This window comes from Oricola nitratireducens, from assembly GCF_014904745.1.
Classification (GTDB): domain Bacteria; phylum Pseudomonadota; class Alphaproteobacteria; order Rhizobiales; family Rhizobiaceae; genus Oricola; species Oricola nitratireducens.
This window is the reverse complement of record NZ_JACZCS010000013.1, coordinates 1-47,197: the sequence shown is the minus strand read 5'-3', so window position 1 is coordinate 47,197 and position 47,197 is coordinate 1. Positions and strand designations below refer to the sequence as shown.

General features: G+C 62.6%; 35 protein-coding genes and 1 pseudogene. 32 read left to right on the top strand and 4 right to left on the bottom strand.

Going from position 1 to position 47,197, the window contains the following annotated elements; translation table 11 throughout:
• A partial coding sequence (locus IG169_RS08510) for a cupin domain-containing protein (protein ID WP_281435903.1) occupies nt 1–336 on the top strand: 336 nt, incomplete at its 5' end.
• A gap of 100 nt (nt 337–436) precedes the next feature.
• The gene (locus IG169_RS08505) at nt 437–1,636 is read left to right on the top strand and encodes an ABC transporter substrate-binding protein (RefSeq protein ID WP_193175763.1); all 1,200 of its coding nucleotides are present in this window, start codon (nt 437–439) and stop codon (nt 1,634–1,636) included.
• Here the strand turns inward: IG169_RS08505 and IG169_RS08500 are convergent.
• Nucleotides 1,626–2,648, bottom strand: a complete 1,023-nt coding sequence (locus IG169_RS08500; RefSeq protein ID WP_193175762.1) for a GntR family transcriptional regulator — start codon at nt 2,646–2,648, stop codon at nt 1,626–1,628. The two genes, IG169_RS08505 and IG169_RS08500, sit on opposite strands and share 11 nt — an antisense overlap.
• A gap of 249 nt (nt 2,649–2,897) precedes the next feature.
• Here IG169_RS08500 and IG169_RS08495 point away from each other — a divergent pair, with 249 nt between their 5' ends.
• From IG169_RS08495 to IG169_RS08445, 11 genes are all read left to right on the top strand, one after another.
• Entirely contained in the window at nt 2,898–4,001 is a 1,104-nt protein-coding gene (locus IG169_RS08495) for an ABC transporter ATP-binding protein (RefSeq protein WP_193175761.1), read from the top strand.
• Nucleotides 4,001–4,915: an ABC transporter permease gene (locus tag IG169_RS08490; protein ID WP_246717256.1), complete on the top strand. Its 915-nt coding sequence runs from the start codon at nt 4,001–4,003 to the stop codon at nt 4,913–4,915. Before IG169_RS08495 ends, IG169_RS08490 begins: the two co-directional genes overlap by 1 nt.
• Nucleotides 4,916–4,931: 16 nt before the next feature.
• Nucleotides 4,932–5,789, top strand: a complete 858-nt coding sequence (locus IG169_RS08485) for an ABC transporter permease (RefSeq protein ID WP_193175760.1) — start codon at nt 4,932–4,934, stop codon at nt 5,787–5,789.
• The gene (locus tag IG169_RS08480; RefSeq protein ID WP_193175758.1) at nt 5,786–6,532 is read left to right on the top strand and encodes an SDR family NAD(P)-dependent oxidoreductase; all 747 of its coding nucleotides are present in this window, start codon (nt 5,786–5,788) and stop codon (nt 6,530–6,532) included. The genes IG169_RS08485 and IG169_RS08480 overlap by 4 nt, the downstream gene beginning before the upstream one ends.
• Nucleotides 6,533–6,543: 11 nt before the next feature.
• A complete protein-coding gene (locus IG169_RS08475) occupies nt 6,544–7,296 on the top strand; it encodes an SDR family NAD(P)-dependent oxidoreductase (RefSeq protein ID WP_193175757.1) in 753 nt (250 codons plus the stop codon).
• A 50-nt stretch (nt 7,297–7,346) separates the two neighbouring features.
• On the top strand, nt 7,347–8,558 hold the full coding sequence (locus tag IG169_RS08470; RefSeq protein WP_193175756.1) for an ABC transporter substrate-binding protein: 1,212 nt from the start codon (nt 7,347–7,349) through the stop codon (nt 8,556–8,558).
• Between the two features lie 99 nt (nt 8,559–8,657).
• Entirely contained in the window at nt 8,658–9,767 is a 1,110-nt protein-coding gene (locus IG169_RS08465; RefSeq protein WP_193175755.1) for an ABC transporter ATP-binding protein, read from the top strand.
• A 64-nt stretch (nt 9,768–9,831) separates the two neighbouring features.
• Nucleotides 9,832–10,707 (top strand): polysaccharide deacetylase family protein, encoded by an 876-nt coding sequence (locus IG169_RS08460; protein WP_193175754.1) that lies wholly within the window; start codon nt 9,832–9,834, stop codon nt 10,705–10,707.
• Nucleotides 10,708–10,770: 63 nt separating this feature from the next.
• On the top strand, nt 10,771–11,094 hold the full coding sequence (locus IG169_RS08455; RefSeq protein ID WP_193175753.1) for a hypothetical protein: 324 nt from the start codon (nt 10,771–10,773) through the stop codon (nt 11,092–11,094).
• Nucleotides 11,091–12,140 carry a CobW family GTP-binding protein gene (locus IG169_RS08450; protein ID WP_193175752.1) on the top strand — a complete coding sequence of 350 codons (1,050 nt, stop codon included), beginning with the start codon at nt 11,091–11,093 and terminating at the stop codon, nt 12,138–12,140. The genes IG169_RS08455 and IG169_RS08450 overlap by 4 nt, the downstream gene beginning before the upstream one ends.
• Nucleotides 12,141–12,169: 29 nt before the next feature.
• Nucleotides 12,170–13,549 (top strand): amidase, encoded by a 1,380-nt coding sequence (locus IG169_RS08445; protein ID WP_193175750.1) that lies wholly within the window; start codon nt 12,170–12,172, stop codon nt 13,547–13,549.
• Nucleotides 13,550–13,580: 31 nt separating this feature from the next.
• On the opposite strand, the gene IG169_RS08440 is transcribed toward IG169_RS08445, so the two are convergent.
• The gene (locus IG169_RS08440) at nt 13,581–14,387 is read right to left on the bottom strand and encodes an HpcH/HpaI aldolase/citrate lyase family protein (protein WP_193175749.1); all 807 of its coding nucleotides are present in this window, start codon (nt 14,385–14,387) and stop codon (nt 13,581–13,583) included.
• Nucleotides 14,388–14,480: 93 nt separating this feature from the next.
• The gene (locus IG169_RS08435) at nt 14,481–15,386 is read right to left on the bottom strand and encodes a LysR substrate-binding domain-containing protein (RefSeq protein ID WP_193175748.1); all 906 of its coding nucleotides are present in this window, start codon (nt 15,384–15,386) and stop codon (nt 14,481–14,483) included.
• Nucleotides 15,387–15,639: 253 nt separating this feature from the next.
• Between IG169_RS08435 and IG169_RS08430 the strand changes: the two genes are divergently transcribed.
• The 16 genes from IG169_RS08430 (at nt 15,640) to cysG (ending at nt 39,387) form a co-directional block, all read left to right on the top strand.
• The gene (locus tag IG169_RS08430; protein WP_193175747.1) at nt 15,640–17,733 is read left to right on the top strand and encodes a hydantoinase/oxoprolinase family protein; all 2,094 of its coding nucleotides are present in this window, start codon (nt 15,640–15,642) and stop codon (nt 17,731–17,733) included.
• A gap of 11 nt (nt 17,734–17,744) precedes the next feature.
• Nucleotides 17,745–19,520, top strand: a complete 1,776-nt coding sequence (locus tag IG169_RS08425) for a hydantoinase B/oxoprolinase family protein (protein WP_193175746.1) — start codon at nt 17,745–17,747, stop codon at nt 19,518–19,520.
• 192 nt (nt 19,521–19,712) lie between these two features.
• Nucleotides 19,713–21,080, top strand: coding sequence for an amidase family protein (locus tag IG169_RS08420; protein ID WP_210325929.1), 1,368 nt, complete (start codon nt 19,713–19,715; stop codon nt 21,078–21,080).
• A gap of 54 nt (nt 21,081–21,134) precedes the next feature.
• Nucleotides 21,135–22,010 carry an HTD2 family dehydratase gene (locus IG169_RS08415; RefSeq protein ID WP_193175744.1) on the top strand — a complete coding sequence of 292 codons (876 nt, stop codon included), beginning with the start codon at nt 21,135–21,137 and terminating at the stop codon, nt 22,008–22,010.
• Complete coding sequence (locus IG169_RS08410; RefSeq protein ID WP_193175743.1) at nt 22,007–23,170, top strand: CaiB/BaiF CoA transferase family protein; 1,164 nt, start codon at nt 22,007–22,009, stop codon at nt 23,168–23,170. The genes IG169_RS08415 and IG169_RS08410 overlap by 4 nt, the downstream gene beginning before the upstream one ends.
• On the top strand, nt 23,167–24,327 hold the full coding sequence (locus tag IG169_RS08405; RefSeq protein WP_193175742.1) for an acyl-CoA dehydrogenase family protein: 1,161 nt from the start codon (nt 23,167–23,169) through the stop codon (nt 24,325–24,327). The genes IG169_RS08410 and IG169_RS08405 overlap by 4 nt, the downstream gene beginning before the upstream one ends.
• A gap of 18 nt (nt 24,328–24,345) precedes the next feature.
• Nucleotides 24,346–25,791 (top strand): MmgE/PrpD family protein, encoded by a 1,446-nt coding sequence (locus IG169_RS08400; RefSeq protein WP_210325928.1) that lies wholly within the window; start codon nt 24,346–24,348, stop codon nt 25,789–25,791.
• 266 nt (nt 25,792–26,057) lie between these two features.
• On the top strand, nt 26,058–26,669 hold the full coding sequence (locus tag IG169_RS08395; RefSeq protein WP_193175741.1) for an ANTAR domain-containing response regulator: 612 nt from the start codon (nt 26,058–26,060) through the stop codon (nt 26,667–26,669).
• Nucleotides 26,656–27,876 (top strand): CmpA/NrtA family ABC transporter substrate-binding protein, encoded by a 1,221-nt coding sequence (locus tag IG169_RS08390; protein WP_193175740.1) that lies wholly within the window; start codon nt 26,656–26,658, stop codon nt 27,874–27,876. Before IG169_RS08395 ends, IG169_RS08390 begins: the two co-directional genes overlap by 14 nt.
• A 368-nt stretch (nt 27,877–28,244) precedes the next feature.
• Nucleotides 28,245–29,645, top strand: a complete 1,401-nt coding sequence (locus tag IG169_RS08385; RefSeq protein WP_193175739.1) for a CmpA/NrtA family ABC transporter substrate-binding protein — start codon at nt 28,245–28,247, stop codon at nt 29,643–29,645.
• Between the two features lie 74 nt (nt 29,646–29,719).
• Entirely contained in the window at nt 29,720–30,796 is a 1,077-nt protein-coding gene (locus tag IG169_RS08380) for an ABC transporter permease (protein WP_193175738.1), read from the top strand.
• A 10-nt stretch (nt 30,797–30,806) separates the two neighbouring features.
• Complete coding sequence (locus IG169_RS08375) at nt 30,807–32,567, top strand: ABC transporter ATP-binding protein (protein WP_210325927.1); 1,761 nt, start codon at nt 30,807–30,809, stop codon at nt 32,565–32,567.
• Nucleotides 32,568–32,572: 5 nt separating this feature from the next.
• On the top strand, nt 32,573–35,023 hold the full coding sequence (gene nirB / locus IG169_RS08370; RefSeq protein WP_193175737.1) for a nitrite reductase large subunit NirB: 2,451 nt from the start codon (nt 32,573–32,575) through the stop codon (nt 35,021–35,023).
• Nucleotides 35,024–35,028: 5 nt separating this feature from the next.
• Complete coding sequence (nirD, locus tag IG169_RS08365) at nt 35,029–35,349, top strand: nitrite reductase small subunit NirD (RefSeq protein ID WP_193175765.1); 321 nt, start codon at nt 35,029–35,031, stop codon at nt 35,347–35,349.
• Nucleotides 35,349–38,012 carry a nitrate reductase gene (locus tag IG169_RS08360; RefSeq protein ID WP_193175736.1) on the top strand — a complete coding sequence of 888 codons (2,664 nt, stop codon included), beginning with the start codon at nt 35,349–35,351 and terminating at the stop codon, nt 38,010–38,012. The genes nirD and IG169_RS08360 overlap by 1 nt, the downstream gene beginning before the upstream one ends.
• Nucleotides 37,984–39,387, top strand: a complete 1,404-nt coding sequence (cysG, locus tag IG169_RS08355; RefSeq protein ID WP_193175735.1) for a siroheme synthase CysG — start codon at nt 37,984–37,986, stop codon at nt 39,385–39,387. Before IG169_RS08360 ends, cysG begins: the two co-directional genes overlap by 29 nt.
• A gap of 157 nt (nt 39,388–39,544) precedes the next feature.
• Here the strand turns inward: cysG and IG169_RS08350 are convergent, their stop codons facing one another.
• Nucleotides 39,545–40,243, bottom strand: a complete 699-nt coding sequence (locus tag IG169_RS08350) for a cyclic nucleotide-binding domain-containing protein (RefSeq protein WP_193175734.1) — start codon at nt 40,241–40,243, stop codon at nt 39,545–39,547.
• A 249-nt stretch (nt 40,244–40,492) separates the two neighbouring features.
• On the opposite strand from IG169_RS08350, the gene IG169_RS23835 reads away from it, so the two are divergent.
• The 3 genes and pseudogenes from IG169_RS23835 to IG169_RS08340 all read left to right on the top strand — a co-directional run bounded on the left by IG169_RS23835 (nt 40,493) and on the right by IG169_RS08340 (nt 47,094).
• Entirely contained in the window at nt 40,493–41,860 is a 1,368-nt protein-coding gene (locus tag IG169_RS23835) for an MFS transporter (protein WP_210325926.1), read from the top strand.
• 7 nt (nt 41,861–41,867) lie between these two features.
• Nucleotides 41,868–43,312 (top strand): annotated as a pseudogene (locus IG169_RS23830) (NarK family nitrate/nitrite MFS transporter); the annotation flags it as partial.
• Nucleotides 43,313–43,338: 26 nt separating this feature from the next.
• Nucleotides 43,339–47,094 (top strand): nitrate reductase subunit alpha, encoded by a 3,756-nt coding sequence (locus IG169_RS08340; RefSeq protein ID WP_193175733.1) that lies wholly within the window; start codon nt 43,339–43,341, stop codon nt 47,092–47,094.
• Nucleotides 47,095–47,197 lie beyond the last annotated feature (103 nt).

Genomic DNA, 47,197 nt, shown 5'->3' with positions numbered 1-47,197 from the left:
CAAAAGGAGACAAAAATGTGCGATTCGGCGAAACCGGGCACGGCAATCGGTACCGTACTGATCGAAAATGCACGAACGCGGGTTACCGAGTGGCGGTTTGCCAAGGCTGGCGACAACACCGGTTGGCATCGTCATGAACACGATTACGTGGTGGTGCCGCTCTTCGACGGGGCGCTTGAGCTGCACGAGCCGGGCGGCGTGGAACGTCTCGCCGAACTGAAGAACGGCGTGCCCTATTTCCGCGAACGCGGGGTGGAGCATGACGTACTGAGCGCAAATGAATTCGAATGCGCCTTCATCGAGATCGAGTTTCTCGAAGAACCCGGTAGCCACTGACCGCTGCGCGGGACAGTCAGCCGGCCGCGAACCCGATTGCCACGGAGACCCGGGTGTGTTTGAGTTTGCATAGAACAGTCAATTGCTTGGCCATCTATCCATGACTGGCGTTACAGCCCCACTGAACACCCCCTTCGTCAATCGGGCGCGCGAGCCGCTGCGCGTCCTCGGCACCACTGTGACCCAGGTGGACGCGCTGAAGAAGGCCGCCGTCGAGGATCTGGGACAGCGGTTCGAGTTCATTTCTCTTGACGGAACCGCAGCGCAACGGCGCGGCGCGCTATACCCGGACACTTTCGATGTTTACGATCAGTGGTTCCACGACATCGACCTGATCTGGCCGACGGGCTCGATCAGGGCAATCGACGTCAACCGCATCCGCAAGTGGGACGAGATCGAGCAATTGCCGGCAACGTCGCGCGTTCGCGGCGAGGCGCCGAACGCACTGGGGAGCGATCCCTCGCAGCGTCTGTTCGTCCAGCTGGACGGTACCCTCGGCAATACCGAAACCGACCGGATCAGCATGGTGCCGACCGTGCACAATGCCGACAGTTTTGCCGTCGTCGGTGCGGATCCGAGCGAAATCACCGGGTGGGGCTCCCTGCTCGATCCGAAATGGGCTGGAACGGTGGTTCTGCAGACAGACGCTGCCATCGGAAGCCTGGACATGCTGCTTGCGCTTCACGCCAAAGGCGAACTTGTCGTGAAGGACGCGGGCGATCTGAGCCTCGAGGAAATCGATGCTCTCGTCGACAAGCTGTTTTCTTACCGCGCGGCCGGCCATTTCCGCTGCTTGTGGGCGGACGAAGCCCAGGCAATCGTTGCTTTCAGCGAGGGAAGAAGGGCGATCGGATCGCTTTGGTGGTCCGGCTTCACCAGGTTGCGCGCCATGGGGGTGCCGGTCAACATGGTGACGCCAAAATTCGGCTACCGCGGCTGGTTCGGGGGGCTGGCCCTGTCGATCAAGGCGGAGCCGTGGGCCGTGGACGCGGCCTACGACTATCTGAACTGGTGGCTGGAAGGCCGCGCCGGCGCGTTGATGTCGAGAAACGGCGCCTACATGACCGGCCGGGCGGCGCTACGCGAATACCTCTCCAAGGAAGAATGGGACTTCTGGTACCGGGGAAAGCCGGCAGCCTGCGACATTCGCAATGCCGACGGGACGATCGTGTTTTCCAAAGGGGAACGCCGGGAAGGCGGCGCCTATGAGGACCGGATGTCACGTGTGGCGGTCTGGGATACCGTCATGAAAGAGCACAATTACCTCGTGCGCCGCTGGGAAAACGCCCTTAGTCGGTAAAACGGCTCTCCGGCTTCAGATAGCTTTGAAACTCGGGCGTGGGGAACACCGACAACGCCATCAGCCGCTTGCCTGTCCGGTCCGCCGACAGCCGGAGGTGCTCCTCCAGTGCGTACGCCGCCGCGTCATAGGAACCGCGCACCACAAACTCGAGTATGATCGCGTGCTCCTCGAGCGGTTGCCTGAACGGCCTTCCACCGATGGAATTGGAAAACACCTTGTTGACCACCAAGGCGATCTGGCTCTGCTCGATCATCCTCAGCAGGTGCTGGTTCGATGTCTGCTGTAGCAGACGCCAGTGGATATCACGTTCGAGCTCGTCTACCATTTCGCTTACGATGTCATTGCCAGATTCAAGCGCTTTCCGGGTGGTTTCGAACATCCGCCGGATATCTTGAATAGCCATGCGCGGAGCGCTTTCGGAGAGGGCGAGCGGCTCCAATTTCTGGCGTATGGAGAAATAATGGGCAACATCGCGGGCCGTTAACGGCCCCACGACCCAGTGCGACCGCCGGTCTTTTCTGACGAGGCCACGATCCTGGAGGCGCTGGAGCAGTTCGCGGACAATCGTGCGACTTACCTTGTAGTGATCCGCGGCGGCCATTTCGTTGATCCGATAGAGGCCGAACGGCATAGCATTGACGATTTCCCTTTCGAAATCCTCGGCGATGATTTCGGCTCCTCCGCGCGGCGACTCGTAGTCGGCGGCGGTCTGCAATCCGAGCATTTCCGCCGAAAATTTCAGCTTTCTGACATTCTTTACAGAGTTGTTCGACTTTCCGGGGACGATGAAGCCGCGGCCATTGAAGCGCGTCAGCGCGCCTTTTGCCTCAAGCTCGTTCAGCGCTTGGCGTACCGGGGTTCGGCTCGTTCCGAAAACGTCAGCGACCGGTCCCTCGTTGAGGACGGTGCCCTGTGCCAAACGCCCTTCCGCTATCGCGTTGAGCAGCACAGTTTCAATCCGCTGATACCGCGGTTGGGAGCGGATTTCGTTCCGGGCCGAGATCTTCATGCTTTGATTCCCTTGCGCAATGGGAAGGTTCTATAGCGTGCACGATTAAACCACAAAAACGTATCTGATTACAAAATACAATCAGACTGACGTCTTCGATGGCAGAATCTTGCCATTTTGGCGATATTTTCAGCTCAATTCCGCCTAAAAAATAAGCACGCAATGCCGATTTTTTCTCTTTGCATACGATGTGCATTTATGCTTCATTTCGTCTGTCGCAACGAGAATGGCGGGCGAGGAAAAGCGCAGATGATGGAAGTGCAGGGATTGTCGAAGGCCTTTTCGGGCGCAACGGCTGTCGACAATTTCAGTCTGACGATCGGTCAGGATGAATATCTGACGCTCCTGGGGCCGTCAGGTTCCGGCAAATCGACCCTGCTGCGTCTTCTGGCCGGCCTGGAAGCTCCCGATTCAGGGGTGATCCGTCTCAACGGCGAGGACATCACCAGTCTGCCCGCGCATATGCGCCATCTCGGATTTGTCCAGCAGAAATACGCGCTCTTTCCGCACTTGTCGGTGAGCGACAATGTCGCCTTCGGTTTGCGCTTTCGGGCGGTCGACCCCGTCACCGACGAGGCGGTCGTGGCTCGCCGCGTCAAGGAGAGTCTGGACCTTGTGGGATTGACCGATCTGGGCGCGCGGATGGTCGGCCAGCTTTCCGGCGGCCAGAAGCAGCGGGTCTCGCTGGCGCGGACGCTGGTCACTGAGCCGAAGGTGTGTCTTCTGGACGAACCGCTCGGCGCCCTCGACGCCAATCTCCGGGAGCGGATGACGGTGGAGTTGCAAAAGATTCGCCGGGCGCTCGGCGTGACGTTCATGCATGTCACCGGCAACGAGGCGGAAGCGATCGCGATGGGCGACCGCATGATCGTGCTCGATCATGGCAAGCTGCTGCAGGTCGCGCATCCCGACGTCGTCTTCCTGACCCCGGCAAACGTCAGCGTCGCGCGCTACATCAATGCCTACAACATCCTCGAGGGGCGCTCGGAAGACGGGCGGTTCGTATGCGGCGACGCGGCATTTCCGCTGCCGGCGCCGGCGCAGGACCTCCGTCATTACGCCATTCGCTTCGATTCCGCGCGCATACTGGCCGAAGACGAAACCGCGTCGGAGGACAGCGCGTGCATGACCGCGCGGTTCATCGCCAGCGAGTTCCTGGGGAGCCAGGTCACCTACATCCTTCGCCGGTCCGATGGCCGGACGTTCGAGGTGGTGCGCCACCTCAGCAGGGAAGATCCCGTGGTCTACGACCGCGATCAGCAATGCACCATCTGCTGGAACGCTTCCGATGGACTGCTGTTCGACGCAAGCGGAAACCTGGTTTCCGCCGCTCCGGTCAGGGGAGCCGCCTGATGAGTATCGATACCAACATGACGGGGACAATCGTGCAGGACAAAACAACTGCGAAAAAGCAGGGGCTGTTCAACCGGTACGGGCACTATTTCCTGTTGGCGCCGGGCGTCATCTGGATGATCCTCTTCCTGGTCGTGCCCTTGATCATGATGCTCTACGTCAGCTTCTGGACGCAGACCACTTTCGCGATCAAGCCTGACTTGACCGTGAAGTCGTGGGTGACGTTCTTCAGCTCGGATACATATTTCGGCGCTCTGCTTCGCACGCTGCGCATCTGGCTGACCGTTCTCGTCCTGACATTCGCGATCGGCTACCCGGCCGCGCTCTTTATCGGCCAGTACGTCCGCAACAAGACCGTGCAGACCATTCTGCTTGTCGCCTGCGTGATCCCGTTTTGGACATCCTTCCTCATTCGCGTGCTCGCCTGGCGCCCAATGCTCGGCAAGGAGGGGGCGATCAACATCGTCCTGATGAAGATCGGCATCATTACCCAACCGATCGATGTTCTTCTTTTCACCGAGCTTTCCGTCATCATCGGCATGGTCCAGATCTACGTCGTCTTCATGGTGGGGCCGATTGCCTTCATGCTGGCGCGCATCGACGAGAGCCTGATCGAGGCCGCCCGCGACCTCGGCGCATCGTCCTGGCGGATATTCCGCAAGATCATCTTTCCCTTGAGCCTGCCCGGCGTGGTCGTCGGCGCGATTTTCGTATCCGTCATGGTGCTTGGCGAATTTGCCACCGCGTCCGCCCTGTCCGGGCGGAAGGTCAACCTGCTCGGAAATATCATCGTGACCCAGGTCGGATCGCTCAAATGGGCATTTGCCGCCGTCATCGGGGTCGTGCTCACGCTCGTGATGGCAGCGGTGATCATCGGCCTCCTTCGGGTGGTCAATCTGAGACGCGAGCTGTGAGCGGGGCACGAAACTGATGCAAGACGCAAAATTCCTCAAAATCGGCCTCGGCACCTACACGGCTCTTTTCATAGCGTTCCTCTACGCACCGTTCGTGGTGATGGGGATTCTGAGCTTCCAGCAGGGTCCCGAAGGCGGTCCGCAATTCCCGATCATCGAGTGGTCAACCTATTGGTATCAGCACGTATTGGGGTTCGCGCCTCCGTCACGCGTGGCGCCGCTGCCGATCGGAGAGGCTCTGGCCCGCTCGATTACGCTGGCCGTCGCCACCATGATTGTCTCGACTGTTCTTGGAACCCTGACCGCGCAGGCATTCCGGCGGCATTTCAAGGGATCGGGTTTCGTTTTCTATCTCGTCGTTCTCGGAATGATGGTTCCGGGCGTTCTGCTCGGCCTGGGAATGGCGCTGGTTGCCGACCAGTTCGGCATTCCAAGGACCTGGTGGGGCACCGCTTTCGTCCTGCATGTCGTTTACACCTATCCGTTCGCATTCCTCGTGATGCTGGCGATCTTCAATCGGTTCGACGGTTCGGTTGAAGAAGCGGCCTGGGCGCTCGGCGTGCCGCCCGGAAGGACATTCCGGAAGATCACCTTCCCGATCATCTTCCCCGGCGTGCTCTCGGCCATGCTGTTTGCCTTCACGCTGAGCTACGACGAATTCCCGCGTACGCTGTTTACGGGTGGTTCCGAGGTGACGATGCCGATTGCCATCTACGGCACCTTCGCGGTCGAGATCCATCCGAACCTGTTCGCTTTCGGCGTGCTCACGACGGTCTTTTCCTTCGCGCTTCTGACGGTCTACGGCCTGCTGATGATGGCTTCGGTCCGGCGCGCCAAGGTTCGTATCAGCGGTCTCCAGGAGGAGATCGAATGAGCCGCCTGTCGCACCACAATGCCGTTGTGACCGGTGCCGGTGCCGGTATCGGAAGAGCGATCGCGTTGCGGCTCGCCGCCGAGGGCGCGAAGGTCGTGGTGCAGGACATCAACGAAGCGGCCGCGCGCGAAACTTCCGACATGATCGGCGCAGCCGGAGGGACGGCACTCGCGGTTTCCGGGGATGTTTCGATCGCAAGCGATATCGACAGGGCCTTTTCGGCTTGCGAGGAAAGCTGGGGCACCTGTTCGCTCGCCGTCAACAATGCCGGCATCGTTCAGCAGGTCCGCCTTGCCGATATGGCGGTCGAGGATTTCGACCGGATGATCGCCATTCACTTGCGCGGCTGTTTTCTCGGTTGCCGGCGGGCGATCGGACCAATGCTGAAAAACGGCAACGGCGTCATCGTCAACATAGCATCCCAGCTCGGTCAGATCGGCGGCGTGGAGCTGACGCATTACAGCGCCGCCAAGGCCGGCATCATCGGCATGACCAAGGCCATGGCGCGCGAAGTCAGTGCATCGGGCGTCCGCGTGAACGCGGTCGCTCCGGGGCCGATCAATACCGAACTCGTGAAATCTCTGTCGGAGGACTGGCGCAACAGGAAAGCTGCCGAACTGCCGTTGGGGCGTTTCGGCGAGCCGGAGGATGTCGCCGCCACCGTCGCTTTTCTCGCCTCCGAAGACGCTGCCGTCTACGTGGGGCAAACCCTTGGGCCCAATTCGGGCGATGTGATGCTTTAGGAGCCGTCTGAATGAGAAACGTCTTGATAACCGGAGCCGGAATCGGGATTGGGCGGGCGACGGCCAAGGCATTCGCCGACAACGGCGATCGTGTCTTCGTCACCGACGTCCTCGAGAAAGAGGGCAACGCCGTGGCCGATGCGATTACGCAATCTGGCGGCGCGGCCGAGTTCCATCTCCTCGACGTGACCTCCACCGAAATGACCGACGCACTGGTTGCCGATGTCGAGAAGAAACACGGCGCAATCGACTGCATCGTCTGCAACGCCGGTATCGCTCACAAGGTGCCACTCGGGGAAATGAGTGACGAGAAGTGGGACCAGACGTTCGATATCGATCTCAAGGGCATGATGCGGCTGGTACGCGCCGCGGCTCCGGCGATGAAGGCGGCGGGAAAAGGGTCGGTCGTCTGCCTGTCGTCCATCATGGGCGTTGCCTACGGATGGGACGAGCACGTCCATTATTCGGCAGCGAAATCCGGTGTGGTCGGTCTTGTGCGTGGACTGGCCGTGGAACTCGCGCGTAGCGGCATTCGCGTCAACGGTGTCGCACCTGGCTACATCCGCACCGCACAGGCCCTGTCCGAGAAGCATTCTCTCGGGCCGGAAGGGCTCGAGAAAGCGGCAGAGTTCATCCCGATGGGACGCGTTGGCGAGCCGGAAGATATCGCCGACGTGATCAAATTCCTCGCCTCGGAGCAGGCCCGGTACATGACCGGACAAGTTGTGACGGTGGATGGGGGATTGTTGGTCGGCCGCTACTAGCGGCAGGCGGATACAGGAAACAAAGCAACTCGAACAACAGGGATATCACCATGATGAAAACGCCCATTACCCGAAGGGGCTTCGTTGCAGGTGCCGGTGCGCTTGCCGGTGCTTCTGCTTTAATGCGCCCGAGCCAGCTTCTGGCCGCAGACCTCAGCGGCGAACAGCTGCGCACGGTCGGCCTGTCCGTCACCGTTCAGGAGCGTATTCTGAACGACTTCAAGGCCAAGTCGGGCGTCGGTTCCGTGTCGGGCAAGGCCGACATCTTCCCGAACACCCAGACGGAGCTGCTTTCGGGTTCGGATGCCTATGACTGCTGGGAGATCATCGGCGAACGCCTGCCGGCGATGACCGCCACCAACACCATCAAGCCGATCCCGACTGCTGATCTTTCCAACTGGAATAGCATCCGGTCGACATTCGTCGACACGGACCCGCGCATGGAAGCACGTGCGCAAATTTCCGGCCAGATCTGGGCCGACGCCGACCAGACCCAGCTGTGGATGGTTCCGACCGTCTACAACTTCGACTCGATCGGCTATCGTCCGGACCTCGTCAGCGCAGAAGAAGCCAATACCTGGACGGCGCTTTTCGACGACAAGTTCAAGGGCAAGACAGGTCTCAATGTCGATCCGCTGATCGCATTCGGCCAAGCCATCCTCGCGATGAACTCGCTCGGTCTGCTTGACGTGAAGAACCCCGGCAACCCCAACAAGGAAGAGATCGACGAGGCTTCGAAGTTCCTGATTTCCAAGAAGAAGGGCGGCCAGTTCCGTGCGCTTTGGGGCGACTTCGGCGAACTCGTCAACCTGCTCGCTTCGGGCGAGATGATCCTCGCCGACGCATGGCAGCCGGCGGTGATGGCCGTGAAGGCACAGGGCATCCAGTGCTCGTACGCCGTTCCCAAGGAAGGCTACCGCGCCTGGGCGATCGGCATCTCGCTGATTGCCAACAGCCCGAACGCCGAAGCCGTCAAGGCTTATGCCGACTACTGGCTGTCCGGCGCTCCCGGCATCACCGTTTCCGAGCAGGGGTACTATTCGCCGACGACGACCATCAAGGATGTCATGGCACCGGAGAAATACGGCTTCTGGTACGAAGGCAAGCCCTGGGAAGGCCCGGAAGAGCGCGGCATCAAGCCGGGTGATCTTCGTGACGGCGGTTCGCTCGAAGAGCGCGCGAGCCATGTTGCCTACTGGCACCAGTGGCCGGACGAGTACGACCACCTGATCATGCGCTGGGACGAGTTCCTCAGCGCCTAACCTCTGAACGGGCGAGGGCATCCGTCCTCCCAATTCTCGACGTGCGGGCGGTTCGTGTCCGTCCGCACGTCATCCGAGCGAATTTTTTAGGGAACTCCGATGACACATTATGACCTGGAACTGGTCAAACTCCGAAAGGTCTATCCCGGCGGCACAGTGGCCGTCGAAGAGTTCGACCTCAGCGTCAAGCGCGGGGAGTTCATTTCGTTCGTCGGACCGTCCGGTTGCGGCAAGACCACGACGCTACGGATGATCGCCGGCCTGGAATCGATCACTTCCGGTGATCTGGTTATCCGCGGCAAGAATTTTACCAACGTTCCGACCGAACACCGGCCGACGTCAACCATTTTCCAGAACTACGCGATTTTCCCGCATATGACAGTCCGCCAGAACATCGAGTTCGGCCTCCATGTTCGCAAACTCGGTGCGGCGGAGATCAAGAAGCGGACCGATGCGATCATCGAGAAGCTGGAACTGGGCGATGTCGTCAATGCAAGGGAAAGCGCGTTGTCGGGCGGCCAGAAGCAGCGCCTGTCGCTGGCGCGCGGGCTGGTAACCGAGCCCGATATTCTTCTCCTCGACGAACCGCTTGGCGCGCTGGACGCGAATCTGCGCAAATCGATCCAGGAAGAGCTCAAAATCCTCCAGCGCGAACTCAACATCACCTTCGTTTTCGTCACCCATGCGCAGTCGGAAGCCTTGTCCATGGGCGACCGCGTGGTCGTGATGAATGCCGGGAAGGTCGAACAGGTGTCCGCTCCGTTCGAACTGTATACGCGGCCGCAATCCGCATTCGTCGCGCGTTTCATCGGACGCAACCGCATCATACCCGGCGAACTTGCGGAAGTTGCCGAAGGGCGGGCTTCCGTCATCACGCCGCTGGGCAAATTCTCCGGCGTGCCGAGTTTCAAACAGGGGGCAGCGTCTGTCGGGCAGAAGGCCATGCTTGTCGCGCCGTCGGAATATATCGACATCGTGCCTGCTCATGAAAAGGCTGCTGACGCCTCGTTTGAAAAAGCCGAGGGAACCGTGATGACCCTGGAGCCGGTCGGCCACGTCGTCTATGTCGGCGTCGAATTGCCCGGCATGGCGCCCATGCGCATCGAAGCCTATCGCGAGCGCATCGAGGGCAGGAACATCGAAAACGGGTCCAGGGTCGAACTCCGCTGGAAGCCTGAGCGGGCGACGATCGTGCTCGGCGAAATGTGAGAAGCCTTGGTGAAAGCGCTCAGGAAAAACTCATCAACTGTATTGGAAAGTGGAGGTCATTGAGATGACAAAGAAAATTTATTGCGCCTTTGGCGTCGACGTGGACGCCGTGGGCGGCTGGCTCGGATCCTATGGCGGCGAGGATAGCCCCTGCGACATCAGTCGCGGACTTTTTTCCGGCGAAGTCGGTTCGATGCGTCTGCTCGAACTCTTCAAGCGGTGGGGCATCAAGACGACGTGGTTCATTCCGGGCCATTCGATCGAAACCTTTCCCGAGCAGATGAAGGCGGTCGCCGATGCCGGCCACGAGATCGGCATGCACGGCTACAGCCACGAAAATCCGATCGCCATGACGCCGGAACAGGAAGAGTCCGTCATGGACAAGTCGATCGAGCTGATCGAGAACCTGTGCGGCCGACGCCCCACCGGTTATGTCGCGCCGTGGTGGGAGTTCTCTCCCGTTTCGAACGAACTGTTGCTGAAGAAGGGCATCAAGTACGACCACTCGCTGATGCATAACGACTTTTCGCCCTACCGCGTGCGCGTCGGTGATACCTGGACCAAGATCGATTACTCCAAGAAGGCCGAGGAGTGGATGAAGCCGCTCGTCCGTGGCGAGGAGACCGATCTCATCGAAATTCCCGCGTCCTGGTATCTCGACGATCTTCCGCCGATGATGTTCATGAAGGCCGCGCCGAACAGTCACGGTTTCGTGAATCCGCGGCATCTGGAAGAGATGTGGCGCGATCAGTTCGACTGGGTCTACCGCGAAATGGACTATGCGGTTTACACCTTGACGGTTCACCCGGATGTGTCGGGCAAGCCGCAGGTCCTGCTGATGCTGGAGCGCCTCTACAATCACATCATCAGCCATCCGGGCGTCGAATTCACGACCTTCGACGCGATTGCGGATGATTTCGCGAAGCGCTTCCCCCGGTAAGCAGTTGACTGGAGGTGAGGGCGAACCGGCCCGGTTCGCCCTTTCTCCTTTGGGAGTTTGAAAATGTGCGGTTTGTGCGGGCTGCTTGGAACGGTGCACTGGACGGAGACATCCGCCCATCCGCAGGCGTTTACCGGCGCGACCCGCCGTACCATTCGCGCGGAGAGGCTGCACCGGTCCGAACTGGTGAACAGGGCGCTGGCGGCCGCGCGGCTGAAGCTTACGGATTTTCAGGCGACCAGTTACATCGTCCGGTCGCCTACCGGCCGGCAGGAGATCGTCGGCGACCTGCAAAGTGTCTGGGGAGCTGTCGACCGTCTGCGTGGCAAGCCCATCGATCCCCTGGATGACGCCTGGATCGATGAAATCGAGAAGTCGGCGCCATGATTCCGGTCAATGTCGTCACGGGTTTTCTGGGGTCGGGTAAAACAACCCTTCTTCGCGAAATCCTCAGAAGCGCCGAATTCTCCGATACGGCGGTTATCGTAAATGAATTCGGCGAAGTCGGGCTCGATCATGTGCTCCTCGAAGAAGTCGAGGAGGGCGTTCTACTTCTCGAATCGGGATGTATTTGTTGCACGATCCGGTCCGATCTCAAGGAAACCATACGCAATCTGCATGACAAGGCCGCGCGCGGCGACATGCCGAAATTCAGCCGTGTCGTGATCGAGACGACCGGGCTGGCCGATCCCGCGCCGATCGTTTCAACGATAGCGGCGGATCCGATCATCCGAAATCACTACCGGGTCGCCAATGTCATATGCACGGTCGACGCGCAAAATGGCCGTCACACGATCGAGTCGCAACCCGAAGCGAAGAAACAGATATCGATTGCCGACCGTCTCCTCGTGACGAAAGCGGACCTTGTCGATGACGAATGCATCGCCGAATTGAAGGGGACGTTGCACCGGCTCAATCCGCTTGCGCCGATCGGCACTTCATGCGGAACCGGCTTCGACGCGGATTTTCTCTTTGGTGAAGACATTGGCGACGAAAAGCGGCGGGAAGCGGAAGTGCGGCGCTGGCTGGAAAGCGCGCAGGCGCTCGAACGGTCCGAGCACTCGCACGGGCATCATCATGAACACGATCTTCACGACGACCACGCGACGAATTCATTTGTCCTGCGCTACGCGCATCCGATCGACTGGACGGCTTTCGGTATCTGGCTGACGGCGCTTCTTCACGCGCACGGGGAGAATATCCTGAGGGTCAAGGGCATCCTCAATGTGGCCGAATCGAGCACGCCGGTCATCCTTCACGGCGTTCAGCATGTGGTCCATCCTCCACTTCATCTGGAGCGGTGGCCGGACGAAGACCGGACGTCCAGGATCGTGTTCATCACGCGCGGCATCAGTGAAAAAAAGATCCGGCGTTCGCTCGACGCCTTTCTCGGAATGGCGGAACGCATGAGACGGGAAAGCGCGGTCGCATGACCGGGCCGGACTGAAACGAGGGGGAAACGATGTCAGATCCTGAATCCGTAGCGGGAAGATCCGCTGCCTCCATAGGCCGCGCGCTGCAGGCGCGTGAAATCAGCCCTGTCGCGCTGGCGGAATATCTCCTCGACGGGATTGGCAACCAGACTTCGCCGGTCTTCCTCTCGATCACCGCCGATCGGGCGCTGAAGGAAGCCCGGGCGGCGGAAAAGCGTATTGCGTCCAACCGGCCGCTCTCGCCGCTGGATGGCGTTCCCGTCGCGTGGAAGGATCTGTTCGATCTCGAAGGTCTTACAACGACCGCCGGGTCCGACGTCTATCGCGACGCCCCGCCGGCAACAGAGGACGCGACCGTCGCGTCCAATCTGACGGCCGCCGGCATGGTCAGCCTCGGCAAGGTCAATCTCACCGAATTCGCCTATTCGGGGCTGGGCCTCAATCCGCATTACGGCACGCCGGTCAATCCGCGCGGCAAGGACGAGCCGCGCGTACCCGGCGGATCGTCATCGGGATGCGGCGTTGCTGTCGCCTCCGGACTGGCGCCTTGCGCCATCGGTACCGATACGGGCGGGTCCGTCCGCATTCCTTCGGCCTTCAACGGCATTACCGGCTTCAAGCCGACGATCGATCGCGTCTCTTCCGAAGGCGTCTTTCCCCTGTCCCGGACGCTCGATACGGTCGGCCCGCTCGCCCGGTCCGTGGAAGACTGCATTCTTCTTGACGCCGCTCTGCGCGGCGCGGTCTCCGCAACCGTTGTGCGCCGCCCCTTGCGGGAACTGTCGATCTTCGTGCCCGAGTCCGTGGTGCTGGACGATGTCGAGCCGGAGGTCATGAAGAATTTCGAGGCGTCTCTGGCCTGCCTGGAGGCGCGTGGCGCGACGATTCGGTCCGGCCCCGTGCCGGTGTTCTCCCAAGCGGCGAAGCTGGCGGAAGAATTCGGTTCGATCGCTGCGGTTGATGCCTATGTCGAGCATTGTGATCTTGTGGACGGGCCGGACGTCTCTCGCGTGGACAGCCGGGTGGTCGACCGGATTTTGGGTGGAAAGAGAATGTCTGCCCACGCTTTGGCAACGTTGCAGCGCGCGCGGTTGCAGCTCATCCGCGAACTCGCCTCGATGGTCGACGGAGCCTTGATTGCCATGCCGACCGTGCCGCATGTCGCGCCCAAGATCGGCCCGCTGGAGGCGGACAAGGCGCTTTTCCATCGCGTCAATCTGAAGACTCTGCGCAATACCATGATGGGGAATTTCCTGGACCTGCCAGGACTGGCAATGCCGAACGGAGTGGGCGAGGCGAACATGCCCACGAGTTTCCTGCTGTCCGGCACGGCCAATCAGGACGATCTCGTTCTCGGATATGGACTATCCGTGCAGGCGGCATTCGAAGAGCTTCAATCTGACCGTTAAAGGCATCGGGGCGGTCGAAGCCGCGGCGCGTCTATTTTGACCGTCGCAGGATATCCCGTGCTTTCTTGATGACGGGTGCGTCCACCATCGCGCCATCGACAATGTAAACAGCGGCATCGCCAGAACCTGCCGCTTCCAGCACGCGTCTCGCCCATGCCACCTGCTCTTGTCCGGGGCGGAAAGCGTCGAGGATCGGCTCGACCTGCGCAGGATGGATGGCAAGTTTGCCGCCGAAACCATGGTCGCGCGCGAGCGCGGCTTCGGTTCGGGTTTGTGTCAGATCCTTCACATTTGTCGTGACACCATCGATCGGCGCCGGCAGTCCCAGACTTCGCGAGGTCTGGACCAGGGACATTCTGGCAGGCAACAATGGCTGCCACTCGGCGACGCAGCCCATATCGAGCGCATAGTCCAGCGAGCCGAAGATCGCGCAAAGAACGCCTTCGGCAGACAGCAGCGCCTGCCGGGCTTCCATTCCGCGCGCGGATTCGATCAGCGGCAAAACCGGGATATCCCGGTCGAGCATTTTGCGAAGACGCGCCACGACATCCGGTTCGTCAGCCTTGGGCAGAACGATGCCGGCGAGCGCGGTATTATTCAGGGCTTGCAGGTCGTCATCGTGCCATGGCGTATCGGCCCCGTTGATTCGGACATAGACAGGCAGGCCGGCGATGCCGTGGCTTTGCGCAGCCATGCGCGCGGCAGCCTTGTCGCCGGGAGCGACCGCATCTTCCAGGTCGATGACGATTGCGTCGGCGCCACTCGATGCGGCTTTTTCAAATCGATCGGGCCGAGAAGCGGGGACGAACAACGGGCAAACCGGTGGGGCAAACTTCATTTGCGAGCTTTCATCAGGGCAAAGGCTTCGGGCATTTTCCATATCGGCCAGTAAATTTCACCGGGCCGGACGGTCCATGTCGGCGGCGATACATCAGTCGGCCAGATAGGCCGCGGAAACCTCATCGGCCTTGCGGATGAATCTTTTCAGCGGAATGCTGAGGCGGTTTTTTTTCCAGATCATGTGCGTTTCCACGTAGGCGTGCTGCTCTGTAGCAATGCGTCGCGCAAGGATCGTCGGCTCCGAGCAAAACCGCGGAACGCCGCAGAAGATCGTTGGCCCGACGCCGGCTGTAACCAGTCCCAGTATGCCGGTCAGGCTGGATGCTTCCTGGGCGATGGTCGGCATTTTCCCGTCGCTTTGGAACACGTTGACGATGATCTGCCGCAAGGTCGGCCATTCTTCCGTCGTTCCGAGAACGAGGGGTTCGTCGGCGAGATCTCGGACCGTGACGACCTCCTTCCCGCCAAGCGGGTGTTCCGCGGGCAAGAGGGCAACCAGCGGATGACGGGCGACGGGCTTGGAATCGATTTCGGCACTCTGAAAGGGGCCGACAATGAAGCCAACATCGATCTCGTTCTTGAGGACCGCATCGCGCTGGAGCGGCGAGGTCAGATAGGTCATCTCGCAGCGTATGTCCGGATTGTCGCGGCGGAAGCCGCTTACGATGTCGGGAACCAGCGCATGACCCGCCAGGTTCATGTAGGCGAGGCGCAGAATCGCCTTTGTGCCCGACGCGAATGACTTGGCCGTGCGCTCCGACAGTTCGACCCGGGTGAGTATGGCGCGCGCCTCCTCGCGTAGGTAGCTCCCGGACTCCGTCAGCGAGACGCGGCGTGTCGTTCGCTCTATCAGTTTGATGCCGAGTCGCTGCTCCAGTTCGCGGATCATCCGGCTGACTGCGGGCTGGGCCATACCGAGTTTTTCCGCCGCTCTGTGGAAGTTGAGTTCGTCCCCCACGGCGACCAAGGCAGCCAGGTGTTTCAGGTCGTATTTCAATTGATATGTTTTCTGTATCAATAATCGGCCAATAATTATTTTTAATAGCGCAAATCAATGATTTAATCAATATCGGCACGGAAAACTCGAACGAGAGAAAAATTCTCAGCCGGTATCAATTCCGGCAGCCTCGGACAACCGCACCGCGCATCGAGCGGTCGGCGGGGCGCCAACGGGATCCGTTTGAATTGTGTTTTCCGTGTCATCAGTTTGGCCCGATTTCGCGGGCGCGATCGGCACTGCAGGAGGCATTATGATACGAGTTGGCGTAGACGTGGGCGGCACATTTACCGACATCGTGCTGGAACGCACGCGCGTCGCAGGGGAAGACGACCAGCAAGTGGTCGTGACCAAGGTTCCCTCCACCCCGCATGACCAGTCAGAGGGCGTGGTCGCGGGTGTTCTGCAAGTGTGCGAACAGGCTGGCGTGGCGCCCGGTGACATCGACGTGCTGTTTCACGGCACCACGGTGGCCACGAACATGGTCATTGAGCGCAATGGCGCCGAGGTGGGCATGCTCACCACGCGCGGCTTTCGCGATATCCTGCATATGGCGCGGCACAAGCGGCCGCACAATTTCTCGCTGCAGTTCGACATACCCTGGCAGTCGAAACCGCTGGTCAAGCGTCGCAACCGGGTGCCGATCACCGAGCGGCTGTCGCCGCCCACTGGCGAGATCGAGGTGCCGCTGGACGAGGACGAGGTGCGTGCCGCCGCCGAACTGTTCAAAAAGCGCGGACTGGACGCGGTGATTATCGGTTTCCTGTTCTCCTTTCTCAATGATGCGCATGAAAAGCGCGCCGCCGAGATCGTGCGGGAGGTGATGCCCGATGCTTTCGTTTGCGCTTCGTCCGACGTGGTGAATGTGATCCGCGAATACGAGCGCTTCAGCTCGACCGCGATGAACGCCTATGTCGGCCCCAAGACGGCGCTGTATCTGCGCCGCCTGGAAAGCAGGCTAAAGGAGAACGGGATCGGCGCCACAGTGCGCATCATGCAGTCGAATGGAGGCATCTCCACGATCGACCAGTCGGCGGCCCGGCCGATCGGCCTGCTGCTCTCCGGCCCGGCCGGAGGCGTGATCGGCGGCCGCTGGACCGGCCATCACTGTGACAGCGCCAATGTCATCACCATCGATATCGGCGGCACCTCGGCCGACATTTCGGTGATCCAGAATGGCGAGTTGCGGATCAAGAACCCGCGCGACACGCTTGTCGCCGATCTGCCCGTGCTGGCGCCGATGATCGATATCGACGCGATCGGCGCCGGCGGCGGTTCGATCGCCTATGTGGACGAGGGCGGCGCCTTCCGTGTCGGGCCGCGTTCGGCGGGCGCGGTGCCGGGGCCGGCCTGTTATGGCCGCGGCGGCACCGAGCCCACCGTGACCGACGCGCAGGTGGCGCTGGGGCGGCTTGACCCCGAACGCTTCCTCGGCGGCGACCTGTCGATCGACAAGGCGCTGGCCGAGGAGGCGATCAGGGAACACATAGCCGATCCGCTGGGCCTGAGCGTGACAGATGCCGCGCTGGGGATTCTCAAGATCATCAACAACAACATGGCGCTGGCTATCAACGGCAACTCGGTGGCCAAGGGTATCGACCCGCGCGGCTTCTCGCTGATGGGCTTTGGCGGGGCAGGGCCGCTGCACGTGGTGGCGCTGGCCGAAATGGTGCAGGCCAAGGACGCGATTTCGCCGCTGCAGCCCGGGATCACTGCCGCGATGGGCCTGCTGGTGACCGATTTGAAATACGAATACACCCGTTCGGTACTGAAGACGCTGGACGATGCCGATGACGCGGCGCTGGCCCGGATCAACGAAATTGCTGACGAACTGATCGCCGAGGCCAATGCCCAGCTTGAGGCCGACCGCATCCCGACAGAGGCGCGCCGGTTCCAGAAGATCATGGAATGCCGCTATCTCGGCCAGGGGTTCGAGTTGCGCGCCGAGATGCCGGCCGCGGCGCTGACCCAGGAGAACAAGCACGCGGTGATCGACTCGTTCTTCGATGCGCACAAGGAAACCTACGGCCACGCCTTCCGCGACCAGATTACCGAGGGCGTGACCCTGCGGGTGATCGCCTCGGCCCAGGTCGATCAGTTGCGGCTGCCCGATCTCGACCATGGCGGGCGGCACAACCCGGAAGAGGCGCATCTCTACACCCGCGACACCATTTTCGACGACGGTCTCGCCACTCCGACACCACGCTACGACCGCACCAGGCTTCTCGCCGACGATCGCGTGACGGGCCCGGCAATCATCACCCAGCACAACTCGACGACGATCGTGCCGCCGGGCTTCGTTGCGACGGTGCTGGGCCATGGCGACATCCACATCGAACGGACCTGAGGGATACAGACATGACCAAAGAACTTGATCCGATCACCCTGCAGGTCGTTGGCGGCGCGCTGCATGCCATCGCCGAGCAGATGGGCAACGTACTGTATCGCATGAGCTATTCGTCGATTATCCGCGAAAGCCAGGATCTCGGCGCCGGACTGTTCGACACCGACTACAACACGTTGTGCGAATCCGACTCGACCCCGATGCATATCGGTTCGCTGCCGGGCTACCTGCGCGGCATCGCCCAGACCATCCCGCTGGAGGAATGGAAGCCCGGCGATTGCGTGTTGCACAACCACCCCTACAAGGGCTGTTCGCACACGCCCGACATCGCGGTGGTGATGCCGGTCTTCTTCGAGGGCGAGTTGGTGGGCTTCTCGGCCAACACCGCGCACCATGTCGATATCGGTGCGGCGACGCCCGGCCTGATCATCGACGTGCCCGACATGTGGGCCGAGGGCATGATCCTGGATGCGGTGAAGCTCTACGACGAAGGCGTTCGCAGCGAGTCGATGTGGAAATACATCCACGACAACACGCGCGTGCCGGGGCTGGTGATGGGCGATCTCGAGGCCCAGATCGCCTCGGCCGAACTGGGCGTGCGCCGCTTCGAGGAGCTGATGGCCAAATACGGCAAGGCGACCGTGCTGCAGGCCACCCGGCAGCTGATGGATTACACCGAGCGCCGGATGCGCGCCGAGATCGAGAAGATCCCCGATGGCGAATATTTCGCCGAAGGCTTCCTCGACGATGACGGGCGCAACCGCGACAAGACGCTGCCGATCAAGGTCTGCGTCCGGATCAAGGGCGACAGCGTCGAGGTCGACCTGACCGGCTCTTCGCCGCAGGTGCCGACCGCCTTCAACGTGCCTTTCGACGGCTCGACGAAGGTGGCGGCGTTCTTCGTGTTCCGGGCGCTGCTGCTGGACACCTACACCTCGACCGACGACATTCCGGCGAATGAAGGATCGTTCCGGCCGATCAGCGTGATTGCGCCCAAGGGCAGTATCTTCAACCCGATCGCTCCGGCGGCGTCCGAAGCGCGGTTCTGCCAGATCCAGCGCATGGCCGACCTGGTGATCAAGGCGCTCGCGCCGGTGCTGCCCGACCGCTGCACCGCCGGCAACGCCGCGACCCTGTCCTTCGCCGCCTATTCCGGGGTCAAGCCCGATGGCGACTACTGGGTGTTCCTGGAGGTGAATGAGGCGGCGATGGGCGGACGTGCCACCTCGGACGGGCCGGACACGGTGGAAGAGCTGATGCGCAACACGCGCAACAACCCGCTCGAGGATCTCGGCATGCACTTGCCGCTGATCTGCGACCGCTACGAGGTGCGCGACGACGTGCCCCCTGGCGCGGGCAAGTTTCGCGGCGGCGCGGGCGTGGTGAAATCGCAGCGCTACCTGACGCCCGGCTTCATGACGCATGAATCCGACCGTCACCTGGATGCACCCTGGGGCGTGTTCGGCGGCAAGCAAGGCGCCGTCGGCAAGCTGGAGATCCACAACGTCCACACCGGCAAGACCCGCAGCGAGTATTCCAAGTTCTCCGGAATGCGCGCCGAAGAGGGTGACGTGGTTTCCTACTTCTCGCCGTCGGGCGGTGGTTACGGCGATCCGCTCGAACGCGATCCGGCCAAGGTTCTCGATGACGTGCTGGACGGGTTCATTACTCCGGAGCACGCGCGCGACGACTATGGCGTGGTGCTGCGCGAAGTGGATGACGGGTACGGATGGGGACTGAACGACGAGGCGACCAGCAAGCTCAGGTCCGAGATGTCGGCCGCCCGGTGACGGCGGGACGCGAGGAGGTTCTGACATGACGGTACGTTCGGGATAGTTGATCCCGTTCCGCTCGCAACGCGGACTTCAGGCAATCAGGCCGGATTTTCGGTGCAGGCCACGGGGAAGCCCCCGCGGATGAGCGATGGCGCGCGCCATATCGGGGCCATCGGATTTCCATGCCGCAGGAAATTGGAGTGTTTGGTGGAAAATATCGACCGGATTGCGGACTTGTGCGCCGCGGAGATCGGCACCGTTCTCAGGGACGGTGGGGCCTGCCCGGTCGAATTGACCGAATGCCTGCTTGACCGTGTGCAACATCATCCCGACCAGCATGTTTTCCTGACGATTACCCGGCGGCGCGCGCTCGACGAAGCGGCGGCGGCGAAGGCGCGTCTTGCCGCGGGCTCGCCCGCATCGCTTCTCGATGGCGTTCCCGTCGCATTCAAGGATGTTGTCGACGTTGCCGGCACGCGCACGACAGCCGCTTCCGCCCTGCTTGCCGAAACTCCGGTCAAGCAGCAAGACAGCCATTGCGCGGCGCGCCTTTCGCAAGGCGGAATGGTAACGCTCGGCAAGCTCAACATGACGGAATTCGCCTATTCCGGTCTGGGGTGCAATCCCCATTTCGGGACGCCGCGCAATCCGAACGACAAGACGGTTCATCGCTCTCCCGGCGGTTCTTCCTCGGGGTCCGGCGTCGCGGTCGCCGCGGGTCTTGCGCCATGCGCCATCGGGTCGGACACCGGCGGGTCGATCCGGGTTCCGGCCTCGTTCAACGGCATCGTCGGCTACAAGGCGAGCGAGGGACGGATCGACAAGACAGGCGTCTTCCCGTTGTCGCGGACACTGGACACTATCGGGCCGCTTGGGCGTTCCGTGGCAGACTGCGTACACGTGGCGCAACTGATGCGGGGCGAAAATACGGTTCCGCTTCCCGCGCGATCCGTTCGCGGGCTTCGCGTCCTGGTGCCGACCAATGTCGTCATGGACGACGCGGAAGAGGCCGTCCTCGCCAATTTCGAGGCGGCTGTTGCCAGGCTCGCCGATGCCGGCGCGCGTGTCGAGCGGGAACCGTTCGAGTGCCTCGACCGGATACTGGAAATCGGCGAGCGTCATGGCTCGATTACCGCCGCCGAGGCCTATCACGAATATCATGACATCATCGAAAGCGACCTGGTCGGCAGGCTCGATCGCCGCGTGGTGCGCCGCATTCTGGGCGGCAAGCAAATGAGCGCCCACGACCTGCTGACGGTCCAATGGATGCGGGCGGAACTGATGGATCGGATGCATGCGCGATTGGCGGGTGCGGTGCTGGCAATGCCGACGACACCGATTGTCGCGCCGGAAATCGCGCCGCTCGAGGCCGACGACGAACTGTTCATGGCGGTGAACTCGCTGGTTCTGCGAAACACGGTGCTGGGAAACATACTCAACCTGTGCGGGCTTGCGTTGCCGAGCGGCTGCGACGAGAAGGGATTGCCGACAAGTATCCTGTTTTCCGCGCCGTGCGGTGCGGACGATTTCCTGTTGGCCCACGGTCTGGAAATCGAACGGATCATCAGGGCTTGAGGTCGGCCGATGGGCTGCATCGATGGAAATGAACGCAAACCGGGAAATGGGAAAATGGCGTCGGATTTGGACTATGCATCCTTGATCGGATCGGTGCAGATCGCTCGGGACACGATCGTGGCAGGTCCGCTGGACCGGTTGAGTGCAACGCTCGACCGGGACGATCCGGGTTTTCGCGACGGAGACCCGATCCCGCCATTGGCGCACTGGCTCTTTTCCCTGCCATCGGACCGTCAGTCGAAACTCGATACCGACGGACACGCCGAACGCGGCGATTTTCTGCCATCGGCTCCCGATCTGCCACGTCGCATGTGGGCCGGAAGCCGGATCGCCTTTAGCGGTCCGATACGAGTTGGCATGAATGTCGAACGCAAGTCGGAGATCGTTTCGGTCGAACCGAAACAGGGGGCAAACGGATCGCTCCTTTTCGTCACGGTTCGTCACGAAATATCCGAGAAGGGCGGCCCGGTGCTGCTCACGGACGAGCATGATATCGTTTACCGGGGCGCAGGCGGAACGACAGGCGGCCGCAAAGGGGAGGTTCGTGATCCCGGCTCCTGGCGGCGCAGCCTTGTGCCTGACGAGCGGCTCCTGTTTCGCTATTCGGCGCTCACGTTCAATGCGCACCGCATACACTACGACAAGGACTACGTCACAGGTGTGGAAGGATATCCCGGACTGGTCGTCCACGGGCCGCTCGTCGCCACTCTGATGCTGGATCTTCTCCGGCGCCAGGCGCCCGACGCCGAGGTGGTTTCCTATGCCTTTCGCGCGCGCGCGCCGCTTTTTGCCGGGTCGGAACTGCATCTCAACGGTGAGCCCCTACCTAAGGACAATGCGGTCGAGCTTTGGACTTGCGACGCGGACGGTCACGTCGCCATGACGGCGCGGGCGGTCCTCGCGGCGGACGCCACGGGAGGCCGGACATGACGCGCCCGCTCGACGACTGTCTCGTGGTGTCGCTCGAACAGGCGATTGCCGCGCCCTATTGCACACGGCTGATGGCGGACAACGGCGCGCGCGTCATCAAGGTGGAACGTCCGGACGGCGGCGATTTCGCCCGCGCCTATGATACGCGGGCGCGCGGTCTGTCGAGCCATTTCGTGTGGACCAACCGGTCGAAGGAAAGCCTTGTCCTCGACCTGAAGGACCCGGCGGCGATCGAGGCGCTGAAAACGATCCTGTCGAAGGCCGATGTCTTCGTGCAGAATCTCGCGCCGGGCGCCGTCGAACGGCTGGGGCTCGATCCCGCTGATCTGCGCGAGGCAAATCCCGGCCTGATCACCTGTTCGATATCGGGCTATGGCCGCGGCGGTCCTGCCGAACGGCGCAAGGCCTATGATCTGCTCATCCAGGCCGAGGCGGGTTTCCTGTCGGTTACCGGCACGCGAGACCATATCGCCAAGGCCGGCATTTCGATTGCCGATATCGCGGCCGGGATTACCGCCTATCAATCCATTCTTGCCGCCCTTTTGAACCGTCACAAGACCGGGAAGGGCGATCACATCGAGGTTTCGATGCTGGAAGCGATGGCCGAATGGATGGGCTTCCCGATGTATTTCTCGATGGACGGCCAGGAGCCGCCCTCGCGCAACGGCGCCGGTCACGCGACGATCTATCCCTATGGTCCGTTCGAGACGGCCGATGGTCAGGTTCTGTTCGGCCTCCAGAACGACCGGGAGTGGATCGCTTTCGCCGAGGGCGTTCTGGGGCGTCCCGACCTTGCGGCCGATTCCCGCTTTGAGGGAAATGCCGGCCGGGCCGACCACCGCCCAGTCCTCGATCCGGTCATTCGCGCGGTGTTTGCCTCGCTTTCCACGAACGAGGCGCTGCAGCGGCTAGAGACGGCGGGGATCGGGACCGCCCGCGTGAACGACATGCATGATCTCTGGGACCATGAGCAGCTCGCGGCACGCGACAGATGGCGTGAATTCGACACTCCGGCAGGCCTTGTCCGCGGTCTGCGACCAGTGACCGGCAACGATTGGGAACCGCGTTTCGACCCGGTGCCGTCGCTTGGCGAACACACGCGCGCAATCCTGTCCGAGTTCGGATGCGCGCCGACCGATTTGAAAAAGGGCGAAAAATGATACCCAAAGCCGACAAGCATCAGGACATGCGCGAAGCCCTGCGGGCATTGTGCGCCGAATTTCCGGCCGAATATCACCGTCGCCATGACGAGGCGGCGTCCTACCCGGAGGAGTTTATCGATGCGCTGACGCAGGCCGGATGGCTGGCCGCGATGATCCCGGAGGAATATGGCGGCTCGGGGCTCGGGCTGACCGAGGCGACAGTCGTGATGGAGGAGATCAACCGCTCCGGCGGCAATGCCGGCCATTGCCACGGCCAGATGTACAATATGGGGACGTTGCTTCGGCACGGCTCGCCCGCCCAGAAGGAATATTACCTGCCGAAGATCGCCTCCGGTGAACTGCGGCTCCAGTCGATGGGCGTGACCGAGCCGACAACAGGTACGGACACCACCAAAATCAAGACGACCGCGAAGCGGCAAGGCGACCGTTACATCGTCAATGGCCAAAAGGTCTGGATCAGCCGGATTCAGCATTCCGATCTGATGATCCTGCTCGCGCGGACAACACCGCTTGCCGAGGTGAAGAGAAAATCCGAAGGCCTGTCGATCTTCCTTGTCGATCTGCATCAGGCGATCGGCAACGGGCTTTCGGTCAAGCCGATCCGCAACATGGTCAATCACGAGACCAACGAGTTGTTCTTCGACAATCTGGAAATTCCGGCGGAAAGCCTGATCGGTGAGGAGGGGCGGGGATTTCGCTATATACTCGACGGCCTCAACGCCGAGCGCACCCTGATCGCGGCGGAGTGTATCGGCGATGCGTGGTGGTTCATCGACAAGGTGACAGAATACACAAAACAGCGCATCGTTTTCGACCGGCCGATCGGTCAAAACCAGGGCGTTCAGTTCCCGATCGCCCGGTCCTATGTCAATACCGAGGCCGCGAACCTGATGCGCTTCGAGGCTGCGCACAAATTCGATGCGCATGAGGAATGCGGCGCGGAGGCGAACATGGCAAAATTGCTGGCTGCCGACGCGTCCTGGGAGGCGGCGAATGCATGCATCCAGTTCCACGGCGGATTCGGTTTCGCGGCCGAGTACGACATCGAGCGAAAGTTCCGGGAAACGCGGCTCTACCAGGTCGCCCCGATATCGACCAATCTCATCCTCTCCTATGTTGCCGAGCACGTGCTCGGCATGCCGCGATCTTTCTAGCACCGGATGGCAGGAACCATGATGGAACAGAAACGCAATCCCGCCATGACTCGCGCCACCGGCGCCGAGAGCGCGACGCTTGCCGCTTTCGCTTCGAAACTGGACATCGCCGAGATGCCCGCCGATGTTCTGGAGCGGTTGAGCGATCTGTTCGTCGACTGGATCGGCTCCGCGCTCTCGGGCAAGGGGCAGCGGGCAATCGCAACGCTTGAGGATTTCGCTCAACGCATGGGTCCCGGTTCGGGCAAGTCGGAGGTGCTGACGACCCGGCAGACGACGTCTCCGCTGTTCGCAGCCTTGGTCAACGCGGCAGCCTCGCATATTTCCGAGCAGGACGATGTCCACAATGCCTCGGTGTTTCATCCGGCTGCCGTGGTTTTTCCAGCGGCTCTGGCGGCTGCGCAGGAGGCGGGCGCCTCGGGCCGCGATTTCGTCGCCGGATGCGTCGCCGGCTACGAAGCAGGGATCCGGGTGGGGGAATTCCTCGGCCGGTCGCATTACAGGATATTCCACACGACAGGTACCGCGGGGACGATCGCGGCCGCGGTGGCCGTCGGCCGCATCCTGAAGCTCGACGAAACGGCAATGCTGAACGCGATCGGTTCGGCGGGAACCCAGGCGGCCGGCCTGTGGGAGTTTCTGCGCGACGCCGCGGACTCCAAGCAGCTTCACACGGCAAAGGCGGCTGCCGACGGCATCACCGCCGCATATCTGGCGGCGGAAGGATTCACAGGCGCCAGGCGCATCCTCGAGGGCGCGCAGGGAATGGCGGCGGGCATGTCCTTTGACGCCGACCCGGGCAAGCTGACCGATCGACTGGGAGCGCGCTGGGCGTTGGCGGAAACATCCTTCAAGTGGCATTCCTCATGCCGGCACACTCATCCGGCCGCTGACGCGCTCCTGAGTGTGGTCGAACAACACGATCTGACTTGCGACAATCTGGTTCGGATCGTCGCTCACGTCCATCAGGGGGCACTGGACGTGCTTGGTCCGGTGACCAATCCACAGACCGTGCATCAGGCGAAATTCTCGATGCCGGCAACACTCGGCCTGATCGCAACGCATCGGCGAGCCGGGTTGGAGGAGTTCGACGGCTTCTTCGGCGACAGCAGCGCTCAGTCCTTTCTCGACAGGGTCGAAATGCGGCTGGACCATGAGGTCGATGAAGCCTATCCGGGCCGCTGGATCGGGAAAGTGACAGTCTACACCAAGGACGGACGGGAGCTTGCCGGGCGTGTCGACGAGCCGAAAGGGGATCCCGGGAACTCGTTGACACCAACAGAGGTCGACGAAAAAGCCCGCCGGCTCGCCAGCTATTCGGGCGCGGCAAGTCCCGAGGAAATGAACGGGATCATCGAAAAAGCGCGCGCGATCGCATTCTGCGAGACGGTCTCACATCTTCTTCCTCTGAATTCCGAAATCGGAAAGGGGGCCGAAAGCGGGCCATCCGGTTGTCGTCCGTGATCAACGAAACCCGCCGTTCTGCTCCTCGCGTCCAGGCGGTAGCGCTGGTTGACAGGGCCGGCCCGCAAGCATGCGGACGTGCCGCTGTGCTGGGTCGCGAAGGGCGATTGCTTCTCCACGAATTTCACCAAAGACGCTGCCTCAGGGTACCGTAATCGCGCTCTGCGCTCTTGTTCATGAGCAGACTCCGGCTATGTCGAGCGCCGCCGTTCACCGGTCCTTGCTTTTTGCGTTGCACAATTTTTTTGCATGCGCAAAATGAAGGCATGCCGAGTCAACTCCCTTCCGTACTCGTAGTCGATGACAATTCCGTCCGCGCCGCCATCATCGAGGCGGGTCTGCGAGAGGCCGGGCATGACCGGGTGACGGTCGTCACCGACGTGACCGGCATCGCCGGCAAGATCGCCGTACTCGAACCGGACGTCATCGTCATCGATCTGGAGAACCCCAACCGCGACATGCTGGAGAACATGTTCCAGCTCTCGCGCGCCGTGAAGCGCCCGATCGCGATGTTCGTCGACCGCTCCGACCGTGAATCGATCGAACGCGCCATCGAGGCGGGCGTTTCGGCCTATGTCGTCGACGGACTGCGCCGCGAGCGGGTCAAGCCGATCCTCGACATGGCGATCAGCCGCTTCAACGCCTATTCGCGCCTGGAGCGTGAACTGGAGGATGCGCGCAATGCCCTGCAGTCGCGCAAGATCATCGATCAGGCCAAGGGCCTGCTGATCCGCTCGCGCAGTATGAGCGAGGACGAAGCTTATACGCTTCTCCGCAAGACGGCGATGAACCAGAACCGCAAGATCAGCGACGTGGCGCAGAGCCTGGTTCTCGCCGCCGAAATGCTGGGAAAAGGTGAGGCAGATGGCGACGACTGATATCACGGCGGCTTTCCTGCCGCTGACCGACAGCGCTATTTTCGTCGCGGCGCGCGAATGCGGCTTCGCCGAGGAGGAGGGCATTGCGCTTTCGCTGCTGCGTGAAACCTCCTGGGCCAACATACGCGACCGCATGGCGATCGGCCAGTTCGAGGCCGCCCACATGCTGGCGCCCATGCCGATTGCCTTCGCGCTTGGCCTCACGCCGCTGGCGCTCGATGTCGTCGTGCCGATGGCGATGGGGCTCGGCGGCAATGCGGTGACGGTGAGCGCGGCGCTTTTCGGCGCGATGCAGCAGGCAGCACCGTTTTCGCCGCCCGATCCGGCCGCCGTAGGCCGCGCCCTCAAGGCCGTTGTCGACCGGCGCAAGGCGGATGGCGAGCCGCCGCTGCAATTTGGCGTCGTCCACGCCCACTCGGGCCACAATTTCGAACTGCGCTACTGGCTCGCCGCCTCCGGCATCGTCCCCGACGTGGACGTCGAGATCGTGGTCGTTCCGCCGCCCTTCATGCCCGATGCGCTGGCTTCCGGCCAGATCGACGGCTTCTGCGTCGGCGAGCCATGGAACTCGGTTGCCGTTTCGACCGGCGCCGGACGGATCGCCACGGTCAAATCCGCGATCTGGAAATCGAGTCCGGAAAAGGTGCTGGGCGTGCGCGCCGATTGGGCGATGCGCAACGACGACGCGCTGTCGCGGCTGGTTCGCGGGCTCTACCGGGCCGCCGAATGGTGCGGCAATCCCGACAATTGCGGCGCCCTTTCGCACATACTCGCCCGGCCGGAATATATCGGACAGCCGGCGGCGCTGATCGCCCGGGCACTGGAAGGGACGGTCGTGGACAGTCTCTCGGCCGGGGACAAGGCCCGTTTCTTCGAGCCTTTCGCCCACGCCGCAACGTTTCCGTGGCAGAGCCACGCGCTGTGGTTCTATAGCCAGATGGTGCGTTGGGGACAGGTGAAGCACACGTCCGCCCATGCGGAAGCCGCCCGGCGGTGCTACCGGCCCGATCTCTACCGCGCCGCGCTGCAGCCTCTCGGCGTCCCGATTCCCGCCGCCAATGCGAAGGTGGAGGGGGCGCTGACGGAAACCGAGCCGGTTGGCGCGACCAGCGGCGCCCTGCTGCTTGGTCCCGACGGCTTTTTCGACGGCCAGATCTTCGATCCGGACCGGCTCGACACCTATCTCTCCGAACAGGCGAAACGGTAATCCGGCCGGGCCGGCAAGCGACCCGGTTGCATAGCGCCCAATATGTAGGCAAGCCGAGTGGATGCTGATATTTTAGGCGTAAAAAAATTTGCACTGCACAATCCACGCACAAAAATATGCCGTTGTGTCCGTGTGCTGGAATCTAACTTCATTGAATTTGCTTGAAAAATTCCGCCAGACCGTAACTGGCACGCTTCCTGCTTAGCTTTCCGTAGCCATCGAAGGCTACCGATTTTCGCGTCCAGTGCCGGGCGCATCCAGGCAAAGCCGCCGAACCTCAAGCGACCACATCCTCCCGGTCGCGACAGGTCGGCGGCTTTTTTGTTTTCAGGTCCCGCACCAGCGGCAGTCATAACAGGAGTGACGACATGACCTTCCCCATTCTCCGCAGACACGCGCTCATTGCTTTCGGCGCGGCTCTCGTCGCGAGCACCGCGTCCATGACGATGGCCCGGTCCGAAATGCTAGACGTGGAAAAGGACGAGCTGAAATTCGGCTTCATCAAGCTGACCGACATGGCGCCGCTCGCGATCGCTTACGAGAAAGGCTATTTCGAGGACGAGGGCCTTTTCGTCACGCTCGAGCCGCAGGCCAACTGGAAAGTGCTGCTCGACCGCGTCATTACCGGCGAGCTCGACGGCGCGCATATGCTGGCGGGCCAGCCCCTGGCGGCGACGATCGGTTTCGGCACCGAGGCGCATATCGTCACGCCATTCTCGATGGACCTGAACGGCAACGGCATCACTGTCTCCAACGAGATCTGGGAGATGATGAAGCCGAACATTCCGGTCGATGCCGACGGCAAGGTCCAGCACCCGATCAGCGCAGCCGCGCTGAAACCGGTCGTCGACAAGTTCAAGGCCGAGGGCAAGCCCTTCAACATGGGCATGGTCTTCCCGGTCTCGACGCATAATTACGAGCTGCGCTACTGGCTGGCTTCCGGCGGCATCCATCCGGGCTACTATTCGTCGACGGACGTCTCCGGCCAGATCAAGGCGGACGCGCTCCTCTCGGTGACACCGCCGCCGCAGATGCCGGCGACGCTCGAAGCCGGCACGATCTACGGCTATTGCGTCGGCGAGCCGTGGAACCAGGCCGCCGTCTTCAAGGGCATCGGCGTTCCGGTCATCACCGATTACGAGATCTGGAAGAACAATCCCGAGAAGGTCTTCGGCCTGACCGAGGAGTTCATCGAGAAATATCCGAACACGACGCTGGCGCTGACCAAGGCGCTAATCCGCGCCGCCATCTGGCTTGACGAAAACGACAACGCCAACCGCATGGAAGCCGTCGATATCCTGTCGCGTTCAGAATATGTCGGCGCCGACGCGGAAGTCATCGCCAATTCGATGACCGGCACGTTCGAATACGAAAAGGGCGACAAGCGCGACGTCCCGGACTTCAACGTCTTCTTCCGCCACTACGCGACCTATCCCTATTATTCGGATGCCGTCTGGTACCTGACGCAGATGCGCCGCTGGGGCCAGATCCCGGAATACAAGGACGACGCCTGGTACGACGAGACGGCCAAGTCGGTCTACCGCCCGGACATCTACCTCAAGGCCGCCAAGATGCTGGTCGATGAGGGGCTCGCCGACAAATCCGATTTCCCCTGGGATACGGACGGCTATCGCGAACCGACTCCGGCCGCCGACATCATCGACGGCATCGCCTATGACGGCAAGCATCCCAACGCCTATCTGGACTCGCTCGATATCGGCCTGAAGGGTGAGCAGACCGTCGAGGGCAACGAGATCGTCGGCGGCTGACGCTTTCGCCCCGGAATGGCCGGCGGTGACCGGCCTTTCCCAGGTATTCCACGAACCGATCAAGGATTCCGATCATGGCAAACGCCACGGATACATTCGAAACAACTGGCTTCAGTCGCCGGGAGCGCGTCTTTTCCGCCATCAACAGCGCAAGCGGCTGGCTCGATGCGCTGGGGTTTTCCTGGCTCGTCCCGATCCTGAAAATCGCCGCCGGCGACAATCCGCGCGAACAGCTGGGCGAACTCAAGCGCGTCCTTCTGGTCCCGTTGATGGGCATCGCCGTCTTCCTCACCGCATGGGGCGTGCTCGCGCCGCAGGTGCAGACATCGCTCGGCGCGGTGCCGGGGCCCGTGCAGGTGTGGCAGCAGACGGTCAATCTCTGGCAGGACCATGTCCGCGAGCGCGAAAAGGCAGCCGCCTTCTACGAGCGCCAGGACGAGCGCAACGCCAAGCTCGAGGCCGCCGGCAAGACCGACAAGGTCAAGTGGCGCACCTATACCGGCAAGCCGACCTATATCGACCAGATCGGCACGTCGCTTGTCACGGTCGGGCTTGGCTTTTTCTTCGCGACGCTTGTCGCCGTACCGCTCGGCATCGCGTCCGGCCTGTCGCGAACGGTGAACGGCGCGATCAATCCGCTGATCCAGATATTCAAGCCGGTTTCGCCGCTCGCCTGGCTGCCCATCGTGACGATGATCATCTCGGCCGTCTACGCCAACCCGATGGATTGGCTGCCGAAATCTTTGCTCATATCCGCCGTCACCGTCACGCTTTGCTCGATGTGGCCAACCCTGATCAACACCGCGCTCGGCGTCGCCTCGGTCGACAAGGACCTGATGAATGTCAGCCGCGTTTTGCAACTGCCGACGCGCAAGACGGTCACTCAGATCGTGCTGCCGTCATCGCTGCCGCTGATCTTCACCGGGCTGCGCCTCTCTCTGGGCGTCGGCTGGATGGTTCTGATCGCGGCGGAGATGCTGGCGCAGAATCCGGGTCTCGGGAAATTCGTCTGGGACGAGTTCCAGAACGGATCCTCGCAATCGCTCGCCAAGATCATGGTCGCGGTGCTGACCATCGGCCTGATCGGCTTCGCGCTCGACCGGCTGATGTATGCCCTGCAGCGCGCCTTCACCTTCTCGGCAAACCGGTGAGGGGACAGCGATGACCATTCCCGTTCTCGAAATCACCGGCCTGTCGAAGCATTACGGCGAGGGCAAGGACCGCACCGATGTCCTGAAAGACGTCAACCTCAAGGTCGGCGATGGCGAGTTCATCGCCATCGTCGGGTTCTCAGGCTCGGGCAAGACGACGCTGATCTCGGCGCTCGCCGGGCTGACCGACACCGACCAGGGCGGCGTCGTCTACCGGGGCAGGGAGATTGCCGGCCCCGGGCCGGAGCGCGGGGTGGTTTTCCAGTCCTACTCACTGATGCCGTGGCTCACGGTGCAGGGCAATGTCGCGCTCGCCGTCGACAGCGTCTTTGCCGCAAAGCCGAAGGCCGAACGCAAGGCGATCGCCGACAGATATATCGACATGGTCGGCCTCTCCCATGCGCGCGACCGCAAGCCGGCGGAGTTGTCCGGCGGCATGCGCCAGCGCGTCGCCGTTGCCCGTGCGCTCGCCATGCAGCCGGAGGTTCTGTTGCTCGACGAACCGCTTTCGGCGCTCGACGCGCTGACCCGCGCCAAGCTGCAGGACGAGTTCGCGGCGATCTGCGAACAGGAAAAGAAGACCATCGTCCTGATCACCAACGACGTCGACGAGGCGATCCTGCTCGCCGACCGCATCGTTGCGCTGACGCCGGCGCCGAACGCCACGCTTGGACGGGAATTCACCGTCGACCTGCCGCGCCCGCGCGACCGTGCCGACATGAATCACGACGACCGCTATATCGGCCTGCGCGCCGACGTCACGCAATATCTGATGGAGATCGGGGCCGAACGCGGCGCCGATGTCGAAAACGGGATCGTCCTGCCGGACATCGTGCCGATCACCCGGAAGGCCGATGCGCCGCCGGACGCCTATGTTCGCGCCGCGCAAACGGTAGCGGAAGACCGGTTCCTTGAGTTCAGCCAATTGAAGAAAGTCTACCCGACCCCGAAAGGGCCCCTGACGGTGGTCGACGGCTTCGATATGAAGATGATGAAGGGCGAGTTCGTCACGCTGATTGGCCATTCCGGCTGCGGCAAGTCGACGGTCCTGTCGATGGCGGCCGGGCTGAACCCGATCTCCGATGGCGCCATCATCCTCGACGGCAAGCATATCACCCAGGCGGGACCCGACCGCGCGGTGGTGTTCCAGGCGCCGTCGCTGATGCCCTGGCTGACGGCCTGGGAGAATGTCGCGCTTGGCGTCGACCGGGTCTATCCGGATGCGACGGCGGCAGAGCGAAACGACGTCGTCGAATACTACCTGTCGCGCGTCGGCCTTTCCGATTCGATGCACAAGGCGGCGGTCGATCTGTCGAACGGCATGAAGCAGCGCGTCGGCATCGCCCGCGCCTTCGCGCTGTCGCCGAAACTGCTTCTGCTCGACGAGCCCTTCGGCATGCTCGACAGCCTGACACGCTGGGAACTGCAGGACGTCCTGATGGATGTCTGGAAACGCACGCAGGTGACCGCGATCTGCGTCACCCACGACGTCGACGAGGCGATCCTACTCGCCGACCGGGTGGTGATGATGTCGAACGGACCGAATGCCCGCATCGGCAACATCATGGAGGTTGATCTGGAGCGGCCGCGTTCGCGCAAGGCGCTGCTCGCCCATCCTGACTACTACGCCTATCGCGAGGAATTACTGGAATTCCTGGAAGCCTATGAGGGCGGGGCCAATCCCGGCCCGGAGCAACTGAAATCCATCGAAGACAAGACAGCGCAGCGCCTTGCCCGCCAGCAACGGGCGGCGCTGGAAGCCGCGGAGTGAACCCCATGACCAGACAGAAACTCGTCGTCATCGGAAACGGCATGGCCCCCGGCCGCATGCTCGAACACCTCTTCGAGACCGCGCCGGACGCCTATGACGTGACCATTTTCAACGCCGAACCGCGCGTGAACTACGACCGCATCATGCTGTCGCCGGTTTTGTCGGGCGAAAAGACCTTCGAGGACATCGTCATTCATGGCGACGGCTGGTACGTCGACCACGGCGTCATGCTCTACAAGGGGCACAAGATCGTCGGGATCGATCGCGAAGCCAAAACCGTGCTTTCGGAACATGGCGAGGTTGCCGCCTACGACAAGCTGGTGATCGCCACCGGCTCGGCGCCCTTCATCATCCCGGTGCCGGGCAAGGACCTGCCGGGCGTCCTGACCTATCGCGATCTCGACGACGTCGACGCGATGCTGCTCGCCGCCCAGTCGCGTGGCAGCGCCGTCGTCATCGGCGGCGGCCTGCTCGGCCTCGAGGCTGCCGCGGGCCTCAAGGAACAGGGGATGGATGTCACGGTTATCCACCTGATGCCGTCATTGATGGAGCGCCAGCTCGATCCGGCCGCCGGCTACCTGTTGAAACGCGAACTCGAAAGTCGTGGCATCAAGGTCGTCACCAAGGCGAACACGAAGCAGATCGTCGGCGACCGCAGGGTCGAGGGCGTCGAACTGGAGGACGGCACGGTCATTCCGGCGAGCCTCGTCGTCATGGCGGTCGGTATCCGCCCGAACGCCGCGCTGGCGCAGGAGGCCGGCCTCGCAGTCAATCGCGGCATCGTCGTCTCCGACGGCATGCAGACCTCCGACCCGGACATCTACGCGGTCGGCGAATGCGTCGAGGTCGACGGCAAGGTCTACGGCCTGGTCGCGCCGCTCTACCAGATGGCGGATGTGGCGGCCGGACATCTCTCCGGCGATTCCGCGAAACGCTTCGTCGACACATCCACGGCGACACGGCTGAAGGTGACCGGCATCGATCTCTATTCCGCCGGCGATTTCGCCGAAGGTGACGACCGGGAGGAGATCGTTCTGCGCGACGCCAATGCCGGCGTCTACCGGCGCCTCGTGCTCAAGGACAACCGCATCATCGGCGCCGTTCTCTACGGCGATGCGGCGGACGGACCGTGGTTCTTCGACATGTTGAAGAAGGAGATGGACGTCTCCGGGATGCGCGACACGTTGATTTTCGGCCAGGCGTATCAGGGGGGCGAACCGCTGGACCCTACGGCGGCCGTTGCAGCCTTGCCGGATGATGCGGAAATCTGCGGCTGCAACGGCATATGCAAGGGCAAGATCGTCAACGCGATCACCTCCAAGGGGCTGACCTCGCTCGACGACGTGCGCGCCCATACAAAGGCGTCCAATTCCTGCGGCACCTGCACCGGCCTCGTCGAGCAATTGATGACGCTGACGCTCGGCGACAGCTACAACCCGGCCGCCGTCCAGCCGATGTGCAAATGTACCGATCTCGGCCATGACGACGTGCGCCGGCTGATCAGGGCGAAAGGACTGAAGTCCATTCCCGAGGTCATGCAGGAACTCGAGTGGAAGACCTCTTGCGGCTGCGCCAAGTGCCGTCCAGCGCTGAATTACTATCTCGTCTGCGACTGGCCCGACGAATATGCCGACGATTATCAGTCGCGCTTCATCAATGAGCGCGTTCACGCCAATATCCAGAAGGACGGCACCTATTCGGTCGTGCCGCGCATGTGGGGCGGCGTCACCTCGTCGGCGGAGCTGCGCGCCATCGCCGACGTGGTCGACAAGTTCGATATTCCCACCGTCAAGGTGACCGGCGGCCAGCGCATCGACATGCTGGGCATCAGGAAGGAGGACCTCCCCGCTGTCTGGGCCGATCTCGGCAAGGCGGGATTCGTTTCCGGCCAAGCCTATGCCAAGGGTCTCAGGACGGTGAAGACCTGTGTCGGATCCGACTGGTGCCGCTTCGGCACGCAGGATTCGACCGGCCTCGGCATTCGCATCGAGAAATTCATGTGGGGGTCGTGGACGCCGGCCAAGGTGAAGATGGCGGTCTCCGGCTGCCCGCGCAATTGCGCCGAGGCGACCTGCAAGGACGTCGGCATCATCTGTGTCGATTCCGGCTTCGAGATCCATTTCGCCGGCGCGGCCGGCCTCGACATCAAGGGCACGGACGTGCTCGGCATGGTCAAGACCGAGGACGAGGCGCTGGAACACATTGTGGCGCTCGTCCAGATGTATCGCGAGCAGGGCCGCTACCTGGAACGCATCTACAAATGGGCGAAACGCATCGGCCATGACGAGGTGCGCCGCCAGATCATGGACGACGCCGACAAGCGCAAGGCCTATTTCGGCCGCTTCGTCTTCTCCCAGACATTCGCCCAAGTGGATCCGTGGTCGGAACGCGTGTCCGGCAAGGACAAGCACGAGTTCCGTCCCATGGCGACACTTTCCCTGGAGGCCGCGGAATGAACGTGATGATGCAGAACTGGGTCGCGATCGGCTCGCTAAACGATATCCCGCGCCGCGGCGCGCGCTGCGTGAAGAACGGCGGGATGACCATCGCCGTCTTTCGCACCGCGGACGACAAGATTTACGCGCTGGAAGACAAGTGCCCGCACAGGAACGGTCCACTCAGCCAGGGCATCGTCCATGACGGCTGCGTCACCTGTCCGCTGCATAACTGGGTGATTTCGCTCGAAACCGGCAAGGCGCAAGGCGCCGACGAGGGCGAGGCGGCGATGTTTCCGGTCCGGCTCGACGGCGACACGGTCATGCTTGCGATCGGGATGAGCTGATGACCGCCGGGGTGCGCACCACCTGTCCCTATTGCGGCGTCGGCTGCGGCATCGTCGCGACGCGGCAGCCCGACGGCGCCGTGACCGTGAAGGGAGACAAGGAACATCCGGCCAATTTCGGGCGGCTCTGCTCCAAGGGCTCGGCGCTCGGCGAGACCGTCGGTCTCGAAGGCCGTCTGCTGCGTCCGGAGATCGGAGGGCGGCGGGCCGGTTGGGACGAGGCGCTCGATCTCGTCGCGTCGCGCTTTTCGGATGCCATCCGCGCGCACGGGCCGGACAGCGTCGCCTTCTACGTCTCGGGGCAGTTGCTGACCGAAGACTATTACGTCGCCAACAAGCTTATGAAGGGTTTTATCGGCTCGGCCAATATCGACACGAATTCGCGGCTGTGCATGGCGTCCTCGGTCGCCGGCCACCGTCGCGCCTTCGGGACCGATACGGTTCCCGGCACCTATGAGGATCTGGAACTGGCGGATTTGGTCGTCCTTATCGGGACCAACCTCGCCTGGTGCCACCCGGTTCTCTACCAGCGCATTGCGGCCGCGAAAGCAGGGCGGCCCGGCATGAAGATCGTGCTGATCGATCCGCGCCGCACCATGACCGCCGATATCGCCGATATGCATCTGGCGATCGCGCCCGACGGCGACGTCGCGCTATTCGCCGGGCTGCTGGCTCATCTGGCGCAGAGCGGCGCCGTCGATGCCGATTATCTCGCCAAGCACACCACCGGATTCTCCGAGGCGCTCGAAAAGGCGGACGCGCTGACGCTTCGGGACATCGCCCGGCTGACCGGCCTCGCGACAGACGAATTGCGACAGTTCTACGATTTGTTCGCGTCCACGGAGAAAACCGTCACGGTCTACAGCCAGGGTGTCAACCAGTCCTCTATCGGCACCGACAAGGTCAACGCGATCATCAATTGCCACCTGACGACGGGACGCATCGGCCGCCCGGGAACTGGGCCATTCTCGGTTACCGGCCAGCCAAACGCCATGGGCGGACGCGAGGTCGGCGGGCTCGCCAACATGCTCGCTGCCCACCTCGACATCGAAAATCCTGACCATCGCGCCATCGCGCAACGCTTCTGGCGGTCGCCGGCGATGCCGGACAAGCCGGGATTGAAGGCGGTCGACCTGTTCAAGGCCGTCGCCGACGGGCGTATCAAGGCGCTCTGGATCATGGCGACAAACCCGGTCGATTCCCTGCCGGACGCCGATGCCGTACGCGCGGCGCTCGAGGCCTGTCCCTTTGTCGTCGTATCCGATGTTGCGACCGAGACCGACACCACGCGCCATGCCCATGTGAAGCTGCCGTCGGCCGCCTGGGGCGAAAAGGACGGCACGGTGACCAATTCAGAACGGCGGATTTCGCGTCAGCGCGCCTTTCTTGCCGCGCCCGGCGAGGCAAGACCGGACTGGTGGCAGATGGCCGAGATCGGCAGGCGCATGGGCTTTGCGGATGCTTTCGGTTGGTCGGGGCCTGACGAAATCTTCGCCGAATACGCGGCGATGACGGGTTTCGAGAACGGCGGCAGCCGCGATCTTGACATCGCAGCGCATGCCGGCATCGCGGCGGACGATTACGACCGGCTGGGACCGTTCCAGTGGCCGCAGCCCGCCGGCGTCACCCCGATCTCGACCCGGTTCTTCGCCAATGGCGGTTTCTTCACGCCCGACCGCAAGGCGCGCTTCGTCGCTGTCGAGGCCGCCGTGCCGGAACGCGTCACCGCGGATTATCCGCTGGTGCTCAATACCGGCCGGGTGCGCGACCACTGGCACACCATGACGCGCACCGGTAAGAGCCCGCGTCTTTCCGCCCATATCGGTGAGCCCTACGCCGAATTTCATCCGTCCGACGCCGCCGTGCTCGGCATCGGCGACGCCGAGATCGCGGAAATCGAAAGCCCGTACGGGCGCGTCCTTGTGCGGGCCCTCGTGACGCCGCGCCAGCGCGAGGGTTCCGTTTTCGTGCCGATGCACTGGAACGAACAGAATGCCGCGAATGCCCGGATCGATACGGTCATCGCGCCGGTGACCGATCCGCATTCCGGCCAGCCCGCGTCCAAACATATCGCCGTGATCGCGCGGCGTTTCGCAGCGGCGGTCTACGGCTTCGCGGTCTGCGCCGAAAGGCCCGACGCACCGGCCTGCGATTACTGGGCGCTCGCAAAAACCGGTGGCGGCTGGAAGATCGAATTTGCCCATGGCGGGGCGATCGGGGAGGCAGAGGCTTTCGCGCGAAGCCTGTTCGGGATCGAGACCGCACACGACACCGACCTGCTCGCCTATGGCGACAGCGCTTCCGGCGCGCGCCGCGTCGCGGTCTTTGACGGCCATCGTTTCGTCGGCGCGCTCTTTTTGGCGTCCGGTCCGGTCGCCGTTTCGCGCAGCTGGGCCGCCGGCCTGCTTGCCGCCGGGCACGGCGACCGCGCGTCCCGCTGGCGACTCGCCGCCGGACGGCCAGGCGCCGACATGCCCGACAAGGGCGCGATCGTCTGCTCCTGCTTCAGTGTTGGCGCGAAGGAAATCGCGACGGCCGTTCGCGCCGGTTGCGGAAGCGTCGAGGCTGTCGGCAAGGCCACCTGCGCCGGCACCAATTGCGGGTCCTGCAAATCCGAGATCAGGGAGATCGTCGATGAGCATCGTATCGTTGCCGCGGAATGACGGGCGCCGCCCCGGGCGCATGGACGACCTCGCCACGCTGCCGGTCTTCTTCAAGCTGACGGGAAAACGCGCTGTCGTCGCCGGCGGATCGGATGCCGCCGCCTGGAAGGCGGAGCTGCTTGCGGCGGCCGGGGCGGATGTGCATGTCTGCAAAATCGGCTGGACGCCCGATAGTCTCGCAGGCGCGGCCATCGCAATCTGCGACGCGGAGACAGAAGAAGAGGCGCAAGCCTTTTACGACGCTGCGCATGAGGCGGGCGTGCCGGTCAATGTCATCGACAAACCGGCCTGGTGCGATTTCCAGTTCGGCTCCATCGTCAACCGCTCGCCCGCCGTCATCGCGATCTCGACCGACGGCGCCGCGCCGATTCTCGGCCAGGCGATCCGCCGCCGCGTCGAGACGCTGATCCCGTCGGCGCTTGCTGACTGGGCGGCGCTTGCGCGCGACATCCGCGAGGCGGTGACCGGCAGGCTCGCCGCCGGCGCACAACGCCGCGTCTTCTGGGAGCGCTTCGTCGACCGCGCCTTCGGTCCGGCTCCCACCGAGACGGCCGGCGAGGAAATGGTCGGCGCGGCCGTTTCGATTGCCGCCGGGCTGGACGCGGAAAAGGGCCGCGTCACGTTGGTCGGCGCCGGCCCGGGCGACGCGGAACTGTTGACGCTCAAGGCGGTGCGCGCGCTGCAGGCCGCCGACGTCATCCTGTTCGACGACCTCGTTTCCGACGACGTGCTGGAACTGGCGCGCCGCGAGGCCAAGCGCATGCTGGTCGGCAAGCGCGGCGGTCGCGAAAGCTGCCGCCAAGAGGAGATCAACGACATGATGGTTTCGCTCGCCAAGGCCGGAAAGCATGTGGTGCGGCTCAAGGGCGGTGATCCGATGATCTTCGGGAGGGCCGGTGAGGAGATCGCGCGCCTGGAGGAGGAGGGGATCCCGGTCGCGGTCGTGCCCGGCATCACCTCGGCGCTTGCGATGGCCTCGTCGCTTGGCGTGTCGCTGACGCATCGCGATTCCGCGCAGTCGGTGCGTTTCGTCACCGGCCACAGCCGCAAGGGCGAATTGCCGAGCGACGTCAATTGGCAGGCGGTCGCCGATCCGAAAACGACAACGATCTTCTACATGGGCGGGAGGACTGCCGGCGAGATTGCCGCAATGCTGATCGGGCGCGGATTGCCTGCCGATACGCCGGTGGTCGTCGCGAAGGCGGTGTCTCGTCCCGGCCAGAAACATTGGCGCGGCACGCTCGCAGACCTTCCGGCTGCCATGCCCGATATCGGTTACGACGAACCTGTGCTGATCGGCGTCGGCCAAGTCTTCGCCGTCCGGACGGCGCTGTCTTTCGCAACATCTCGCGAGGCGCTCGCAGCCGCAATTTAGGCACCGCAAATGTGGTGCCTGCCGGTTCGCACAAACCGGCACATATCCGCCCCGGCCTGGAAAGCCGTCATAATCGAAAGTTGCAGTGAACGGCAGTTTTTTGGGCTACTTGAAGCTTCTTTTGAAAGATTGGTCCGTGCAGGGGTGCTCCTTCGCTTCACGCGTCGCGTTCGTCGATCAAAGGATTCGGCTTGGCGAGCGTTTCAAGCGGCTTCAGATCACTTAGCTTCACGACGGCGCCGTCGACCTCGACGCCGTAGGGTTTCAATGTGTTGAAGGCGCGGGACAGATTTTCCGGCGTCATGCCCAGCAGCGAGGCGATGGTGCGCTTGTCATAGGGCAGTTCGAGCGATCCGTTTCCGCCCTGGTCGGCGTGGTAGCGCAGCAGGCGGTTTGCCAGCCGCTCGACCGCGGTGCGCAGCTTGATGTCCTTGTGCTCCTTGACCACGCCGCGATAGCAACTCGCCAGTTCGAGCACGATGGAACGGGCGAAGGCCTCGTCCTTCTCGAATGCTTCCCTGACATTCTCCGAGGGAATCAGCAGGATTTTCGACTTTTGGCAGGTGCGCGCCGACATCAGATAGACGGCGTCCTTCAGGACCGCCGCAAGGATGAACGTTCCGATGGGCCGGACCATTCCCATGGTCGACTCCCGTCCGTTCGAGCGGGCGTAGAGTTCGACGCATCCCTCGATCACGATGTAGAGGAAGTCTGCTGGATCGCCTTCATGGATGAGTTCGAGCTGGGACGGAAAGGTTTGCAGATAGGCCGCCTGCATGAGCGTTTCGAAGTTGGATTCGCTCATGCTCTCGAAAAGCCGGAGAGACCGTACCTGGGGAAAATCTGTTGTGCGCACGGTCCCATTCCTTGATAATTATCAAGACTTCGTTTGACCCTGTTAGCAGGCGCGTATTCCCGTTTCAACAGGGGCTCTTGATCCCGCCTGCCCATTTCCTTGCCGATTCCCCGGGGGAAACTTGTTTCTCCGGAGCCAGCCCCGACTGTTGATCTGGATCAACTCGGGAGGGCCCTTCCGAACCGCTACTGCCCCGCATCAGTTTCGCAAATGGCGGGAGAACCCGCCTGCAAGAAGGGGGTCGTAACGATGCATTCGCTTGAGGGAGTAACCCGCCCGGACCAGTACAGAGCGCTGGGTCTCAGCACATTCGCCTTCACGGTCTGCTTTGCCGTGTGGACGATTTTTTCCATCATCGGCGTGAAAATCAAAGGCGAGCTCGGGCTGAGCGACACGGAGTTCGGCCTGCTCGTCGCCACGCCGGTCCTGACGGGATCGGTGAGCCGGATTTTCCTCGGTGTGTGGACCGAGCAGTTCGGCGGCCGGATCATGTTCCCGCTGCAGATGCTGATCACCTCCGTCGCCGTCTGGCTGCTGACGTCGGTGCATACCTACGAAATCTTCCTGCTCGCGGCACTCGGCCTCGGTCTCGCCGGCGGGTCGTTCATCGTCGGCGTCGCCTATGTTTCGCAGTGGTTCGAAAAGGAACGCCAGGGAACGGCGCTCGGCATTTTCGGCGCCGGCAATGTCGGCGCGGCCGTCACCAATTTCGCCGCCCCCTTTCTGGTGGTGGCGCTCGGTTGGGAGGGCACGGCGCGTGTCTATGCCATCGTGCTCGCCGCCACAGCCGTTCTGTTCTACCTGCTCAGCAAGGACGACCCGGCGCAAGCCGCCCGCAGGCGCACCGGCGCCCGCCCGGTATCGGCGGCCGAGCAGCTCGCGCCCCTGAAGAATATCCAGGTCTGGCGCTTTGCGACCTACTACTTCTTCGTCTTCGGCGGCTTCGTGGCGCTCGCCTCCTTCCTGCCGCGCTACTATGTCGGCGCCTACGGGCTGGAACTGACGACGGCCGGCGTGTTCGCGGGCCTCTATTCGTTGCCCGGTTCCGTTTTCCGCGCGCTTGGCGGCTGGATGTCGGACAAGTGGGGCGCGCGTGCGGTGATGTATCTGACCTTCTTCGTGTCGCTGCTCTGCCTGTTCGTCATGAGCTATCCGCAGACCAGCTACACGGTCGCCGGGATCCATGGACCGATCACGTTCCACATGGGCACCAGCGTCACCCTGTTTGTCGCGCTGACGGTCGTTCTGGGCTTCGTGATGAGCCTCGGCAAGGCCGCCGTCTACAAGCATATTCCGGTCTATTACCCGCATCACGTCGGCGCGGTCGGCGGCCTGGTCGGCATGATCGGCGGTCTCGGCGGCTTCTTCCTGCCGATCGGCTTCGGCATCCTGCTCGATCTCACCGGCGTCTGGACGGCGCCCTACATGCTGATGTTCGTCCTCGTCGCTGTCTCGACGATCTGGATGCACGTCGCCATTCGCCGCATGGAAAAGCGCCGCCATCCCGCACTCGGAGAAGAAGTCTTTCTCTCCGACGTGCCCGAAAAGCCGGTGGCCAAACCCGGCGCGCAGTCTGCGCCCGCCGCCAAGGGCGAACGGCTCCGTCCCGCCGAATAACGATCCCGGGGAGGCGGTTGACCGCCTCCCGCAATCCAACCGTATTCAGGAGTGCATCAAATGGCACATTCAACCGCAGCCGTGGCGAAGGGCCCGGTGCTGACTGACTGGCGGCCCGAAGACCCCCAGTTCTGGGAAACGGCCGGCAAGGCCATCGCGACCCGAAATCTCTGGATCTCGATCCCCAACCTGCTTCTGGCGTTCTCGGTCTGGATGGTCTGGTCCGTGGTCGTCGCCAAGATGCCGGCCATCGGCTTTGATTTCTCGGTCGGTGAGCGCTTCTGGCTCGCTGCCTTGCCCGGCCTGTCCGGCGCGACGCTGCGCATCTTCTACTCCTTCATGATCCCGATCTTCGGCGGCCGGAAATGGACCGCGCTTTCCAGCGCTTCGCTGCTGCTGCCGGCTATCGGCATCGGGCTCGCGGTGCAGAACCCGGACACGTCCTACATGACGTTCCTGATCCTAGCGCTTCTGTGCGGACTCGGCGGCGGCAACTTCGCCTCCTCGATGGCCAATATCGCCTATTTCTACCCCAAGAAAACGAAGGGCAACGCCCTGGCGCTGAACGCCGGCCTCGGCAATCTCGGCGTCTCGGTCATGCAGTTCGTCGTTCCGATGGTCATCACCATGGGCGTGTTCGGCGCAATCGGCGGCGAGCCGCAGACGCTGGCCGACGGCAAGCAGCTGTGGATCCAGAACGCCGGCTATATCTGGGTGCCCTTCATCGCCGTCAGCGCCATCGCGGCATGGTTCGGCATGAACGACATCGCTTCGGCCCAGGCCAGCTTCAAGGAGCAGTCGATCATCTTCTCGCGCAAGCACAACTGGATCATGTGCATCCTCTACACCGGAACCTTTGGTTCCTTCATCGGCTATTCCGCGGGCTTCCCGCTGCTGATGAAGACGCAGTTCCCGGCCGTCGAGGCACTCAACTACGCTTTTCTCGGCCCGCTCGTCGGCGCGCTCAGCCGGGCCGGCACGGGCTGGATTTCAGACAAGTTCGGCGGCGGCAAGGTCACTTTCTGGACCTTCCTCGGCATGATCGTCGCTGTCGGCGGCGTGCTGTTCTTCCTCGGTATCAAGGAACAACCGGGCGCGTTCTGGGGCTTCTTCGCCTGCTTCATGGCGCTGTTCTTCCTGACCGGCGTCGGCAACGCATCGACCTTCCAGATGATCCCCTCGATCATGCGCCAGGAGGTCCCGCGCCTGATGCCGCAGCTCGACGAGGCGGCAAATCTGAAGCAGGCGGAGCGCGAAAGCTCTGCGATCATCGCCTTCACCTCGGCGATCGCCGCCTACGGCGCCTTCTTCATCCCGAAAGCCTACGGCACCTCGATTGCGATAACCGGCGGCCCGGAAGCGGCGTTGTGGCTCTTCGCCGCCTTCTACGCGGTCTGCGTCGTCATCACCTGGGTCTACTACTCGCGCAAGAGCGCACCGGTTCCCTGCTGAGCGGCTGATACGAAAGGACACATGCGATGTCACATCTTCTTGACCGCCTCAATTTCCTGGCGCGCAAAAACACCGGCACCTTTTCCAAGGGGCACGGGGTCACGACCAACGAGAGCCGGGATTGGGAGGACGCCTACCGGAAGCGCTGGCAGCACGACAAGATCGTGCGCTCGACGCACGGCGCGAACTGCACCGGCTCGTGCTCATGGAAGATCTACGTCAAGGGCGGGATCGTCACCTGGGAAACCCAGCAGACGGACTATCCGCGCACGCGGCCGGACCTTCCCAACCACGAGCCGCGCGGCTGTTCGCGCGGGGCGAGCTACAGCTGGTACATGTACTCGGCGAACAGGGTGAAATATCCGCTGATCCGGTCGCGCCTGCTGAAGCTGTGGCGCAAGGAACGGGCGATCAAGACGCCGGTCGGGGCCTGGACGGCGATCCAGGAAGATCCCGCAAAGCGGGCCGAATATATCAAGGTGCGCGGGCTTGGCGGTTTCGTCCGGGCGACATGGGACGAGGCCAACGAGATCATCGCCGCGGCCAATGCCTATACGGCGAGGAAATGGGGCCCGGACCGGGTGATCGGCTTCTCGCCGATCCCCGCCATGTCGATGGTCTCCTATGCCGCGGGATCACGCTATCTGTCGCTGCTCGGCGGCGTCTGCATGTCCTTCTACGACTGGTATTGCGACCTGCCGCCGGCCTCGCCAATGACCTGGGGCGAGCAGACGGACGTGCCGGAATCGGCCGACTGGTACAATTCCGGTTTCCTGATGTTGTGGGGATCGAACGTGCCGCAGACGCGCACGCCCGACGCCCATTTCTACACCGAGGTCCGCTACAAGGGCGCGAAGTCGGTCGTGGTGTCGCCGGACTATTCGGAGGCTGCGAAATTCTCCGACATGTGGCTGCATCCCAAGCAGGGCACGGACGCCGCGCTTGCCATGGCGCTGGGGCACGTCATCCTGCGCGAATACCATCTCGACCGGCAGGCCGAGTATTTCGAGGACTACTGCCGCCGCTACACCGACATGCCGATGCTGGTGCGCCTGGTGAAGAAGGACGGCCACTATATTCCGGAACGCCAGCTTCGCGCGTCCGACTTCAAGGACGGTCTGGGCGAGAAGAACAATCCCGACTGGAAGACCGTCGCTGTCGACGGCAAGACGAAGAAAGTCGTCGTGCCAGGCGGATCGATCGGCTTCCGCTGGGGCGAACAGGGCAAGTGGAACCTTGAAGCCAAGGACGGCAAGGGCAGGGATGTCGAGCTCGAGATGAGCCTGATCATGGACGAGGACCACGACCAGGTCGCCTCCGTCGCCTTTCCCTATTTCGGCAATCGCGAGCACGATCATTTCGAGGGAACGGATCACGACAGCGTGCTGCTTCGCTCGGTGCCGGCGAAAAAGGTCAAGCTTGCCGACGGCGATGCGCTGGTCGCCACGGTGTTCGACCTCTTCGTCGCCAATTACGGCCTCGATCGCGGCCTGAAGGACGGCAGCTGTGCCTCGTCCTATGACGACAACCAGCCTTATACCCCGGCCTGGGCGGAGAAGATCACGGGCGTTCCGCGCGAAAACATCATCACGGTCGCCCGCGAATTCGCGGCCAATGCCGAAAAGACCAAGGGCCGCTCGATGGTCATCCTCGGGGCCGGCCTGAATCACTGGTATCACATGGACATGAGCTACCGGGGGATCATCAATCTCCTGGTGATGTGCGGCTGCGTCGGTCAGTCCGGCGGCGGCTGGAGCCATTATGTCGGCCAGGAAAAACTGCGCCCGCAGACCGGCTGGCTGCCGCTTGCCTTCGGGCTCGACTGGAGCCGCCCGCCACGGCAGATGAACTCGACCTCCTTCTTCTACGCGCATACCGACCAGTGGCGCTACGAGACGCTGAAGGTCGACGAGATTCTGTCGCCGACGGCACCCGAAGGACCGTGGGACGGCACACTGATCGACTACAACATCCGCGCCGAACGGATGGGATGGCTGCCGTCCGCGCCGCAATTGCAGGTCAACCCGCTCGACATCGCCGCGGCTGCGGCAAAGGCCAAGAAGGAGCCGAAGGACTATGTCGCGGCGCAACTGAAGGCCGGCAAGCTGAAGATGGCCTGCGAGGACCCGGACAACGAGGCCAACTGGCCGCGCAACATGTTCGTCTGGCGTTCCAACCTGCTCGGATCGTCCGGCAAGGGGCACGAGTACTTCCTCAAGCATCTGCTCGGCACGTCGCACGGCCTGCTTGGCAAGGATATGGGCGAGGAGGGACGGCTGGAATCGAAGGAGGCCGTCTGGCACAAGGAGGCGCCGGAAGGAAAGCTCGACCTGCTTGTCACGCTCGACTTCCGCATGTCGACCACCTGCGTCTATTCCGACATCGTCCTGCCGACGGCGACCTGGTACGAGAAGAACGACCTCAACACCTCCGACATGCATCCCTTCATCCACCCGCTGACAAGCGCGGCGGATCCGGCATGGGAAGCAAGGAGCGACTGGGACATCTTCAAGGGTATCGCGAAGAAGTTCTCCGAGGTCGCGCCGGAAGTGCTCGGCGTCGAGAAGGACGTCGTCCTCGTGCCGATCCTGCACGACACGGCGGGCGAACTCGCCCAGCCCTTCGACGTCGAGGACTGGAAGAAAGGCGAGATCGACCCGGTGCCCGGCAAGACCATGCCGGCGGTTGCCGTCGTCGAGCGCGACTACCCGAACCTCTACAAGCGCTTCACGGCGCTCGGGCCGCTGATGGACAAGCTCGGAAACGGCGGCAAGGGCATTTCCTGGAACACCGAGGACGAGGTCGAGTTGCTCGGCCGGCTGAATGGCGTCGTCACGGAGGAGGGCGCCACCAAGGGGCGTCCGAAGATCGAGAGCGATATCGACGCGACCGAGGTGATCCTGTCGCTCGCGCCGGAAACCAATGGCGAGGTCGCGGTCAAGGCGTGGGAGGCGCTTTCGAAGTTCACCGGCCGCGACCACACCCATCTGGCGATCCCGAAAGAGGACGAGAAGATCCGCTTCCGCGACGTGGTCGCGCAGCCGCGCAAGATCATCTCGTCGCCGACATGGTCGGGCATCGAGTCGGACAAGGTCTGCTACAATGCCGGCTACACCAACGTCCATGAACTGATCCCGTGGCGGACTCTTTCCGGCCGCCAGCAGCTCTACCAGGATCATTTGTGGATGCGGGCCTTCGGAGAGGCGTTCTGCGTCTATCGTCCGCCGATCGACACCAAGTCGATCAATCCGGTCATCGAGGCGAAGTCGAACGGCAAGCCGCAGGTCGTGCTGAACTTCATTACGCCGCACCAGAAGTGGGGCATCCACTCCACCTATTCGGACAACCTGATGATGCTGACGCTCAACCGCGGCGGCCCGGTCGTCTGGATTTCGGAAACGGACGCGGCCAAGGGCGGGCTCGTCGACAATGACTGGGTCGAGGTTTTCAACACCAATGGCGCCATCGTCGCCCGGGTGGTCGTCTCCCAGCGCATGAAGGAAGGCACGATCTTCATGTATCATGCGCAGGAGAAGATCGTGAACACGCCGGGATCGCAGATCACCGGCCAGCGCGGCGGCATTCACAACTCCGTCACGCGCGCGATCACCAAGCCGACGCACATGATCGGCGGCTACGCCCAGCAATCCTACGGCTTCAACTATTACGGCACGGTCGGTTCGAACCGCGACGAGTTCGTCGTCATCCACAAGATGGAAAAGGTCGACTGGATGGAAGGCCCGTATCGCGAAACGCCCGCACACAAGGAGGCGGCAGAATGAAAATCCGCGCTCAAATCGGCATGGTGCTGAACCTCGACAAGTGCATCGGGTGTCACACCTGCTCGGTCACCTGCAAGAACGTCTGGACGAACCGCGAGGGCGT

Bases quoted from the DNA above. Each gene is read 5' to 3' on its own strand.
- IG169_RS08505 (WP_193175763.1), top strand. From the start codon at position 437: ATGACTGGCGTTACAGCCCCACTGAACACCCCCTTCGTCAATCGGGCG.
- IG169_RS08500 (WP_193175762.1), bottom strand. From the start codon at position 2,648: ATGAAGATCTCGGCCCGGAACGAAATCCGCTCCCAACCGCGGTATCAG.
- IG169_RS08495 (WP_193175761.1), top strand. From the start codon at position 2,898: ATGATGGAAGTGCAGGGATTGTCGAAGGCCTTTTCGGGCGCAACGGCT.
- IG169_RS08490 (WP_246717256.1), top strand. From the start codon at position 4,001: ATGAGTATCGATACCAACATGACGGGGACAATCGTGCAGGACAAAACA.
- IG169_RS08485 (WP_193175760.1), top strand. From the start codon at position 4,932: ATGCAAGACGCAAAATTCCTCAAAATCGGCCTCGGCACCTACACGGCT.
- IG169_RS08480 (WP_193175758.1), top strand. From the start codon at position 5,786: ATGAGCCGCCTGTCGCACCACAATGCCGTTGTGACCGGTGCCGGTGCC.
- IG169_RS08475 (WP_193175757.1), top strand. From the start codon at position 6,544: ATGAGAAACGTCTTGATAACCGGAGCCGGAATCGGGATTGGGCGGGCG.
- IG169_RS08470 (WP_193175756.1), top strand. From the start codon at position 7,347: ATGATGAAAACGCCCATTACCCGAAGGGGCTTCGTTGCAGGTGCCGGT.
- IG169_RS08465 (WP_193175755.1), top strand. From the start codon at position 8,658: ATGACACATTATGACCTGGAACTGGTCAAACTCCGAAAGGTCTATCCC.
- IG169_RS08460 (WP_193175754.1), top strand. From the start codon at position 9,832: ATGACAAAGAAAATTTATTGCGCCTTTGGCGTCGACGTGGACGCCGTG.
- IG169_RS08455 (WP_193175753.1), top strand. From the start codon at position 10,771: ATGTGCGGTTTGTGCGGGCTGCTTGGAACGGTGCACTGGACGGAGACA.
- IG169_RS08450 (WP_193175752.1), top strand. From the start codon at position 11,091: ATGATTCCGGTCAATGTCGTCACGGGTTTTCTGGGGTCGGGTAAAACA.
- IG169_RS08445 (WP_193175750.1), top strand. From the start codon at position 12,170: ATGTCAGATCCTGAATCCGTAGCGGGAAGATCCGCTGCCTCCATAGGC.
- IG169_RS08440 (WP_193175749.1), bottom strand. From the start codon at position 14,387: ATGAAGTTTGCCCCACCGGTTTGCCCGTTGTTCGTCCCCGCTTCTCGG.
- IG169_RS08430 (WP_193175747.1), top strand. From the start codon at position 15,640: ATGATACGAGTTGGCGTAGACGTGGGCGGCACATTTACCGACATCGTG.
- IG169_RS08425 (WP_193175746.1), top strand. From the start codon at position 17,745: ATGACCAAAGAACTTGATCCGATCACCCTGCAGGTCGTTGGCGGCGCG.
- IG169_RS08415 (WP_193175744.1), top strand. From the start codon at position 21,135: ATGGCGTCGGATTTGGACTATGCATCCTTGATCGGATCGGTGCAGATC.
- IG169_RS08410 (WP_193175743.1), top strand. From the start codon at position 22,007: ATGACGCGCCCGCTCGACGACTGTCTCGTGGTGTCGCTCGAACAGGCG.
- IG169_RS08405 (WP_193175742.1), top strand. From the start codon at position 23,167: ATGATACCCAAAGCCGACAAGCATCAGGACATGCGCGAAGCCCTGCGG.
- IG169_RS08400 (WP_210325928.1), top strand. From the start codon at position 24,346: ATGATGGAACAGAAACGCAATCCCGCCATGACTCGCGCCACCGGCGCC.
- IG169_RS08395 (WP_193175741.1), top strand. From the start codon at position 26,058: ATGCCGAGTCAACTCCCTTCCGTACTCGTAGTCGATGACAATTCCGTC.
- IG169_RS08390 (WP_193175740.1), top strand. From the start codon at position 26,656: ATGGCGACGACTGATATCACGGCGGCTTTCCTGCCGCTGACCGACAGC.
- IG169_RS08385 (WP_193175739.1), top strand. From the start codon at position 28,245: ATGACCTTCCCCATTCTCCGCAGACACGCGCTCATTGCTTTCGGCGCG.
- IG169_RS08380 (WP_193175738.1), top strand. From the start codon at position 29,720: ATGGCAAACGCCACGGATACATTCGAAACAACTGGCTTCAGTCGCCGG.
- IG169_RS08375 (WP_210325927.1), top strand. From the start codon at position 30,807: ATGACCATTCCCGTTCTCGAAATCACCGGCCTGTCGAAGCATTACGGC.
- nirB (WP_193175737.1), top strand. From the start codon at position 32,573: ATGACCAGACAGAAACTCGTCGTCATCGGAAACGGCATGGCCCCCGGC.
- nirD (WP_193175765.1), top strand. From the start codon at position 35,029: ATGATGCAGAACTGGGTCGCGATCGGCTCGCTAAACGATATCCCGCGC.
- IG169_RS08360 (WP_193175736.1), top strand. From the start codon at position 35,349: ATGACCGCCGGGGTGCGCACCACCTGTCCCTATTGCGGCGTCGGCTGC.
- cysG (WP_193175735.1), top strand. From the start codon at position 37,984: ATGAGCATCGTATCGTTGCCGCGGAATGACGGGCGCCGCCCCGGGCGC.
- IG169_RS23835 (WP_210325926.1), top strand. From the start codon at position 40,493: ATGCATTCGCTTGAGGGAGTAACCCGCCCGGACCAGTACAGAGCGCTG.
- IG169_RS08340 (WP_193175733.1), top strand. From the start codon at position 43,339: ATGTCACATCTTCTTGACCGCCTCAATTTCCTGGCGCGCAAAAACACC.